Below are 57,671 nucleotides of genomic sequence, written 5' to 3' on the forward strand. Positions count from 1 at the left end.
CCGTGACCCCGGTCGACCCGGCCCCCGTCCCGTCGTCCGGCGGCGGGTCGGACCGGCTCGTCGCGGCCGCGGTGTCCGCGCCGACGCGCCCGCAGACCGCGCCCGAGCCGGCCCGTGCGGAGCCCGCCCGTCCGGAGCCGGCCCCGGTGGAGCCGACGGAGGAGGCCCGGCCGCGCCGTCGTCGTGGGTTGGTGGCGGTGGGTCTCGCGCTGGTGCTGGTCGGGGCGGCCGTCGCCGTGGCGCTGGTGCTCGGGACCGGTGGAGACGGGGGGACGGCCGCGGTCGGGCCGCCGTCGGGGTCGTCGGATTCGTCGGGCACGTCCGGCTCCGCCGGCGGCGGTTCGACGTCGGACGCGCCCGTGGCTCCCGCGCAGGGCACGTCGGACCAGGTCGCCCAGCAGCAGGCGGTCATCGACTACTACGGCCTGATCCCGACGGACCTCCCGGAGGGCTGGCAGCGCCTGACGCCGTCCTACCAGCGCACCACCGCGGGCGGGTTCGACGGGTACGCGCGGTTCTGGGGCGACATCAGCCGGGTCGACGTGCGCGGCGTGTCTCCGGGGCCGGGCGACTCCGTCGACGCCACGGTCACCTACGTCCGCCGCGGCGGGGGCACCAGCGAGGAGCGCACGCTGTTCCGGATGGTGGCGCAGGACGGCGGCTGGAAGATCGACGGGAGCCAGGTGGTCTCCAGCCGTTAGGACCCGTCGTCAGGAACGGCGGTAGCGGGCGGCATACCGGGCCGCGGCGGCCTCGTCGGACTCGCGGTCGCGTTCGGCGCGGGTCGCGACGCCCGTGCCCACGGGGTAGCCGGCCTTGAGCAGCCGGTGCTCGGCCGTCTCGTGCACGTAGGCGACCGCGAAGATCATCCCCATGATGCCGCCACCCAGCGCGCACATCGTCCGCAGCCACAGCGGGCCGGGGACGAAGATGATGATCGCCGCCGCGAACGGGGCGATCTGCACGAGGATGCGGGCGATGTGGCGCAGCCACCAGGTGCGGCAGGTCGTGTCGTGCAGGACCCAGGCCGAGAACCGCCGGGGCAGCCCGCCGCCGTAGGCGTACCAGAGCCACCACAGGGGACCGGGCCGCTTGACGCTTTGCACCCCAACAGTATGCACACCAAGTGTATGGTCCGGGGTGTGACGGCCGCCCCCGACGAGATCGACCCCCTCGCGCTGGAGAACCAGGTGTGCTTCGCGCTGGCGGTCGCGGCGCGGTCGGTGATCGCGCTCTACCGCCCGTTGCTCGAGCCGATGGGGCTCACGCACCCGCAGTACCTGGTGATGCTGGCGCTGTGGGGCGACGAGCCGCTCTCGGTCACCGCGCTCTCGGAGAAGCTCGCCCTCGACCCGGGCACGCTCTCGCCGCTGCTCAAGCGGCTGGAGGCCCAGGGCCACCTCGAACGACGGCGGGTCCCGGGTGACGAGCGCACGCTCGCCGTCACGCTGACCGGGTCCGGCCGGGCGCTGCGGGCGCAGGCCGAGCGCATCCCGCCGGCGATCGTCGAACGGCTCGGGATGCCGGTCGAGGAGCTGCTCCGGCTGCACGGCGACCTCAGCGCGGTGATCCGGGCGGCAGGTGGCTGACGCCTCGTGTGCACTGATCCGTGCCTGGACACGGATTAGTGCTCACGGGTGCGGAGCACACCTCCACCATGAGTTGGTTCGTCCGCCCCGCCGGAGCCGGTGACACCTACGACTTCGACGGCGCCGCATTCACGGTGAAGGCCTCGGCCGACGACACCGAGGGGCGGGTGTCGGTGATGGAGCAGGCCGCGCCGGTCGGGCTCGTCGTCGCCCCGCACACCCACGAGGGCGAGGACGAGATGTTCCACGTCCTGGCCGGGCGGGTCGGCGGTCGGTGCGGCGACGACGAGTTCACCGCCGAGGAGGGCGGCTTCATCTTCCTGCCACGCGACGTCGAGCACTCGCTGTGGGTCCTGGGCGACGAGCCGGTGCGGATGCTGACGATCTGCGGGCCGGCCGAGTTCGACCGACTCGTGCGCGAGCAGGGACGCCTCCGCGGGTAGCCGTCCGGATGGCCAAGGGCGCGCAGGACTACGAGAAGGACTACACCGACCCCGAGCTGCGGGAGCGCCTCAAGGAGGAGATCAAGCAGTCGGACAAGGGCGGGGCGCCCGGGAAGTGGTCCGCCCGCAAGAGCCAGCTGCTCACCCAGGAGTACGAGCGCCACGGCGGCGACTACGAGCACAAGGACCGGCCGACCGAGCAGCAGCAGAGCCTCAAGCAGTGGACCGACGAGGAGTGGCAGACCGCCGACGGCTCCGCGCAGGCCCGCGGCGACGACGGCACCGACCGCTACCTCCCGAAGAAGGCCTGGGAGGAGCTGTCGTCAAGTGAGCAGGAGAAGACCCGGGCGAAGAAGAAGGACGCGTCGAGGAAGGGCCAGGGCGACGTCGCGAACACCGACGAGGCCAAGCAGGCCCGCACGGACGCGAAGCTCGAGGAGATGAACGCCGACGACGCCGTGAAGCGGGCGACGTCCATGGAGCCCGGCGAGGCGAAGAAGGCCCTCGAGCACGAGAAGGACACCAAGGACCGCAAGACGGTGAAGCAGAAGCTGGAGAAGGTGGCGTCTCAGGACTGATGCTGCGGGTCCTCCGGCCACGCGTGCTTCGGGTAGCGGCCCCGCAGGTCGGCGCGCACCTGGCGGTAGCCGTCGCCCCAGAACGACGCCAGGTCGGCGGTCACGGCGGCGGGCCGCCCGGCGGGCGAGAGCAGGTGCACGACGACGGGGACGCCGGCCAGCACCGGCGCGCGCTCCCAGCCGAACGCGTGCTGGAGCTTCAGCGCGACGGTGGGCCGGCCGGGTGCGGTGTAGTCGACCCGGACCCGTCGTCCGTCCGGGGTGGTGACGTGGGTCGGGGCCAGCTCGTCGAGCCGGCCCGCCTCCGGCCAGGGGAGCAGGGCCGTGAGGTGCGGCGTCGTCCGGCCGAGGTCCGCGCGGCGGCGGACGCGGGCGAGGTCGAGCCACTCGTCGGTCCGCGCGAGCAGGGACGCATCGTCGACGGCGGGCCACGGCTCGCCGCGCGCGGCGTGGAGGAAGGCGAGACGCCGACGCAGTGACGTGGCCTCGTCGGTCCACCGGAGGAGGTCGATGCCTTCCTCCTGCAGACCCTTCCGGACGGCGGCCGCGACGGCCTCCCTGCTCGGGCTCTTCAGGGGCCGCCGGGCGAGGACGATCGCGCCCAGCCGCTCGCGGCGCTCGGCGACGACGTCGCCGTCCTCCCAGGCGACCACCTCGTCGTCGGCGTGGAGGTGGGCGGCGGCCCAGCGAGCGAGGTCCTCGTCGACGGGCACCGCGAGACGCACCTTCGCGACCCGGTCGCCCGGCCCGCGCACCGCGTCCGCGACGACGACCCACTCCTGGCCACGCAGCCGCGAGCCGGCGGCGAGCTCGACACCGGTGCCACCCGTCGTCAGGAACTCGCGGGCGTCCTGGCCGCGGGCGCGGGCGATGCGGTCGGGGTAGGCGAGGGCGACGACGGCGGCGGGCGCCTCGGTCTCGCCGAGAGCTCCATCAGGCAGGTTCCGGCTGCCGGTGGCATGCCTGGTGTGCTTCTCGCGGGCGGGTCGGTCGCGCCCGGGCCGGTCGGTCTCGCCGAGAGATGCCTGGGGCATCTTCCCGGCGCGCTCGGCCTGCGTGGTGTCACGTTCGCCGGAGGTCTGGCGGAGCCGGCGGACCTCCGTGCGCCAGCGGGGGTCGTTCGTCGCGCGCACCGTGCGCAGTCGCTCGGCGAGGTCGTCCGAGTCGCCGGGGACCTCCGCGGCCAGCAACGCCACGACCTCGACCGCCGTCTTCTCGCCGACCGCCGCCGCGCCGTCGAGCAGGGCCCGCCCGAGGCGCGGGTGGACACCGGCCGTGGCGACGGCGCGCCCGCGGTCGGTGATCCCGTCGTCGGCGACCAGCCCCAACCCGCGCAGCAGCTCCCGGGCCGTGCCGAACGCCGTCGCGGGCGGCGGGTCCGGCAGGGCGAGCCCGCTCCCGTCCGGGGTGCCCCAGCGGGCGAGCTGGAGCGCGAAGCCGGCGAGGTCGGCCTGGGCGAGCTCGGGGGCGTCGTCGCGGTCGCGGTGGGCGTGCTCGGCCTCCGACCAGCATCGATACACCACGCCGGGTGCCTCACGACCCGCGCGACCGGCGCGCTGGGTCGCCGAGGACTGCGACGCCAGCACCGTCACGAGGGCGTCCAGACCGCGGGCGTGGTCGGTCCACGGGCGGCGGGAGAGCCCGGCGTCGACGACCACGCGCACGCCGGGCACCGTCAGGCTCGTCTCGGCGATCGCGGTGGCGAGCACGATCCGGCGGTGCGACGACCCGGCCAGCACCGCGTCCTGCTGCGCGGCGTCCAGCCCGCCGTGGAGGGTCAGCACCTCGGCGTCGACGCCGCCGATCCGCCGCGCCACCTCGTCGATCTCGCGGCGCCCGGGCAGGAACACGAGGACGTCGCCGTCGGCCTCGGTCAGCGCCCGCCTCGTCGTCGCGCCGACGTGGTCGAGCAGCGCCGGCTCGACCCGCATCCCGCGCGGCGGCGGCACGGGCTTCGCGGGCGGGCTCCACACGACGTCCACGGGGTGCAGCGGGTCCGGCGCGGTGACGACGGGGCCCTCGAGCAGGGTGGCGAGGCGGTCCGCGGCCGCGGTGGCGGAGGTCGCGAGCAGCTGGAGGTCCGGCCGGAGGACGCGGGCGTCGACGGCGAAGGCGAGCGCCAGGTCGGTGTCGAGGTGGCGCTCGTGGCACTCGTCGAGGATCACCGCGCCGACCCCGGCGAGCTCCGGGTCGCGCTGCAGCCGGGCGACGAGCAGACCCGTCGTCACGACCTCGACGCGGGACCCGGGCTTCCGTTCCCCGCGGATCGCGTAGCCGACCCGGTCGCCGACGCGTTCGCCCAGCAAGGACGCCATCCGCGCCGCGGCAGCCCGCACCGCGACCCGCCGGGGCTCGGCGACGAGGACCCTGCCGGCGACGCTGCCCGCCAGCGCCAGCGGGACGAGCGTCGTCTTGCCGGTGCCCGGCGGCGCCACGAGGACGGCCGTGCCGTGCTCGTCCAGCGCGGCCCCGAGTGACGGCAGCGCCGCCCGCACCGGCAGGTCGAGCCGGACCTCGTCGATCACGCCCGCCGGTCTACCAGTCGACAGCACGGCTCGCGTCAGCGTGGCGAGCTGCTGACACCGGACGTCAGCAGTGGGCCACGGCTGACAGCCGCTGCGTCAGGCCCGTGCCGGCGGCCGCGCGCATCGTTACGAACAGCCGGATCGTCACCGCGTCATGGTGCCTGCGCGCCGGTGGCCCGACCCGCCGTCCGGAACCGAGCGAAGGGCCCCCTCCGTCGGTCTATCCGACCGAAGGTGCCCTTCGCTCATCGCGGGGTCTGCAGTCGTCTCATGGCGAAGGGCGCCCTTCGGCGGTCTATTCGAGCGAAGGTGCCCTTCGCTCGGAACGAGACCGACCCGCCGTCAGGACCCCAGCGCCAGCACGTTGCACACGTCGCCGCGCCCGCCCGACGACGTCAGGCCACGCTGCGACCGGATGCGCTCGGCGAGGTACCGGGCGTCGTCGCCGACCCCGGAGAAGCGGCCCGAGCCCCAGGTCCACTGCCAGGGCAGGCCCAGGAAGTACAGGCCGGGCGCGGAGGTGACGCCGCGGCTGTGGCCGGGGGCGCCGCGGCCGGAGAACACCGGCACGTCGACCCAGGAGAAGTCCTGCCGGAACCCGATGCACCAGACCACGCTTGTGATGCCGGAGGACGCGAGCTCCAACGACGTCGGGTCCTCCGGCGGCGCCCACACCGGGGTGTAGCGGTCCTCGACCGGGGCGTCGATCTGCTTCGCCGCGATGTGCTTGTCGATCGTGTCCTTGATCGACTCCGAGACCTCGTCGGCGTGGTCGAGGCTCGCGGTGAGGTCGGGGGCGAAGTGCAGGACGCCGTCGCGGTGGTCGGTCATCAGGCCGTAGAGCTTCATCCCGTCGCGGGCGTGGGCGCGCAGGTCGATGTCGCGCCCGCCGTCACGGCCGGTGACGTAGTGGTTGGCCTGCGCGCGCACCGCCTCGCGACGCGGGTGCTCGGTGACCGGCATGCGGTAGTAGCCGAGGTCGTCGAGCCAGTCGGTGACGTCCCGCCCGCGGTAGAACCGGGCGACGCGCGGCGCGTTCCCGACGACGAGGTGCACCTGCCGGCCCTCGAGGTGCAGGTCCTCCGCGATCTGGGCGCCGGACTGCCCGGACCCGACCACGAGCACCTCGCCCGGCGGGAGCTGCGAGCCGTTCCTGTAGTGCTCCGACTGCACCTGCGTGATCCCGGCGGGCAGCGGCGAGGACAGCGGCGGGGTGATCGGGGTGTGGTAGCCGCCGGTCGCGATGACGACCTGGTCGGCGGTCAGCCGGCCCGCCGTCGTCTCCAGGACGTAGGTGCCGTGGTCGTCGCGGGAGACCCGGGTGACCCCGACGCCCTCGACCAGCGGCGGGTCGATGAAGTCCCGGTACGCCTCCAGGTAGTCGACGATCTCGGTGCGCACCATGAACCCGTGCGGGTCGGTGCCGCCGTAGCCGCCCTCGCCGTAGGGGAAGTCGGGCAGCCGGCACTGCCAGTTCGGCGTGACCAGGCAGAACGTGTCCCAGCGGTAGGTCTTCCAGGAGTGCCCGACCTCGTCGCGCTCGAGCACGAGGTGCTCCACGCCCGCGCGGGCCAGGCAGCGGCTCATCGACAGGCCCGCCTGCCCGCCGCCCACGACGACGACGGGTCGATGGGCCCCGTCCAGGCTGGACGGAATGCCGTTCCGGGGACCACGCAGGGGCGTGACGGTCATGGCCGGTCGTTCCTCTCCACGAATACGCGTTCTCGGGGAAGCGTCGGGAGGATTCGTTTCCGGGTGGTTGCCGGCGGACTGCCGCGATATTGCCCATTGTTTCGAAACACCGTGGTCACCGGCGTCGAATCCGGTCACCGGCCCGTAGTCACGTGGAAACACTTCTGTCACGGGTCGTTGTTTGGCTCTGTCACCACGAGGCCGGGTCCGCATCGACCCGCCCGGCAGGAGCATCCTCCACCGCCCCCACCAAGGAGTGCCATGACCACGGCCGAACTGTCCGACGTCGAGCAGAAGAGCCTCGAGGAGATCCCGCACCCCTCCCTGCCCGAGGGCTCCAGCATCTACGGCGGCACCAAGGTCTTCCCCGACCTGCAGGCGGAGAACGGCGAGACCTACTTCACCCTCGTGCACGGCATCGCGCACGAGTCCTCGGTCAGCTTCGTCGCGGTCCTGCAGGCCACGCGCGCCTTGCGCAAGGGCTTCGAGACCGCGATCTACTTCTACGGCCCCGGCTCGCTGAACTGCCTGGCCACCCGCGGCTTCCCCACGACGGGCAGCTCGGCCTTCCCCGGCGAGCACAACATCAACGACCAGCTCAAGACCTTCATGGCCGAGGGCGGCAAGGCCTACTGCTGCCGCTTCGGGCTGTCGCTGCACGGGGCCCGCGAGGAGGACCTGATCGAGGGCGTCATCCCGACGCACCCGCTCGACGTCCAGGACGCGCTCATCTACTACGCGCGCAAGGGCGCGATCATCAACTCGACCTACCAGTTGTGAGCACAGGTGAGCACTAATCCGTGTCTGGACACGGATTAGTGCTCACCTGCGCCCCGCGCACATCATCGAGGAGGTCCCGCGTTGTCCGCCCCCGCCGAATCCCGTTCCGGTCTCGACGTCCGTTCCGAAGTGGCCGTCCGCGGTGTCGCGGTCGATCTCGGCGCCACCATCCCGCTGCGCCGTCCGGGCGGCGCGGGGCCCTCCGACGACGGGCACCTGCTCGTCGACGGTCTCAGGACGACCCTCCCGATCAACCCCGCGAGCCCGTTCCGCCTGCGCGACGGCCGGCTCGTCCGGACCGGTCCCGACGGCGGCGTCACCGACCTCGGCGTGGAGGTCGACACCGTCGCCCGCCCCGCCTTCTACGACCTCGTGACCCCCGACGGCGTCCGCTACGAGCAGATCGCCCGCCTGCACGGCAACGACGTGCTCGCGACGACCGTCGTGCAGACCTGCGTGCGCTACGGGGAGACCGACCGCTGCCGCTTCTGCGCCATCGAGCAGTCGCTGCGCAGCGGGGCCACCACCGCGGTCAAGACGCCGGCGCAGCTCGCCGAGGTCGCCGAGGCCGCGGTCCGGCTCGACGGCGTCCGGCAGATGGTCATGACGACGGGTACGTCCAACGGGCGTGACCGCGGCGCGCGCCACCTGGCCCGCTGCACCGCGGCCGTCCGCGCGGCCGTGCCCGACCTGCCGGTGCAGGTGCAGTGCGAGCCGCCCGCGCCGGACGACCTCGCCGCCCTGCGGGCGCTGAAGGACGCCGGCGCGGACGCGATCGGCATCCACGTCGAGTCCCTCGACGACGCCGTCCGCCGTCGGTGGATGCCGGGCAAGGCCACGGTGCCCCTCGAGCAGTACTGGACCGCCTGGCGGGAGAGCGTGCGCCTCTTCGGCCGGAACGCGGTCTCGACCTATCTGATCATCGGGCTCGGCGAGGACCCCGACGAGCTGGTCGCCGGGGCGGCCGAGCTGATCGACGCCGGGGTGTACCCGTTCGTCGTCCCCTACCGCCCGATCCCGGGGACGTTGGCCTTCGCCGACGGCGACCCCGCGCCCGACCCCACCGTCCTCGCCGACGTCACGGCCCGCGTCGCCGCGCACCTGCGCGCCGCCGGGATGCGCGGCGCGGACCAGGCCGCCGGGTGCGCCGCCTGCGGCGCGTGCTCGGCCCTCTCCGCGGCCGGAGGCTGACCCGTGACCGTCCTCGACGGGCCGTTCCCCGTCCACTCGGCCCTCGACCTCGCCACCGCCGAGGAGATCCTCGGCGGCCTCGTCCGCCGGCCCGCGGGCCGCGACGTCACGATCACCGAGGCCCCGGCGGCCGACGCGACCCACCCCGACGTCGTGGCGCACCGCGCCCTGCGCCGCGCCGTGTTCGTCGACGAGCAGCGGGTGTTCGACCGCGACGACCTCGACGACGTCGACACCGACCCCCGAGCGGTCGTGCTCGTCGCCCGCGACCCCGACGGCACCGCCCTCGGCGGCGTGCGGCTCGGCCCCGCCCGGCCGGGCGAGCCCGACCTCGGCTGGTGGACCGGCAGCCGGCTCGCGGTCGCCGTCGACGGCCGCCGTCGGGCCGGGGTCCGGGTCGGCGCCACCCTCGTGCGCGCCGCGGTGGCCCGGGCCGAGGCCGCCGGGGTGCTGCGGTTCGAGGCGGACGTCCAGGCCCCCAACGCCCGGCTGTTCACGCGGCTGGGCTGGGAGACGGTCGCGCCGTCCCGCACCGTCGGCGGGGTCGACCACGTGCGCATGCGCCGCCCGATGGACCGCATCCAGCGCCTCGTCGACGCGACGAAGGCCCCGCTCGGCGACCTGGTCGCGGGGATGGCCCCGGCCGGTTTCGTCGGGGACGACGGGGCACCGGTGCCCGGTAGCGACGTCGTCGCCGCCTGCGACGCGATCCTGCCCGCGATGGTCGAGCGCGACCCGGAGTGGGCCGGCTGGTGCGGCGTCCTCGTCAACGTCAACGACCTCGCGGCCATGGGTGCGCGGCCCGTCGGGCTCCTGGACGCGGTCGGGGGCCGGGACGCCGCGGCCGTCGGACGCGTGCTGCACGGACTCCGTGCGGCTGCTGCGGCCTACGGCGTCCCGGTGCTCGGTGGGCACACCACGGTCGACGTCCCCGCCTCGCTGGCCGTCACCGCGCTCGGCAGCACGCCGACACCGGTCCCCGCCGGTGGCGGCCGGGCCGGGCACCGCGTGCGGCTCACCGCCGACCTCGACGGAGCCTGGCGCCCCGGCTACACCGGCCGCCAGTTCGACACCACGTCACGGCGCCGCCCGGAGGACCTCCGCGCGATGGTCGGCGCGATCGGCCCCGACGCCGCGTACCGCCCGGCCGCCGCGAAGGACGTCAGCATGGCCGGCCTCGTCGGGACCCTCGGGATGCTCGCCGAGGCGAGCGGCACCGGCGCCGTCCTCGACGTCGCCGCCGTGCCCCGTCCCGCCGGGGTGGGCGTGGCCGACTGGTTCACCTGCTTCCCGGGCTTCGCCCTGCTCACGACCGACGAGCCGGGAGCACCGCTCCCGGCCGCCGGACCCGCCGTCGGGAAGGGCTGCGGGGAGTTGACCGACTCCGCCGGGGTGGCCCTGCGCTGGCCCGACGGGGAGACCACGACCGCCGTCGCCGGACCCGTCACCGGACTGGGGACGGCCACTGAGAGGACCGACCGATGACCACCACCTTCGCCGCCGCCGCCGAGGGCTTCGTGCGCGACCTCGACGAGGACTTCCGGCGCGTCGAGAAGCTGGTCGCCCGCGCCCGGGAGGCGGGCGCGCAGCTGCTCGCGCTGCCCGAGGCCGCCCTCGGGGGCTACCTGTCCTCCCTGCACGGCGACCACGACGACGAGCCCCCGCGGCTCGACGGCGACGGCCCGGAGATCGCGCGGCTGATCGACCTGGCCGGGGACATGGTCATCACGGCCGGCTACTGCGAGCGCGGGGACGCGGCATCCGGTGGGCGGCCCTACAACAGCTGCGTCGCGGTGACCGGCGACGGCGTCCTCGGGCGGCACCGCAAGGTGCACCAGCCGCTCAACGAGAACAACTCCTACGCCGCGGGGGACCGGTTCGCCGCGTTCGACTCCCCGGTCGGGCGGATGGGCATGATGATCTGTTACGACAAGGCGTTCCCGGAGGCCGCGCGGGCGCTGGCGGACGACGGGGCCCGGGTCGTGGTGTGCATGTCGGCGTGGCCCGCCTCGCGGACCAACCAGGCGCCCGTGCTCGCCGACGACCGCTGGACCCGCCGCTTCGACCTGTTCGACCGCGCCCGCGCGCTGGAGAACCAGATCGTCTGGGTCTCGGCCAACCAGGCCGGGGAGTACGGCAGCATGCGGCTGGTCGCCAGCGCGAAGATCGTGGACCCGGGCGGCGAGGTCCTCGCGACGACCGGGACCGAGGCCGGCCTCGCGGTCGCCTCCATCGACGTCGACGAGGCGGTGGACTCCGCTCGCCGCTTCATGGGCCACCTGCGCGACCGGCGCCAGGCGAGCTACGCCGCCGTCCCGGCCTAGAGCCGTCGCCGTGACCCCGCCGACCCGCCCGCCCTTCCGGATCGCCGCCGCAGCGGCGCACTTCACCCGCGACCTGGACTTCGACCTGGAGCGGATCGGCGTCGTCGTCTCCCACGCGCGCGACGCCGGGGTGAAGCTGCTGGCCCTTCCCGACGGTGCCCTGGGCGGGTACCTGACGGACCTGCGGCCCGACGACCCCGCCGCCGTCGACCTCCCGCCCGCGCTGGAGCCCAACGGCGACGCGGTCCGGTCGGTGATCGCGCTGGCCGAGGAGATGGTGGTCTGCCTCGGGTACTGCGAGAGGGGTCCGGGCGGCGAGCTCTACAACGCCGCGGTGGCGCTGTGCGGGGACGGGATCCTCGGGCGTCACCGGAAGGTCCACCACCCGGCGGGGGTCGCGAAGCTCTTCACGCCGGGGTGCGGGTTCACCGCGTTCGACACCCCGGTCGGGCGGCTCGGGATGCTGATCGACCACGACAAGACCTTCCCGGAGTCGGCCCGGGCGCTGGCGCTCGACGGGGCCACGACGATCGCCTGCCTGTCGGCCTGGCCGACCTCGCTGACCAACCGGGCCCCGCGGATGGCCCAGGACCGGCAGGCCCGGCTGTTCGACCTCTACGACCAGTCGCGCGCCGCCGAGAACCAGGTGCTGTGGCTCTCGGCGAACCAGAGCGGCCGGTCGGGGGCGCTGCACTTCCTCGGGCGGGCGAAGGTCGTGGGCCCGGGCGGGGAGATCCTGGCGCGCACCTGGTCCAAGGGCGGTCTCGCGGTCGCCGAGGTCGACCCGTGCGCGATGGTCGACGCCGCCCGCGCGGTGCTGCACCACCTCGAGGAGCGCCGGCCCGGGGCCTACTCGTGAGGATCCGGCTCTCCACCTACTCGACCAGGCCGAGGGGCGGGGTCGTGCACACGCTGGCGCTGGCCGAGGCGCTCGCGCGGGCCGGGCACGACGTCGAGGTGTGGGCGCTGGCCCGCGGTGGCGACACGGCGTTCTTCCGCGACGTGACCGTGCCGATCCGGTTGGTCGAGGTGCCCGAGCTCGACGGCGAGTCCGTCGGCGACCGCATCCTGCGCTCGATCGCCCTCCTCGCCGAGGCCCTGCGGGATGCAGGCCCCGCCGACGTGCGGCACGCGCAGGACTGTCTCACCGCGAACGCCGAGGGCGCGGCGCACGGCTACGACACGCTGCACCGCACCGTCCACCACCTCGACACGTTCACGACGCCGTCGCTGGCGGCCTGCCACGAGCGCGCCCTCGTCGAGCCGGCCCGGCTGCTGTGCGTGTCGTCCGCGGTCGCCGCGGAGGTGGCCGCGGGCTGGGACCGGACCGCACCCGTCGTCGGGAACGGGGTGGACGCCGCGCGCTTCGCGGCGGCCGACCCGACGCCGTGGCGGGAGCGGTTCGGGCGGTACGTGCTGGCGGTCGGCGGGATCGAGCCGCGCAAGGGCACGCTCGACCTGGTGCGGGCGATGGCCTCGGTGGACGCGCCGCTGATGGTCGCCGGGGGCGACACCCTCTTCGACTACCGCCCCTACCGGGACGAGGTGTTCGCGCTCGCGGACTCGCTGGGCGTGGAGCCGGTCGTCCTCGGACCCGTTCCCGACGACGAGCTCCCCGGGCTCGTGGCCGGCGCGTCCGTCTTCGCGTTCCCCTCGACGAAGGAGGGGTTCGGGCTCGCCGCGATGGAGGCACTCGCCGCGGGCGTGCCGCTGGTGACCCGGGACCTGCCGGTGCTCCGCGAGGTCTTCGCCGGGGCGGCGCGCTTCGCGGGCGACGCCGACGGGATCGCCGCGGAGCTGACCGCGGCCCTCGCCGGCGACGACCCGGCCGACCCGGCCCGCGCCGCCGTGGGTCGGGCGCTGGCCGCGACGCACTCGTGGGACGAGGTCGCGCAGCGGCACCTGGGGGTGTACGGGTCGCGCTGAGTGTCAGCAGTGCGGCCATGCTGACACTGGACGTCACAATCGCCGCACCGTCGGGCGCCCGGGGTACACCCCTGACATGAGCACCCCCGACGTCCGGTACTGGTTCGACCCCGTCTGCCCCTACTGCTGGCTGACCAGCGGCTGGGTCCGCACCGTGGCCCGTCGTCGGGACCTGGCGGTGCAGTGGCAGTTCATCTCGCTGCGGCTGCTCAACGCCCACGTCGACTACGACGCGCAGTTCCCCCCAGAGTACGAGGCCGGGCACACCGCGGGTCTCCAGCTGCTGCGGGTGTGCGCCGCCGTGCGCGAGGGCCACGGTGACGAGGCGGTCGGCCGGTTCTACGAGGTGCTCGGGGAGGCCGTGTTCGAGCAGGGCGAGGTGCCGGAGCACTCGAGCGAGCGGGAACACCGCGGAACGCGCGACTTCGTGACGCCGGTGCTCGAGCGGGCGGGGCTGCCGACGGACCTGGCTGGCGCCCTCGAGGACACCCGGCACGACGCGACGATCCAGGCCGAGACCGACGAGGCGCTCGAGCTGGTCGGGAAGGACGTCGGCACGCCCCTGATGCAGATCGCGCCCCCCGACGGGCTCGCCTTCTTCGGGCCGGTGATCAGCCGTAGGCCGGCCGAGGAGCAGGCCGAAGAGCTGTGGGACCACGTGGTGGGCCTCGCGAGCTTCCCCGGGTTCACCGAGCTCAAGCGCAGCCTGCGGGAACGCCCGCAGCTCCCCGCGTTCGGGGTGGCGCCGGGGGAGGTCGGGCTCGTCGAGGACTGGCACGGGGGAAGCCGCCGCCAGCACCGGTGACGTGTCACGCGATCGCGCGCGACCCGTCGTCGCCGGTGCTTAGGGTGGCTCACGATGAGCGCCCAGGCGGAGGCCCCGCCCACCCACCTCGGCCGCCCGACGGTCCTGCTGCTCGCCGTGGTGTGCGGCGCGGCGGTGGCGAACATCTACTACGCCCAGCCGCTGCTGCCCGTCGTCGCGCAGGCCTTCGGCGTCGGTGAGGGCACCGCGGGCTACCTGGTCACCGCCTCGCAGATCGGCTACGCGCTGGCGTTGGCGCTGCTCGTGCCGGCGGGGGACATCCTGGAGCGGCGCGGGCTGGTGAGCGGGCTGCTCGCCGTCACCGGGGTCCTGCTGGTGGGTGCGGCGGCGGCGCCGTCGTTCGGGGTGCTGCTGGCGGCCGTGGCGGTCGTCGCGGTCACCTCCGCGGTGGCGCAGATCGTGGTGCCGATGGCGGCCTCGCTGGCCTCGGACGAGAAACGCGGCTCGGTGGTCGGCACCGTGATGAGCGGGCTGCTCGTCGGCATCCTGCTCGCGCGCACCGTCGCGGGGCTGGTGGCCGAGATCGGTGGCTGGCGGCTGGTGTTCGTGCTGGCCGCCGTCGTGATGGTGGTGCTGGCCGGGCTGGTCCGGCTCGCGCTGCCGAGGGTGCCGGTGGCGGCGTCGGCGCCGTACCCCTCGCTGCTGGCGTCGGTCGGGTCGATCGTGCGCCACGACGCCCTGGTGCGACGGCGGATGCTGCTCGGCGGGGTCGGCTTCGGGTGCTTCACGATCCTGTGGACCTCGCTGTCGTTCCTGCTGGCGGGCCCGCCGTACTCCTACGGGTCGGGGGTGATCGGCCTGTTCGGGCTCGCGGGCCTGGCCGGTGCGCTCGCGGCGATCTGGGCGGGGCGCTTCGCGGACCGCGGGCACGGCCGGCGGACGGTCACCGTCGGGCTCGGCCTGCTCCTCGCGAGCTGGGGGCTGCTGGCGCTCGGCGGCGGGTCGCTGGTCGCGCTGCTCGCCGGGATCGTCGTGCTCGACCTCGCCCAGCAGCTCCTCCAGATCAGCCACCAGCACGCGATCTACCACCGCCACCCCCGGGCCCGCAGTCGCGTGACCAGCGCGTTCCTGGTCTCGGCGTTCATCGGCGGCGGGATCGCCTCGGCGCTGACCTCCGGGCTCTACGCGACGGTGGGATGGGCGGGCGTGTGCGCGCTGGGCGCGGTCGTCGCCCTGATCGGTGTGGCCACGTGGACGCTGGAACTGGTCCGTCCGGCGCCGTCGGAGCCGGTGGACTGAGCCTCACCCGAACACGTGCCGCTGCCCCTTCGCCGCCTTCGCGTCGACCACCAGCACGCCCTCGGCGGTGAGCCGGCGGATCTGCTCGACCGCGATGTGCGGGGCCGGGGTCCCGGAGGTGCGCAGCACGCGGTGCCAGGGCAGGTCGGCGCCGTCGGTGGACAGCACCGTCCCGACCACGCGGGCGGAGCGTTCACCGGCCGCCGCCGCGACGTCGCCGTAGCTGCACCAGGTGCCCTCCGGGATCGACGCGACGATCTCCCGGATGCGTTCGTGACGAGCCTCGTCCACGGACCGGAGTGTGCGCCGCGGTCGGTCCGGGGCACTCGGCGGCCATGACCTCGCCGGCCTCGTCCACCACGCCCCTGCAGGACCTCGCCCGCGTCGGGCTCGGCACCTTCCTCGTCGGTGCCGGGCTCTCCCACCTCACGGTGGCCCGCGAGGGGTTCCGCGCGCAGGTGCCGCCCTGGGTGCCGATCGACGTGGACGACACGGTCGTCATCTCGGGGTGCACCGAGGTGGCGCTGGGGACCGCGCTGGCCGCCCTCCCGGGGGAGAAGGTGCGCATCGGCCGGCTCGCCGCGCTGTTCTTCGCCGCCGTCTTCCCCGGCAACATCGCCCAGTGGCGCCACCACCGCGACGGGCTGGGCCTGAACTCCGACCGGGCGCGGTTCCTGCGGCTGTTCGCGCAGCCGGTGCCGATCGCGGTGGCGCTCTGGTCGACGGGGGCCCTCCCGCGCCGGTGACTGTCGGGGGGCCGTGGTTCCCTCGGGGGCATGACGGTCGAGTCGGCTCCGAGGCTGCTGCGGGCAGCCACGCGGCTGCCCGCGGATCTGCTGCTCGACGACGGGTCGCGGCGGGTCCTCGAGCACCGCTCCGGCTTCCTGCGCGTGCTCGGCGGTCCGGGCACGGGGAAGACCACGCTGCTCGCGGAGCGCGTGGCGCGCCTGCTCCATGCCGATCCCGACGCGGCGTCGCTCGTCCTGGTGGGCGACCGGCGGTCGGCGGCCGCGCTCCGCGAGCGCATCTCGGCCCGACGGCGGGTGCTGGCGGGCGAGGCCGGAGCGGGGCTGACGGCCGCGCGCGAACCGCTGGTCCGCAGCGTGCACTCCTACGCGTTCGCGGTGCTGCGCCGGCACGCGGCCCGGCAGGACCAGGCGCCCCCGCGGCTGCTGCCGGGCGCGCAGCAGGACGCGATGGTGCGTGACCTGCTGGCCGGGGAGGCCGAGGGAGCCGGGCGCGGCTCCGGGTGGCCCGCCCGGTTGGCACCCGCCCTGGAGGCGCCCGCCTTCGCCGCGGAGGTGCGCGACCTGCTGCTGCGGGCCGCCGAACGCGGTCTCGGCCCGCGGGAGCTGCGGGCGCTGGGCAAGGAGCACGACGTCGCGGTCTGGGTCGCCGCGGCGCGGTTCTACCAGACCTACGAGGAGGTCACGCTGCTGCGCGCCGCGGCCGGCTCGGCGAACCCGCTGGCCTCCGCCCCGCCGCTGGACGCCGCCGAGCTCGTCGCGGCGGTGCTCGACGCCTTCGCGAACGATCCCGGGCTCCTCGAGGCCGAGCGGGCCGCGGTCCGGCACCTCGTGGTCGACGACGCGCACGACATGGACCCCCAGCAGCTCGAGCTCGCCCGCGTCCTGGGCGCGACCGCCGACGGGTACGTGCTGGCCGGCGACCCGGACTCCTCGGTCCTGGGCTTCCGCGGCGCCGACCCGACGCTGCTGCGCGACGCCGACCCGGGCGGGCGGTCCACCGCGGTGCTGCACGTCGACCACCGGGGCACGCCGGCCGTGCGCGACGCGGTCGCCCGGGTCGTCGAGCCGCTGCGCGGCACCGGACCGGCCCGCACGCGGACCGGCCCGCCGGGGGAGGACCCGGACTCCGGCGCGGCCACCGTCTCGGTCTTCGCGACGGCGGGCCACCAGGCCGCCTGGGTGGCCGACACGCTGCGGCGGGCGCACCTGGTCGACGGGGTCCCGTGGTCGCGGCTGGCGGTGGTCGTGCGCTCGGTGCCGTTGTCCCTGCCGCCGCTGCGCCGGGCCCTGCTCGCCGCGGGCGTACCCCTCGCGGTGCCGGCCGACGACACCCCGCTCGCGGCGCTGCCCGCGGTCGCGCCGCTGCTCACGCTGCTGCGCGCGGCCGCGGCGGCCGCGGTCGCCCCACCGGCGGACGCCCTCGACGCGGACACCGCCCTGGCCCTGCTGGTGTCCCCGCTGGGCGGTGCCGAGCCGCTCGGGCTGCGCCGGCTGCGGCGCGGGCTGTTGCGGCTGCACGAGGGGGCGGGAGACGCAGCGGAGCGGAGCTCGACCCGGGCGAGGGGCGGCGACCGGGGCCGGTCGAGCGACGAGCTGATCGTCGACGTCCTGGTGGACCACCTCGCCGGCCGGCCCGACCGGCTCGCCCTGCTGCCCGACACCGACGTCGCCCCGCTGCGGCGGATCGTGCGCCTGCTCAGCACGGCGGTCGACGCCATCCGCGCGGGACAGAGCGTGCCCGACGCGGTGTGGGCGGTGTGGTCGGCGAGCGGGCTGCAGCGGCGCTGGGCCGCGGTCAGCGAGCGCGGCGGGGTGGTGGGCGCCCAGGCCGACCGCGACCTCGACGCCGTCGTGGCCCTCGTCGAGCGCGCCGGGCGCTACACCGAGGAGCTCCCGGGCGGCACCGTGGCCGGGTTCGTCGCCCAGGTCGACGAGCAGCGGATCCGCAGCGACTCGCTCGCGCCGCGGGCCCCCGACGGCGAGGCGGTCGCCCTCCTCACGGCGCACGCGGCCCGCGGGCGGGAGTGGGACGTCGTCGTGGTCCCGGACGTCCAGGAGGGGGTGTGGCCGGACCTGCGGCGGCGCGGGACCCTGCTCGGCGTCGAGCGGATGATCGACGTCCTGTCCGGGGTGCCGGACGACCCGACGCTGTCCACCCGGGTGCCCCTGCTCGACGAGGAGCGGCGGCTGTTCGCGGTCGCCCTCTCCCGGGCCCGGCGCTCGGTGCACGTCGGGGCGGTGGAGGCCGAGGACGTGACGCCGTCCCGCTTCCTCGACGACGTCGCACCCACCGCCGCGACCGACGACACCCCGCGGCCGCGCTCCCGGCCCCGCCGGTCGCTGGTGCTCGCCGAGCTGGTGGGCGACCTGCGCCGCGCGGTGACCGACGCCGACACCGATCCCGCCCGCCGGGCCCGCGCGGCCGCGCACCTGGCCCGCCTGGCCGAGGCCGGCGTCCCGGGCGCCGATCCCGAGGAGTGGTACGGCCTGCTCGACGTGTCCACCACGGATCCACTGCGGGAGGCCGGGGCGCCGATCGCGGTCAGCCCGAGCGCCGTCGAGACCATCCTCACCTGCCCGCTGCGCTGGGCCCTGCAGGCGCACGGCGGCGACGACTCGGACTCCCTGGCGTCGGTGACCGGCTCGCTGGTGCACGCCCTCGTGCAGCGCGCCGCCGAGGGAGCCGGCGAGCGGGAGCTGGACGAGGCGCTCGACGTCGCGTGGGCCTCGGTCGACGCGGGGGCGCCGTGGTTCTCGCGGCGGGAGCTCGCGAACTGCCGCTCGATGCTGCGCTCGTTCCTGTCCTGGCGGGACGCGTCGCGCCGGGAGCTCACGGAGGTGGCGGTCGAGGAGTCGGTCTCGGCGCGCCTGTCCGACGGCGTCGGCATCCGCGGCCGGGTCGACCGGCTCGAGGTGGACGACCACGGCCGTCCCGTGATCGTCGACGTCAAGACGGGCAAGACACCGGTCAGCGCGCCGGCGGCCCTGGAGCACCCGCAGCTCGCGGTCTACCAGCTGGCGGTGGCGCTCGGAGCGTTCACCGAACGGCTGGGCGGCCCGGCGGACTCGCCCGCCCGGTCGGTCCCCGGCGGCGCCCGGCTGATCTACCTGCAGCGCGACGGCGGGGAGGCGAAGTCCCGCGCGCAACCGCCGCTCGACGACGAGGGCGTCGAGCACTGGCGCGAGCAGGTCGCGACCGCGGCCCGCCTCACGGCCGGCCCGCGGTTCGTCGGGCAGGAGAACGACGCCTGCCCGCGTTGCCCGGTGCGTACCGCGTGCCCGGTGCACTCGTCGGGGAGGCAGGTCCCGTGACCGGACTGATGACCGGGCTCATCGACCCGGTCGAGCTCTCCGAGCGGCTCGGCCTGCGGCGCCCCACCGACGAGCAGGCCGAGGTCATCGCGGCGCCGTTCGCGTCGGCGCTGGTGACCGCGGGCGCGGGGTCGGGCAAGACCGAGACGATGGCCGCCCGGGTGGTGTGGCTGGTCGCGAACGGGATCGTCACGCCCGACCAGGTGCTGGGCCTGACCTTCACCCGCAAGGCGGCCGGGCAGCTCGCCGACCGGATCCGCAAGCGGCTCCGACGCCTCGCGTCCGACGACCTGCTGGACGAGATCGACCCCAGCGGCGAGCGGCGGGTGCTGGTCCGCACGCTCGAGCCGACGGTGTCGACCTACCACGCCTACGCGGGGCGCCTGCTCGCCGAGCACGGGCTGCGGCTGCCCACCGATCCGGGCGCGCGGCTGCTCTCGCCGACCGCGTCCTGGCAGCTCGCCCACCGGGTGGTGTCGTCCTGGGCGCGCGACCTGGACACCCCGCTCATCCCGACGACGGTGACCCAGTACGTGCTCGCGCTCGCCGGGGAGCTGGGCGAGCACCTGGCCGACCCGGCGGCGCTGCGGGAGCACACCGAGCTCCTGTGCCGGGTCATCGAGTCGACCCCGCCGGCGAAGGGGCAGCGCGCCGCGATGCCGCAGAAGCTGGCGAAGTACGTGGAGCGGCAGCGGTTCCGGGTGGCCCTGCTGCCCCTGGTGGCCGAGCTCGCCGCGCGCAAGCAGGCCGAGCGGTGCCTGGACTTCGCCGACCAGATGGCGGCGGCCGCCCGGCTCGCCGACGGGCACCCCGAGGTCGGGCAGGCGGAGCGGTCCATGTTCCGGGCGGTGCTGCTCGACGAGTACCAGGACACCGGGCACGCCCAGCGGATCATGCTGCGGGCGCTGTTCGCCGGGGACGAGGCGACGGCCGTGACCGCGGTCGGCGACCCGTTCCAGTCGATCTACGGCTGGCGCGGCGCGAGTGCGGCGAACCTGCCGCGGTTCGTCACCGACTTCCCGCGGCCCGACCCCGACGGCGCCTGGGTGGCGGCCCGGCGCTTCGGCCTGCTCACGAGCTTCCGCAACCCGCCCGAGGTGCTCGACCTCGCCAACGGCGTCGTCGGGCCGCTGCGTGAGCCGCAGGCCCTCGACGGCGTGGGGGAGCTGCGGGCGTTCACCGGCGCCGCCCCCGGTGACCTGCGGGTCGCGCTGCACCCCGACGTGCTCGCCGAGCGCGACTGGCTCGCCGACGGGATCGCCGACCGTTGGCGGGCCGCGCTGGACGCCGGAGAGCCGGCCCCGACCAGTGCGGTGCTCGTCCGGCGGCGCGCCGACATGACCGAGATCGCGGGGGCGCTGCGGGCCCGGGGGCTGCCGGTCGAGGTGGTCGGGCTCGGCGGGCTGCTCGACGAGCCCGAGGTGCGCGACCTGGTCTCCGCCCTGCGGCTCGTGGTCGACCCGCTCGCCGGGGGAGCGGCCGTCCGGCTGCTCACCGGCGCGCGGTGGCGCATCGGCGGGGCCGACCTGGCCGCGCTCTGGCGTCGGGCGCGGGAGCTGGCCGCGCCGCCCACCCCGCCCGACCTGCCCACCGCCGCCGCCCCCGACCCGATCGCCGACGCCCTGCCCGGGGAGCACGCCGAGCGCGCCGGCCTGGTCGACGCCCTCGACGACCCCGGTCCGTCCGCCCGGTACTCGCCCGCCGGTCTCGAGCGGATCACCCGCCTGGCCCGGGAGCTGGCCGGCCTCCGGCGCCGCGTCACGGCGCCGTTGGTCGACCTGGTGGCCGACGTCGAGCGGACCCTGCTGCTCGACGTCGAGGCGGTCTCCCGGCCGGGGGCCACCGGCCGGGCGCACCTGGACGCGTTCGCCGACGTCGTCGCCGACTTCTCGGGCGGCGCCGCGGCCTCCGGCGGGACGGCCACCCCGACCGCCCTGCTCGCCTACCTGGACGCCGCGGAGGAGGCCGAGGACGGGCTGACCCCGGGCGAGGTCGACGTCGCGGCCGGCGCCGACCCCGCGCTCGGCGGGACGCGCGTCCAGGTGCTCACCGTGCACGCCGCGAAGGGGCTGGAGTGGGAGGTCGTGGCCGTGCCGCACGTGTGCGCCAAGGTCTTCCCGGGGCCGAAGCTCAGCGGGTCCTGGCTGACCACGATCCCCTCGCTGCCGGTCGACCTGCGCGGCGACCGTCCCGACCTGCCATCCCTCGACGTGGCCGGCGTGGCCGACCGCAAGGACCTCACCGAGCGCCTCGACCGGCACGAGCGGGAGTTCGACGAGCGGCGCCTGGTCGAGGAACGGCGGCTGTTCTACGTCGCGCTCACGCGGGCCGAGCGGACGCTGCTGGTGTCCGGGCACTGGTGGCCGGAGTCGGGGTCCACGCCGCGCGGGCCGTCGGAGTTCCTGCAGGAGGTGGGGGACCTGGCGGGCGCGGGGCGGGCGGTCGTCGACACCTGGGCCGACCCGCCCGAGGAGGGCGCCGACAACCCGCTCGCGGAGACCGTGCGCGCCGAGGCCTGGCCGATCGACCCGCTCGCGGAGCGCCGGGCGGCCGTCGAGGAGGGCGCGGCCCTGGTCCGCGCGGCCATGGAGCAGCCGGCGGCTCCGCCCGCGGACGAGGCCGACCCGGACGGCTGGGCCTCCGACGTCGACGTCCTGCTCGCCGAGCGGGCGGCCGCCCGCGAGCGGCACGCCCGGGTGCTGCTGCCCCCGCAGCTCTCGGTCAGCCAGCTCGTCGACCTCGCCGCCGACCCGGAGGCGCTCGCCCGACGCCTGCGCCGTCCGGTCCCGCGTCCGCCCGACCCGCGGGCGCGGCGCGGCACCGAGTTCCACGCGTGGGTCGAGCGGTGGTTCGCCCGGACCGAGCTGCTCGAGTTCGACGAGCTGCCGGGCGCGGCCGACGACGCCGCGGACGCCGACGCCGAGGCGGCCGCCGACCTCGCGGTGCTGCAGGACCGCTTCACGGCCAGCCGCTGGGCGACCCGCACGCCGGTGGCGGTGGAGGTGCCGTTCGAGACCGAGGTCGAGGGCACGCTGGTGCGGGGGCGCATCGACGCGGTGTTCGCCGACCCGGACGGCGGCGCCACCGTCGTCGACTGGAAGACCGGCGCGCCGCCGGGGCCCGAGGCGATGCCGGCGCTGTCGGTGCAGCTCGCGGCGTACCGGCTGGCGTGGGCGGGGCTCACCGACACCCCGGTCGAGCGGGTCCGGGCCGCGCTGCACTACGTCCGCGACGACCGCACCGTCACCCCGGCCGACCTCCTCGACGCCGCCGGGCTGCGGGCCCTCGTCGCGAGCGTGCCGGTCGAGGTCCGAGAACCGGTCGGCGACGACGCCGTCTCCTCCGCGAGCTGGACCGACGACGAGGCCGACCCGGACGGGACGGGCTTCGACGAGGGCGACCCCGAGGACCGCTGAGCGGCCGGCCACCGGGGGCCGAGTGCGACGGCGGGCAGGTTCGACGCCCGCGGGTCCGGCGCCGTGTCGCACTCGGCGCGCGCGGAGGATGATCGGGGCCGTGAGCAACGTGGAGACCGCCCCCGACGAGGTCCTCTGCGACGGCCGCGAGCACCCGGACGCGGTCGTCGAGATCCTCACCCCCCGCGAGGTACCGCTCGGCGGGCCGCGTGCGATGGCGGTGCGGCGCACGCTCCCGCAGCGGCGGCGCTCGCTGATCGGGGCCTGGTGCTTCGTGGACCACTACGGCCCGGACGACGTGTCCGCGACCGGCGGCATGGACGTCCCGCCGCACCCGCACACCGGCCTGGCCACCGTGAGCTGGCTGTTCACCGGCGAGGTGGAGCACCGCGACTCGCACGGCGTGCACGCGATCGTCCGCCCCGGGGAGCTGAACCTGATGACGGGCGGGCACGGCGTGTGCCACTCCGAGGTCTCCACCCCCGGCACCACGGTCCTGCACGGCGCGCAGCTCTGGCTCGCCCTGCCCGACGCCCACCGCGACACCCCGCGCGCCTTCGCCCACCACGCCCCGGATGCGGTCGACCTGGTCGGGGCCACCCTGCGGGTGTTCCTCGGGGAGCTCGCCGGCATCACCAGCCCGATCGAGACGTTCACCCCGCTGCTCGGTGCGGAACTCCTGCTCGACCCCGGGGCGACGGTCACGCTGGACGTCGACCGGGCCTTCGAGCACGGCGTCCTGCTGGACACCGGGTCCGTGACGGTGGGCGGGCAGCCGGTGGCCGCCGCCGAAGTGGCCTACCTGGCCCCCGGCCGGGAGCGGCTGGAGCTGGCGAACACCGGGGACGGCCCGGCCCGGCTGCTCCTGCTCGGCGGGACCCCGTTCGGCGAGCAGATCGTCATGTGGTGGAACTTCATCGGACGCACCCACGACGAGATCGTGGCGTTCCGGACGGCGTGGGAGGACGCCCCGGAGGAGCGCTACGGCCACGTCTCCGGCTACGTCGGGCCGGACGGCCGGACCGCCCGCCTGCACGCCCCCGCGCTGCCGAACGCGACGCTCCGCCCGCGCGAGTAGTCCGATCACGGATGGTGAGAGGCCCGCGCCACCCTCGGTAACGGATCCTGGACTCAAGTGCGGCTTGTGTCACACAGAGTGGTAACTCTACGGTCAGTGACAACGATGCTCACCCGAGCAGCGCAGTCACGATCACGGAGAGTCCGCCATGACCCAGCTCGTCACGCGTCCCGTCGCCGCCGCCGACCTCACCGACCTGCGCCATGCCGTGTCCGGACCCGTGTGGGATCCCGGGGACGTCGGGATGGTCGCCGAGATCGCCGGCTTCAACCTGGCCCCGGTGCACGAGCCGGTGGGGGTCGTGGGGGCGACCGACGCGGCCGACGTCGCGGCCGCGGTCCGGTGGGCGCGGGCCCGGGGCGTCGGGGTCGCCGTCGTCGCGACCGGGCACGCCGACTTCTCCCACCGCGGCACGCTGATCGTCTCCACGAAGCGCCTGGACCGCTGCGACGTCGACCCGGCCGCCCGGACCGTCACCGTCGGCGCCGGCGTGAAGTGGGCGCGGGTCGTCGAGGCGGCCGCGCCGTACGGCCTCACGGGGGTCACCGGGTCGTCGACCGACGTCGGGGTCGTCGGGTTCTGCTCCGGCGGCGGCGTCGGTCCGATGATCCGCCGCTTCGGGCTCGGGTCGGACCGCGTGCGCGCGATGCAGGTCGTCACCGGCGAGGGCGAGGTCCGCGAGGTCGGACCCGGCGACGAGCTGTTCGACGCCCTGCTGGGCGGCAAGGACGCCGCGGGCCTCGTCGTCGAGATGACCCTGGAGCTGGTCGAGCTCACCCGGTTCTACGGCGGCGCGATCTTCTTCGACGCCGCGGACGCCCCCGCCGTCCTGCACGCGTGGCGGGACTGGCAGGCCGGGCTGACCGAGAACACCACCACCTCCGTCGCGATCCTGCGCATGCCGGACGTGGAGGGTGCACCCCCGCCGCTGCGCGGCCGGACGGTCGTGCACCTGCGCGTGGCGCACCTCGGCCCGGAGATCGAGGGGCTCGAGGTCCTCGCACCGATGCGCCGGGTGGCCACCCCGGTCCTGGACATGGTCGACGTCCTCCCGGCCGCGGCGGTCGACGCGGTGCACTGCGACCCCACCGACCCGATGCCGTCGTGGATCACCGGCGGGTTCCTCACGGAGATCACCCACGACACGATCGACACCCTGCTCGAGGTCGCCGGGCCGGCGCACGAGCTGCCGGCCGTCGTCGTCGAGCTGCGCCAGACCGGCGGGGCGGCACTGCGCGGGACGCAGGGCGTGGCGGCGCGGGCGCCCTACTGCGTCGGCGTCGTGGCCCCGATGGTCCCCGAGCTCGCCGGGATCGTGCCCGCCGTCGGGCACGGGATCGTCGACGCGCTCGGCCCGTGGTCGGCCGGGACCGTGCCCGCGAACTACGCCTCGCCCCAGACGCTCGCCGTCCGGCCGGGGGCCTGCTGGACCGACGACGACCGCGCGCGGCTCACCGCCGTCGTCACCCGCACCGACCCCGACGCCGTCCTCGGCGGCCGGCGGCTCGGGCTGCGGTCGCGCTGACGCACGGGATCGAGGGGGACGTCATGACGATCGGACCGCAGGAGCTGCCCCGCCGCTCCGTGCGCGGGGGACGGGCCGGGACGGCGGCGGAGCTGGAGCCGCTCGTCGACGGACCGGTGCACCCGCCCCACGGCGCGGACGCCGCCGTGGAGCTCGCCGCCGACCCCACCGCGGGGTCGCTGCGACGCGTGCTCGCGGTCGTCGGCGCGACCGGCACGGACGACGTCGCCGCCACGATGCGCTGGGCGGCCGCGCACGACGTCGGCGTCGTCCTCCTCGACCCGCGCCCCCGCCCGTCGTCGCGCCCGACCCCGCCCGGCCGGCCGGTCCTCGCGATCTCGCTCGCGCGTGCGGACCGCGTGTCGGTGGACCTCCGCGCGCACACCGTGCGCGCGGGGGCGGGTGCGGCCTGGGCGGCGGTGCACGACGCGGCGGCGGGCGCGGAGCGGGAGACCTGCGGGACCGCCCGCCCCCGCGCGCCGCGGGCGCTCCTGCGCCGGGCGGGCACGGTGGCGCACGGCGTCGGGGCGCTGACCAAGCGCGGGGTCACGCTCGTCACCGGGGACGGGACGGTCCACCGGCTCGGCGGGCGCGGCGGCGACGAGGAGCTCTGGTGGGCCTACCGGGTCCGCCCCGAGCTGGTCGGCGTGGTCACCGAGGTCGAGATCGACCCCTGGGACGTCACGGTGCTGGCGCGGCGGCCCGCCCTCGACGACGCCGAGCGGGAGCGGGTCGACGCCGTCGTCCGCCGGCACGACCCGTTCGGGGTGCTCCCCCGATCGGTGGAGGAATCCGGATAACCCTTCCGGGGTCGCGAGCGATGCATCGGGCGTGACGATCAGTCCGCGCCCGCAGCACGGCGGCGCATCCGGCCGGGTGGCCCGCGCCGCCCTCGAGCTCGGTGACCTCGTGGACGGGCCGGTCACCCCGCCCTACACCGCCGACGCCGCGGTCGACCTCCTGCGCGCCACCTCCCTCGGCCGCCCCCCGTCCCACCTCGTCGCGGTGGTCGGCGCGACCGGGACCCGGGACGTCGTCGCCACGCTGCGGTGGGCGAACGCGCACGACGTCGAGGTGGTCGTGCTCGATCCGCACACCGCGCAGCCGCCGAGCCGGACCGGCCGTCCCGCGGTCGCGCTGTCCCTCTCCCGGGCCGACCGCGTCGTGCTGCACGACGGGCTCCTGCATGCCGGGGTCGGTGCGTCCTGGGCGCAGGTCCGCGGGGTCGTGGCCGCGAGCGGCGGCACGGTGCGGGTGCCGCGGCGCCGCGACACCGTCGCCGACGCCCCGGGCGCCGGCGGCCTGCGCGGCGTCACCGTGGTCACCGGCGACGGCGCCGTGCACCACCTCGCGGGCCGCCACCCCGATCCCGAGCTCTGGTGGGCGTTCCGCTGCCGCCCGGAGGCGGTCGGCGTCGTCACCGAGATCGTCCTGGACGCCGACGGGGCCGGACCGGCCCTGCTGCCCGCCGAGCCGGCCGACGGCGACGAGGCGCGCTTCGCGGCGCTCGCCCGCCGTCACGACCCCGCGGGAGTCCTCGGCCTGCCCGGTTAGCCCCGGTCAGTCCGAGTCCGCCCGCACCCGCAGCGCGTGGGCGACCATGGGGACCTGCAGCGGCAGCCGGCCCAGCGCCACCGCGAGCCACGGCCAGGAGCGGCGCCGCCAGTCCCAGGCCATCTGCACGTTCGCGGGGAACACCGCGAGGAAAAGGCCCACGGCCGCCGTCGCGCCCAGCCGACGGGTGCGCGGCACGGCCACCGCGGTCCCGACGGCGAGCTCGGCCACTCCGCTGGCGTAGGTCCAGAACCGGGCCTCGCCCGGGATCCACGGCGGCACGATCGAGTCGAAGGGCGCCGGCACCGCGAAGTGCAGCGCGCCCATCCCGAGCAGCGGGTAGGCGAGCAGGGCCGCGGAGGTCCCGGGCGACGGACGGCGACGGCGGCGCAGCAGGGAGGCCATGTCGATCACCTTCCCACCGCGTAGCCCTGCATGCCCCGCGGGTTCGCCGCGCCCCACAGGACGCCCCGGTCCCGGTCGATCCCCACGGCCGAGAGCCGGCCCAGGGCCCAGTCGCCCGCGCGGGTCACCCGGTGGCCCCGCCGCGCCAGCCCGGCGATGACGTGCTCGCCGAGCCGGTCCTCGACGACGGCGCCGGCCGGCTCGCGGTCGCGGGGCCAGAACGAGCCGGGCGACGAGGTCGTGTGCAGGGCCGGGGCGTCGATGGCCGCCTGCGGTGACCACCCGCCGGCGAGGGTGCGCAGCAGGTAGAGCAGCTGCCACTGGTCCTGCTGGTCGCCGCCGGGCGACCCGAGGGCGAAGGCCGGCCCGCGGTCGTCGAGCACCAGCGTCGGGGTCAACGTGGTCCGCGGCCGCCGCCCGGGCCGCAGGGTTGAGGGCAGGCCCTCCTCGAGCCAGGTCATCTGCAGCCGCGTGCCGAGCGCGAAGCCGAGCTCGGGGATCGTCGGGGACGACTGCAGCCAGCCGCCCGAGGGGGTGGCCGAGACGAGGTTGCCCCACCGGTCGACGACGTCGACGTGGCAGGTGTCGCCCCACGTCTCGCCCTCCAGCGTCACCGTCGGCTCGCCGACCGCGGAGCCGCCCGACACCCCCGGCGCCAGCCCGGTCGTCGCGAGTTCCGCCATCCGCGGCTCGCGGCCGCCGACGCGTCCCGGCCGCACGTCGGGGGACGCCTCGTCGGTGATCAGGGCGCGTCGGCCGGTGAGGTAGGCCGGGTCGAGCAGCTCGTCGAGCGTGGTCGCGGTGTCGTCGCCGAACCATGCCTCCCGGTCGGCCTGCGCCAGCTTGATCGCCTCCAGCACCCGGTGCGCACCGTCCGCGGTGGACGGGTCGGGCGGGTCCGGCTCGAGCAGCGCGAGCATCTGCAGCAGCGCCGGGCCCTGACCCCACAGCGGGGTCTTGGCGACGCGGTACCCGAGGAAGCTCCCGACGGCGGCGTCGGTGCTCGAGGCGCGCCAGCCGGCGGAGTCGGCCACGGTGAGCACCCCCGCGTGGTCGCCGCCGGTCGCGTGCCGGTGCGGGACACGGCAGAACGCCTCGACCGCCTCCGCGACGAAGCCCTCCGCCCAGACCGTGCGCACCGCGTCCACGCGGGCCTCGCGGGTCGGGCCCTGCGCCGCGTCCGCCAGCCGGCCCAGGGTCGACGCCCACGCCGGGTTCCGCACCACCTGCCCGGGCGCGGGCGGGCGACCGTCGGGCAGCCACAGCGCCGCGCTCGAGGGCCAGTGCCCGGCGAACAGATCCGCCACCGCGGCGATCGTGGACCCGATCCGCGCGACCGCCGGGAACCCGTCGCGGGCGTAGCCGATCGCCGGGGCGACGACGTCGGCGACCTCCCACGTCCCGTGGTCGCGTAGCAGGAGCAGCCACGCGTCGGTGGCGCCCGGGACCGCGGCCGCGAGGGCCCCCGCGCCGGGCACCCGGTCGAGGCCCTCGTCGCGGTAGCGCGCGGCGGACGCGCCCGCCGGGGCCGGGCCCTGGCCGTCGAGCACCCGCGGGACGGGGTCACCCGCCGTCGTGAAGATCGCCGTCAGGTCCCCGCCCGGCCCGTTGAGGTGCGGCTCGACGACCTGCAGGACGAAGGCCGCCGCCACCGCCGCGTCGAAGGCGTTGCCGCCGCGCTCGAGCACCCCCATCGCGGTCGCGGACGCGGCCCAGTGCGTGGACGCCGCCATCCCGACGGTGCCCTCCAGGGTCGGGCGCGTGGTGAAGGCCGGCGGGCGGGAGAAGCTCACCCGGCGATGGTCGCGCACCGACCCGCCCGCCGCCGGAGTACGAAAAGACAATCACGCGATACGATATTGACACCACACGCGGCTGAGCAGGAGGATCGTCGCCATGAGCGCCCTCACCGCCGCCCCCGCCGCCTCCCGCTCGCGCGCCGTCACGATCGGCCTGTGGGTCCTGTCGATCCTGCTGGGCCTGATGTTCGTCGTCGGCTCCGGCCTGCCGAAGCTGTGGGGCGACGCCTACGCGATCCAGCTCTTCGCCGAGCTCCCGGGCGGCCAGCCGCTGCGCCACGTCGTCGGGATCCTCGAGATCGCCGGCGGGATCGGGCTGCTCGTCCCGCGGGTCGCGGGGCTCGCGGCGGCCTGCCTGGCGGCGCTGATGGTCGGCGCCACGGCCGCGCAGGTGTTCTTCCTCTCCGAGGGCTTCTGGTACACGCCGGTGATCCTGGGGGTGCTCCTGCTCGTCGTGGCGGTGGTCCGGCGGCACGAGATCCGGGGCCTGCTGCGGGGCTAGCGTGGGGCCGTGACCAGCACCGCCGAACCGCTGTCGGGCACCGTCGAGCAGACCGAGGTGGCGGCGCGGGCCGACGCCTTCGTCGCCGAGCTGTCCGAGTGGCTGCGCATCCCCTCGATCAGTGCCGACCCCGGCCACCGGGGCGACGTGGCCCGCTCGGCCGAGTGGCTCGTCGCGACCCTGCGCCGCGACGGGTGGCCGGTCACCGAGGTCTGGGACGACACCGCGGCTCTGCCCGCCGTGTACGCGCACTGGCCGGCGGCCGACCCGGACGCCCCGACGGTGCTGGTCTACGGCCACCACGACGTGCAGCCCGCGGACCTCGAGGACGGCTGGTCCTTCGCCCCCTTCGAGCCGCAGGTGGTGGGGGAGGAGCTGCGGGGCCGGGGCGCCTCGGACGACAAGGGCCACATCGCGATGGTGCTGCTCGGGGTGCGGGCGCACCTCGCGGCGACGGGGGCGACGTCCCCGGCGGTGTCGCTGAAGCTCCTGGTGGAGGGTGAGGAGGAGTCCGGCTCCGCGCACCTGGCCGAGCTGCTCGACGCGCACGCCGACGCGCTGACTTGCGACGAGATCGTCGTGACCGACACCGGCATGGTCGGCCGCGACACCCCGACGGTGTGCTGCGGCATGCGCGGGATGGTCGACCTCGAGGTGGTCTACCGCGGTGCCTCGGTCGACCTGCACTCCGGCCAGTTCGGCGGGGCGGTGCCCAACCCGGTGACCGAGCTGGCGCGGCTCGTCGCGGCGTTCCACGACGACGACGGGCACATCGCCGTCCCCGGGTTCTACGACGACGTCCGGGAGCCCACCGCCGAGGAGCGTGCCGCGTGGGCCGCGCTCCCCTTCGACGAGCCGGCGTGGCTCGCCGGCTCGGCCGCCGGGGCGACGGCGACGTCCGGCGAGGCGGGCTGGTCGACCTACGAGCGGCTGTGGGCCCGCCCGACCGCCGAGGTGAACGGCCTGCACGGTGGCTACGCCGGCCCGGGCCACAAGACGATCGTGCCGCACACCGCGACCCTGAAGATGACGTTCCGGCTGGTCGACGCGCAGGACCCGGCGCGGATCAAGCCCCTGCTGGAGCGGTTCGTGGCGGAGCGCGTCCCGGCCGGGATCGACGCGGAGGTGTCGACCGGCGGGCCCGGCGTCCCGCCGCTGATCTGCGACCTCGACTCCGACCTCGTCGCGTCGATCCGCGAGGCGATGGGGATCGCGCTCGGCGCCGAGGTGCTGCCGGCCCGCGAGGGCGGCAGCGGGCCGGAGGCGTTGCTGACCGACGCCCTCGGCGCCCCGCTGGCCTTCCTCGGCGTGATGCTCCCCGGCGACCGCATCCACGCCCCGGACGAGCGGGCGGTCCTGCCCCTGCTGCTGCGCGGCGCCGAGTCCGTCGCCCACCTCGTGCGCCTGCTGGGAGCGCGCTGCTGACTTGCGTTCGAGCGCACTCGAGGACCTAGCGTCGAGGCCATGATCACGACGCACCAGGCCCCGATCGACTCCGGGTTCGGGGCGACCAGCACCGCCGCCGAGGTCGTCGCGGGCCTCGACCTGTCCGGCCGGGTCGCCCTCGTCACCGGCGGCTACTCCGGCCTCGGCCTCGAGGCCGTCCGCGCCCTCACCGGGGCGGGCGCGCGGGTGGTCGTCCCGGCCCGCCGTCGGGAGGTGGCGCAGGAGGCCCTGGCCGGGATCGACGGCGTCACCACCGACGAGCTCGACCTCGCCGACCTCGACTCCGTCGCCGCCTTCGCGGCCCGCCGCCTCGACGACGGCACCGGGCTCGACATGGTGATCGACAACGCCGGGATCATGGCCTGCCCGTTCGAGCGGGTCGGCCCCGGCTGGGAACGGCAGTTCGCGACGAACCACCTGGGCCACTTCGCGCTGGTCAACCGGCTCGCGCCGCGGCTGACCGACGACGCCCGGGTCGTGTCGGTGTCGTCCCGCGGGCACCACTTCTCCGACGTCGTGTTCGACGACCTGCACTACGAGCACCGCGAGTACGACAAGTGGCAGGCCTACGGCCAGGCCAAGACCGCCAACGTGCTGTTCGCCGTCGGCCTCGCCGCCCGCGGCGTCCGGGCGTTCGCGCTGCACCCCGGCGGCATCATGACGCCGCTGCAGCGGCACCTGCCGCGCGAGGAGATGATCGCGCTCGGCTGGCTGACCGAGTCCGGGGAGCCGGGGCCGGCGGCGTCGGGCTTCAAGACGCCGGAGCAGGGCGCGGCCACCGAGACCTGGGCGGCGACCAGCCCGCAGCTCGCCGGCCTGTCCGGGGTGTACCTCGAGGACTGCGACGTCGCCGTGCCGGTGGACACCGCCGCGGCGCCGGACTCGCGCGGCGGCTACGGCGGCGGCGTCATGCCGTACGCGATCGACCCGGACGCCGCCGAGCGGCTGTGGGCGTACTCGGCCGGTGCGACCGGGGTCGACGGCTTCCCGCGCTGACGTCAGCGGTGGCCCACGGCTGACACCGAGCGTCAGCAGCGGGCCACCGCTGTCCCGGTGGTGCGTGCGCCGGACGGGAGGGATCCGCGAGGGGGAGGTGTACCAGCCGGTCGCGGTGGGTAGAGCCCGGGATCCCTCCATCGGGTCCGGCGTGCCGTGGGCAGAATGCCATCCGTGTCACTCTCGGTGGACGGTCTCCCGTCACGCGCTCTCGGCCTCGCGCGCCCCCGGGTCGCCGAGAGTGATCAGCGGTCGACCCGCACCCTGGTCCTGCTGGTGGCCCTGGCGCTCGGCGCGATGGCGGTCGTCGCGCTGGTGCCCCGGGTCCCCGCCCTGGCCCAGGCGATCGGGATCGCGCCCGTCCCCGTCACCGCCCCGGTCGCGCCGCCGGTGACCGCGACGGCCGTCGTCACCGCCACCGCATCGTGCCTGTCGCCCGTTCCGCACGACCGGGTCCTCGTCGACGTCGGCGGGACCCGACGGGAGGCGGTCCTGGACGGGTGCGGCCGCAACCCCGGCTTTCCGGTGGCCGTCGAGGTCCCCGCGGACGGCGTGATCACGGCGCCGCTCGCCGTGGCCGGGACCGGCGGTGGCGGCGCCCGCACGGCCACCGACGTCGGCGGGGACACGGTCTCCCCGCTGGTCGCCCGCCTGGAGCTCGCGCTCGCGGTGGCGGCGGCCCTCGGGGCCGGGTCCCTGGCGGTGGCGCTCGCCCGCCGGCCGGCCCCGGCCCGGCGGGCGGCCCCCCGTCGCGCCCGTCGACCCGCCCGGACAGCCGTCCCCGCCCAGCGCACCCGCCGTCGCCGTTAGGGTCGGGGGGTGAGTACGGCCCCCACCTCGACCGCCCCGGCCGCGGAGTCCTCCGCCTCCGCGGACCGACAGCGACTGACGCTCGGCAACGGGCTGCGTGTGCTCCTCGCGCCCGACCGGACCAACCCCGTCGTCGGGGTCGCCGTCCACGTCGACGTGGGGTTCCGCAGCGAGCCGCAGGGCCGCACCGGCTTCGCCCACCTCTTCGAGCACCTGATGTTCCAGGGCTCGGAGAGCCTGGAGAAGCTCGCCCACTTCCGGCACGTCCAGGGGTCGGGCGGGGTGTTCAACGGCTCCACCCACCAGGACTACACCGACTACTTCGAGATCCTCCCGGCCGGCGCCCTCGAGCGGGGCCTGTTCCTGGAGGCCGACCGGTTGCGCGCGCCGAAGCTGACCGCGGAGAACCTCGCCAACCAGATCGACGTGGTGAAGGAGGAGATCCGCCTCAACGTGCTCAACCGGCCCTACGGCGGGTTCCCCTGGATCCTGCTGCCGCCGGTGCTGTACTCGACCTTCGCGAACGCCCACAACGGCTACGGCGACTTCACCGACCTCGAGACCTCCACCCTCGACGACGCCGCGGCGTTCTTCGACGCCTACTACGCGCCGGGCAACGCCGTCCTCACCGTCGTCGGCGACTTCGATCCCGACGACGCCGCGGCGCTGGTCGAGCGGCACTTCGGCGACATCCCGGCCCGTCCGGTCCCACCGCGACCGACCTTCGGCGAACCCGCTCCCGACGGCGAACGGGTCGAGTCCGTCGTCGACGCGCACGCCCCGCTGCCGGCGCTCGCCCTCGGCTACCGCCTGCCCGACCCGGCGACCGACCTGCGCGGCTACCTCGCCCACGCCGTCCTCGGCAGCCTGCTGACCGACGGCGAGGCGGCCCGCCTGACCCAGCGCCTCGTCTACGGCGACGGCCTGGTCACCGACGTCTCCGCATCCGCGGGGCTGATGGGGGCGCCGCTGGACGCCCGCGACCCCGACACCTTCACGGTCACCGCGGTGCACCCGGACTCCGTCGACCCGCGGCAGGTCGTCGACATCGTCGACGCCGAGCTCGCCACCCTCGCGGAGAAGGGGCCCGAGCCCGAGGAGCTGCGCCGGGTGACCGCGCGCTGGGCGGGCGCCCTGTACCGCGAGCACGACCGGCTGATGAACCGGATGCTCGCCCTCGGTTCGGCCGAGCTCGTCCATGGCCGCGCGGAGCTCTCCGACGAGCTGCCCGCGGAGATCGCCGCCGTCACCCCGGAGGCCGTCGCCGCCGCCGCGGCGTCCCTGCGCCCGGATGCCCGCGCCCTGCTCGTCCTCACCCCCGGAGCCGACGTATGAGCGCCGCCACCTCCGCCCCCAGCCCCGCCGACCGTCGTTCGGCGGACGAGATCGGCCGCACCCCGGCCGGTCCCCGTGAGCTGCCCCCGCTGCGGGCGCAGCCGCAGGTCCCCGCGCCCGAGGAGGTCGACACCGTCCTGCCGACGGGCCTGCGGGTGATCGCGGTCCGCCGGCCCGGGGTGCCGATGGTCGAGGCGCGCCTGCGCATCCCGTTCTCGGGGGAGGACGCCACCGACCCCCGCTACGCCGCGGTGGCCGAGGTGCTCGCCTCCACGCTGCTCTCCGGGACCGACCGGCGCAGCCGGGTCTCCCTCGACGACGACCTCGCGGGCGTCGGCGGCGAGATCGGCTTCTCGGTGGACCCCGAGCGCCTCGCGGCCGCCGGGCACGCCCTGGCCGACGGGCTGCCGACCCTGCTGGACGTCATTGCGGACGTCCTCACCGGGGCGACCTACCCCGACGACGAGGTGACCCGCGAGCGGGAGCGGCTGGCCGAGCGCATCCAGGTGGCGTCCGCGCAGCCCTCGGTGATCGCCCGCCGCGCGCTGCAGCGCCACCGCTACGGCGACCACCCGGCGACCCGGGAGATGCCCGAGGTCGCCGACGTCGCCGCCGTCACGCGCGAGGACCTGCTCGAGGCCCACCGCCGCCACGTCGTGCCGCGCGGCTCGGCGCTGGTGCTGGTCGGCGACCTCGACCCGACGTCGGCCGTGGCCGCCGCCGAGGCGGCCCTGGCGCCCTGGGACGCCTCGCAGGAGGCGGGCCTGCTGCCGCCGCTGCCGGCCCTGCAGGGCTCGGAGCTGCTGCTGATCGACCGGCCCGGGGCGGTGCAGTCCCAGCTGCGGCTCTCCGCGGCGGCGATCCCGCGGACCGACCCGCGCTATCCCGCCCTGCAGCTCGCCAACCTGGCGTTCGGCGGCTACTTCTCCTCGCGCCTGGTGGAGAACCTCCGCGAGGACAAGGGCTACACCTACCACGCGTCGTCGTCGCTGGAGTTCGACCCGTACGGCGCCGCGCTGCTGGTGGAGACCGACTGCGCCTCCGAGGTGACCGCGCCCGCGCTGCTGGAGATGCGCTACGAGCTGGGCCGCGCCGCGGTGGTGCCGCCGAGCGCGGGTGAGCTCGAGTCGGCGCGGCGCTACGCGGTCGGGTCGCTGCTGATCTCGCTGAACACCCAGGCCGGCCTGGCGTCCACGCTCGCCGGCCTCGCCGGGGTGGGGCTGGACTCCACGTGGATGCGCGAGCACCCGCAGCGCCTGGAGGCGGTCACGCACGAGGAGGTCGCCGCCGCGGCGGCGGAGTTCCTCGCGCCGTCCCGGTTCACCGGGGTGGTCGTGGCGGACGCCGCCACGTCGGCGGAGTCGTTGCGTGCCCTCGGTGGTATCAGGATCCCGTGACGATCCCGTCGACCTCCACCGCCGGCCCGGACATGCGGGCGGCGTTCCACCTCGACTCCCTGCCCCGGCTCTCCCGCTCGACGGTCGACCGGCGCGAGCAGGTCCGCGGCGACCCCGACCACGTCGCCGCGACCTGGCCGCTCGCCCGCGTCGTCCGGGTGGACCCGCAGGGCCGGACCCCGGTGAGCGAGCAGCCGGACGGCTCGCTGCGGCTGGTCGACTCGCCCGCGCGGGACTTCGGGGACGGCATCCCCGACGGCGCGGTGCTGCTCGGAGAGGAGGAGGGGACGGCCTACTGGGGCGTGCGGGTGCCGGACGCCGACTCGGCGAACGACGCCGGGTCGGGCTTCTCGTCCACCGAGCTGTGGCGCGACCTGCGCATCTCGGGCGGGGAGCTGGACGCGCGGTCGGCCGGGCTGCTGACGACGGCGGTCGCGCTGCTCTCCTGGCACGAGCGCGCCCGGTTCTGCGCCCGCGACGGCTCCCCGATGCGCGCGATCAAGGCCGGGTGGGCCCAGCTGTGCGAGGCGAACGACCACGAGGAGTACCCCCGCACCGACCCGTCGATGATCTGCCTGGTCCACGACGGCGCCGACCGCGTGCTGCTGGCCCGCCAGCCGATCTGGCCCGCGGGCCGCTACTCGGTGCTGGCCGGGTTCGTCGAGGCCGGCGAGTCGCTCGAGGCGTGCGTGGCCCGCGAGTGCGCGGAGGAGGTGGGCGTGTCCGTCTCGACGATCACCTACCTCGGCTCGCAGCCCTGGCCGTTCCCGCGCTCGCTGATGATCGGGTTCTCCGCGGTCGCCGACCCGGACGAGTCGCTGCGCCTGCAGGAGGGCGAGATCGAGAACGCCCGCTGGGTGACCCGGCAGGAGCTGCGGGAGGCGCTCGAGGCGGGCGACTGGATGACCCGCGAGGGCGAGGGGTCGGGTGCACGGGGCGTCGGGGGGACGGCGTTCGAGGCCGGGGAGGACCGCGACCTCATCCTGCCCGGCGGCGTGTCGATCGCCCGCGCGATGCTGGAGGCGTGGGCGGCGGCGGGCTGAGCACCCTCCGGCCCGGTGTCAGCATTGCGGCCATGCTGACACTGAACGTCACAATCGGACCCGGTATCAGCGCGCCGAATCCACCGTGTCCGCCGCCTCGACACGGCGAGAGCGACGCTAGACAGGTCCCGAGGCGCGCAAACCTGCGCGCTGTCGCACTCGGCGACGCGCGGCATGACCGGAACGAGCGAAGGGCCCCTCCGGTCGATCTACTCGACCGAAGGGGCCCTTCGCTCACCACGGCTCACGCGCCCGACGCGGCCTCCGCCTTCGCGAGGGCGGTCTTCACCTCGGCGAAGCTCGGGTTGGTCGCGGCGGAGCCGTCCGGGTAGACGACCGTCGGGACCGTGCGGTTGCCGCCGTTGATCCGGGTCACGACCTCCGCGGCGTCCGGCGTCCGCTCGATGTCGATCTCCGAGTAGCCGATGCCCTCCCGGTCGAGCTGGCTCTTGAGCCGCCGGCAGAAGCCACACCAGCTGGTCGTGTACATCGTCATCTGCGCCATGTCCGGCACAACGCCCGGACCGGGCCATGCCTTCCCGGCGGGTCTCACGCCTCGAGATGACCGAACCGGTGCCGGGTGATGCTGACCGCCTGCTCGCGCAGCACCGAGAGCATCTCCCGGCGGCCGTCGGCGAGCACCGGGCCCTCCACCAGCGAGGCCCCGACCTGCGCGGCCTCCCGCCGCAGCCCCTCCGGCGGCTCGCCCACGACCCGGATCCGTTCACCCGGCCCGCAGGGCCGCCGCGGGGCGATCCCGGGCCGGATGCACCCCCCGCCGTGGGCGGGGTCGGCGGCCAGGAAGGTCGTCACCGGGACCCCGGCGCACGCCCCGGCCAGCCGCAGGCGGAGCAGGTCGCGCGGCGTCGACCCCTCCCCGAGCACCACGCGCAGCTCCGGCAGCGGGCGGTACCGGAACACGTTGGCCTCGGCCGCGATGCCGGTCGGGTCGTGCTCCACGCCGAACTCCTCGCGCCACCAGAAGGCGTCCGAGCCGGCGGCCCCGCGCAGCCACGCGAGGTCGTCGGGACCGAGCGCCGGGGCCTCGGAGGCGAGCAGGTCCGCGGCCGCCTGCCCCAGCGGCGCCGTCTCGAGCCGGGCCGGGTCGGTCCACGTCCCGAACTGCGCGACGTAGTTCGGCCCCCCGGGCTTCGCACCCGGCCCGACGACGGAGCCCTTCCAGCCCCCGAACGACTGCCGCTGCACGATCGCCCCGGTGATGTGCCGGTTGACGTAGGCGTTGCCGACCTCGACCCGCTCCATCCAGTATGCGATCTCGTCCTCGTCGAGTGAATGCAGCCCGCCGGTGAGTCCGAAGCCGGTCGCGTCCTGCTGCTCGATCGCCTCGTCCAGCGACCCCGCCCGCATCAGGCCCAGCACCGGCCCGAAGCACTCCGTGACGTGGAACCACGACCCCGGGGCGACTCCCTCGCGGACGCCCGGCGTCCACGTGGCGTCGGCGACCCGGCGGGGCTCCACCAGCCACGACTCGCCGGGCTCGAGCGTCGTGAGCGCCCGCTCCAGCTTCGGCGACAGCGCGTCCACCAGCGGCCCCATGGTCGACGACAGGTCGGTGCCCGGCCCCACCCGCAGCGTGCGCACCGCGTCGGCGAGCTGGCGGCGGAAGCGGCGCCCGACCTTCGAGCGCGGGTCGCCCACCGGTCCGACGAGGATCGCCAGGGACGCCGCGGAGCACTTCTGGCCCGCGTGCCCGAACGCGGAGCGCACGAGATCGGCCACGGCCAGGTCCGGGTCGGCCGCCGGGGTGATCACCAGCGCGTTCTTGCCGCTGGTCTCGGCGATCACGCCCAGGTCGGGGCGCCACGACCGGAACAGCGCCGCGGTCTCGCTCGCCCCGGTCAGCACCACGCGCTCGACCGCGGGGTGGGTCACGAGGCGTCGGCCCGCGTCGCCCTCGTCGGTGTGCACGAGCTGCAGCGCGTCCGCCGGGATCCCGGCCGCGTGCAGCGCGGCGACCCCGACCTCGGCGCAGGCCCGCACCTGCGGCGCCGGCTTGATGACGACGGCTGCGCCCGCCGCGAGCGCCGCCAGGCAGCCGCCGAGCGGGATGGCCACCGGGAAGTTCCACGGCGGCGTCACCACCACGACCCGGGCCGGGGTGAACCGCTGCGGGTCGAGCTCGGCCGCCCGGTCGGCGTAGTAGGCCGCGAAGTCGACCGCCTCGGAGATCTCCGGGTCGGCCTCGGCCACGGTCTTCCCCGCCTCGTGGACCATCGTCGTGAGCAGCTCGGTCCGGGCCGCCGCCAGCGCCCGCGCCGCCTCGCGCAGCAGCCGGGCCCGCTCGCCGGGCTCCACCGCGCGCCAGGACGACCCCGCGGCCCGCTCGACGACGGCGTCGACGGCCGCCGGGTCGGTCAGCTCCGGGCCCGTCACGTCAGCGGGGGTCGCCGCGACCGCGCGGCGGGCCCAGTCGCGGTTCGCGGCCAGCGACGGGTCGGTGTCGGGCTCGTTGCGGAACCGCTCCGGGAACGCCCCGAGCACCTCGGCCGCCCGGTCCTGGGTGCGGCGCGGCGTGTCGGCGACCCGGTCGTGCTCGGCGACCGAGGCCCGGAACCGGTCGAGGTAGGAGGCCGGGCCGTCGTCGGAGAACATCGCGTACAGGTAGTTCTCGTGCCCGGCGTTCTCCTCCAGCCGACGGACGAGGTAGCTGACCGCCGCGTCGAAGTCCTCGGCGTGCACCACCGGGGTGTAGAGGACCAGGCCCGACTCCGGGAGGTCCGCCGCGACCGCCCGGGCCTGCGCGGGCGCCATGCCCTGCAGCATCTCGACGTCCATCTGCGCGGACACGCCGCGTGCGGCGGCGAGCTCCACGGCCAGCGCGACGTGGTGCAGGTGGTGGCTCGCCACCCCGATCCGCAGCGCGTCCGCGAGGCCGGGCCGCAGCGCCCGCTCGAGCAGGCGCACGTAGTTCGCGTCGACCTCGGCCTTGGTCGCGTACGGGGCCTGTGGCCAGTCGTGCAACGCCGCGTCCACCCGCTCCATCGCCAGGTTGGCGCCCTTGACCAGCCGGACCTTGACGGGGGCACCGCCCGCGTCGACCCGCCGTCGGGCGAAGGCCGCCAGCTCGTCCAGCGCGGCCACCGAGTCGGGCAGGTAGGCCTGCAGCACGATGCCCGCGGAGTACCCCCGCAGGGAGGGCTGGTCGAGCAGCGCGGTGAACAGCGCGACCGTGAGGTCGAGGTCCTTGTACTCCTCCATGTCGAGGTTGACGAACACGCCGTGGTCGCGGGCCGCCTCGAACAACGGCGTGAGCCGCCGCACCAACCGGTCGCGGCTGCCCTCGTGGTCCCACGGCACGAGCTGGCTCGCCACCGACGAGGCCTTGACCGACACGTAGTCGACGTCGTCGCGCCGGATCAGCTCGTGGGTGCGGGCCAGGCGCCGGTCGGCCTCGTCCTCGCCCAGGACCGCCTCGCCGAGCAGGTTCAGGTTGAGCCGGAAGCCGTCCGCCCGTGCCGCGGCGAGCCGCCGGCGCAGGACGCGCCCGGACGCGTCGACGACCAGGTGCCCGACCAGCTGCTGGAGCCGGCGCCGCGCGAGCGGGACGACCAGCCGCGGCGCGCGCGGGGCCAGCACCGCCCCGGTCCGCAGCATCAGCCGGTCGAGCGTGGAGGCGAACCCGGGCAGCCGGGCACCGCGACCCGCGAGCCGGGCCAGCTCGCGGGCGGCCACCGCGTCGTCCTCGGGGCGGGCGACCCGGTCGACGAAGCGCAGCGCGAAGTCGACGCCGTCGGGGTCGTGGACGAGCGAGGCGAGGCGGCGGGTCGCGGCGTCGTGCCCGGCCTCGTCGCTCGCCGAGCTCCAGCGCGCGGCCCGCTCGACGGCACGCCCGATGAGCGCGTCGTCGATCGAAGGGGCACCCAGGACCACCTGCTCGCTCATGGCGTCCAGAGTGCACCCGGGGTCCGACATCCTTCTTGTCCGATCCCGGCGCACCGGGCGACGGCCGCCGCCAACGGCGCCGGGACGATGGGCCGGTGGACCTGCCCGCCGCCGCGCTCGTGGCGCTGTTCGCCGAGCTCACCGGCGTGATGTTCTGCGCCAAGGACGCCGACGGGCGCTACACCGAGGTCAACGACGCCTTCGTCCGGCGCGCCGACCGGCGGGACCGCTCCGCCGTCATCGGCCACCGCGCGGGGGAGCTGTTCGTCCCGGCCCTGGCCGAGCGCTACGAGGAGCAGGACCAGCGGGTCCTGGCCGAGGGTCGCCCGCTGCGCCACGAGCTGGAGCTGATCCGCCGGGTCGGCGGCGTCCCGGGCTGGTTCCTGACGACGAAGGTGCCGGTCCTGGCCGGCGACGTCCCCGTCGGCGTCGTCAGCGTGTCCGAGGACCTCCGTTCGGCCGACGAGACCGACCCCGCGATGCCCGCGCTGTCGCGGGTCGTCGAGCTCGTCGGACGCCGCCTCGACGACCCGCCGCGGGTGGAGGAGATGGCGACGACGGCGGGGATGTCCACGTCCGCCCTCGAGCGGCGGATGCGCGCGGTCTTCGGCCTCGCCCCGACCCAGTTCGTGCTGCGCGCCCGGATCGACCGGGCCCGCTCCCTGCTGACCACCTCCGACCTCCCGCTCGCCGAGGTCGCGGTGGCCTGCGGCTTCTACGACCAACCGGCCCTCACCCGGCAGTTCGCCCGCCTCGCCGGGGAGACCCCGGGCCAGTTCCGACGGCGGGCCCGCTGACGATGCCGGATTTCCTGGCGCTGGGTGCAGGAAGGGGAGCACGCCGATAGGGCGATGCTGGCACCGGAGGTGCCCGTCCTCCCCACGATGTCGGGGACGGTTGAGACGATGGGGACGTGGCGGCGGACCGGAGTGCGACGGACGGACTGGACCCCGAGCAGAAGGCGGCCGTCGTCGCCCCGCGCGGGCCGGTCTGCGTGCTCGCCGGCGCCGGCACGGGCAAGACCCGCACGATCACCCGGCGGATCGCGCACCTGGTCCGCACCGAGCAGGTCCGCGGCGGCCAGGTCCTCGCGGTCACCTTCACCGCCCGCGCCGCGGGGGAGATGCGCACCCGGCTGCGCGACCTCGGCGTCGGCGGGGTGCAGGCCCGCACCTTCCACGCCGCGGCGCTGCGCCAGTTGCGCTACTTCTGGCCCCGGGCGGTCGGCGGCGAGGCGTGGCCGCTGATCGAGAACAAGGTCCGGTTCGTCGGACAGGCCGCGCAGCGGGCGGGAGCGGCCACGAACCGCGAGTCGCTGCGGGACCTCGCGAGCGAGATCGAGTGGTCCAAGGCCTGCCTGATCGCGCCGGACCGCTACGCCGAGGCCGCCGCGAAGGCCCAGCGCGACTCCCCGGCCCCCGTCGAGCAGGTCGCGCAGGTCTACGCGACCTACGAGGAGCTCAAGAACCGCGCCGAGCAGCTCGACTTCGAGGACCTGCTGATCCACACCGCCGGGGCCCTGGAGGAGACCGCGGAGGTCGCCGACGAGTTCCGCGAGCGCTACCGCTGCTTCGTGGTCGACGAGTTCCAGGACGTGACACCGTTGCAGCACCGGCTGCTCGACGCGTGGCTCGGCGGGCGGGACGACCTCACGGTGGTCGGCGACGCGAACCAGACGATCTACTCCTTCGCCGGGGCGAGCCCGACCTACCTGCTCGACTTCCCCCGCCGCCACCCCGAGGCCGAGATCGTCCGGTTGGTGCGCGACTACCGGTCGACCCCGCAGGTGGTCGCCGCCGCCAACACCGTCATCGGCGCCGCCCGCGGCCGGGCCGCCGGGACCCGGCTGCGCCTCGAGGGCCAGCGCCCGCCGGGCCCGACGCCGGACTTCGCCGAGCACGACGACGAGCCGGCCGAGGCCACGGCCACCGCGGCGCAGATCCGCGAGCTCCTCGACGACGGCGTGCCCGCCGCCGAGATCGCGGTGCTGTTCCGCATCAACGCCCAGTCCGAGGTCTACGAGCAGGCCCTCGCCGACCTGGGGATCCCGTACCAGGTGCGCGGCGGCGAGCGGTTCTTCCAGCGCACCGAGGTGAAGAACGCGATCGCGGCGCTGCGCACGCTCGGCGGCCGGCTCGACGGCGGACCGGAGGCGGTCGTCGGGGCGGACGTCGTCACGACGGTGCGCGCCGCGCTCGGGGAGCAGGGCCTGACCGACGTCCCGCCCGCGGGCAGCGCGTCCGACGGGGCGCAGCGGCAGCGGTGGGAGTCCCTGCGGGCCCTCGCCGAGCTGGCGACCGACCTGGTCGAGGCCCTCCCGGAGGCGACCTACGGCGCCTTCCTGACGGAGCTCTCGACCCGCATGCAGGCCCAGCACCCGCCGACGGTGCAGGGGGTCACGCTGGCGTCGCTGCACGCGGCGAAGGGCCTGGAGTGGGACGCGGTGTTCCTCGTCGGGCTGGTCGACGGGACGCTGCCGATCCAGCACGCCGACGGGGACGACGAGGCGGTGGAGGAGGAGCGGCGCCTGCTCTACGTCGGGGTGACGCGGGCGCGGGTGCACCTGCGGCTGTCGTGGGCGCTGTCGCGGCAGTCCGGCGGGCGCCGCTCGCGCCGGCGCAGCCGGTTCCTCTACGGCCTCGTCCCCGAGGACCACCCGGCCGCCCGGAAGCCGGGGTCGGGGGTCGACGGCGGGCCGCGCGCGAAGGTGGCGAAGGCGGGATGCCGCGTCTGCGGGAAGGTCCTCGCCGACGCCGCCGCGCAGAAGATCGGCCGCTGCACCGAGCATCCCTCCGACGTCGACGTCGAGCTGCTCGACGCCCTGCGCAGCTGGCGCTCGAACGAGGCGAAGCAGCGCTCGGTGCCGGCCTACGTCGTGTTCACCGACGCCACGCTCGTCGCGCTCGCGGAGCAGCGCCCGGTCGACGCGAAGGGCCTGGTGACCATCCCCGGGATCGGCGCGTCCAAGCTCGAGCGCTACGGCGAGGACGTCCTGACGATGGTCCGCGAGCACGCGAGCTGAAAATTCTCCGGCGAACCTCCGGTTAATTCCGTTGCGGGCCCCCGACGAGGGGCCCTAGGTTCGTCAGCACTCCGGCGCGCACGTGTCCGGGGTCGAGACGAGGGGGTGTGCACCGATGAAGAACTCGTTCACGGGCATGCCCGTCCCCAGCGCCGTCAATGGCTTCGCCGTGACGGCGGACGTCTGCAGCTGGTACCGCACCGCGCCCGATGCGCTGATCCGCACCCGCGCGTTCGCGGCCGTGCCGAACGGTCCGGTCACCGGGGGAGAGGTGTCCCCGGCGACGGGTCTCTCCGGCTCCCCCGCCCCGCAGCGTCACGTCGATCTCGACCCCTTGAGTCCGCGCCCCACCGGTCGCCAGCCCCGAGGCTGACCACCGAGCACCACCAGGCCGCGGACCCACTCCGGTTCGCGGCCTTCGTCGTCTCACTCCGACGACGACTCCGCGGTCCGGGTGACCACCGATCACCACCCGCCGTTGGAGGTCCGAACCGTGTTCCCCGTCCCCACCGCCCCCGACATATCCCGGTCGGTCTCCCTGCCCTGCCGCACGGAGCCCGACGACCTGTGGTTCTCCGACAGCCCGGCCGAGCTCGAGCAGGCCAAGGTGCTCTGCGGGGCCTGCCCGATCCGGCGCGCCTGCCTGAGCGGGGCACTGGAGCGCCGCGAGTTCACCGGGGTGTGGGGCGGCGAGATCCTCGACCGCGGCGCCGTGATCGCGCGCAAGCGTCCCCGCGGTCGGCCCTCCAAGGCCGACCTGGCGCGGGACGCGGAGATCGCGGCCGCCCGGGCGGCGGCCGGCGTGGCGTGACGCCCCGGCCCCGCCCCGGGCGAGGGGCCCTGTGATCGCACAGGGCCCCTCGCCCCCTCACACGTCGAAGCCGGGCTGCCAGTCCCGGAAGATCGAGCGCAGCCCGATCTCGGCGTCCAGCTGGCACAGCACCGCCACCGAGGCCAGCGTCACCCGGTGGATGAGCAGGTACTGCGGGGGGAGGTTCAACCCGCGGCCGGTCTCGAACTCCGGGCGGCGCAGGTCGCCGAGCCGCTCGGCCTGCCCGCGGATCCACTCGCGGGTGAAGTGGAACTTCTCGGTGCGCAGCGGGTCGACCAGCGGGCCGAGGTAGGCCATCGCCCGCTCCGGCGACATGTCGGTGTCCGGCAGCACGAACCCCAGGCTGCGCAGCAGCTCGAGCAGCTCGTCGGAGCGGTCCTCGACGGCGAGTGCGAGCATGTGGCCCAGCTCGTAGGGCAGCCCCTCGGGCAACCGCGCGACCGCCCCGAAGTCGATGACGCACAGCCGGCCGTCGGGCAGCACCTGGAAGTTGCCGGGGTGCGGGTCGGCGTGCAGCAGCCCGACGCGGGCCGGCGCCGAGAAGTGGAAGGTGGACAGCAGCGCACCGACGCGGTCGCGCTCGTCCGGCTCGCCGACGCGGATGACCTGCGAGAGCGGCGTCCCGGAGATCCACTCGGACACCATCGCCTTCGGCGCCGAGGCGACCACGCGCGGCACCACCACGTGCTCGTCGCCCTCGAACGCGGCCGCGAAGGCGCGCTGGGCGTCCGCCTCGTCGCGGTAGTCGAGCTCCTCGGCCATGCGGTCGCGCAGCTCCTGCAGCAGCGGCTTGATCTCCATGCCGGGCACCATCGGCTGGATCACGCGGGCGAAGCGCTGCAGCTGGCGCAGGTCGGCCATCACGGCCTCCTCCGCGCCCGGGTACTGCACCTTCACCGCGACCTCGCGCCCGTCGCCCCACACCGCGCGGTGCACCTGCCCGATGCTCGCGGACGCCGCCGGGGTGTCGTCGAACTCGCGGAACCGCTCGCGCCAGCCCCGGCCGAACTGCTCGGCGAGGACCCGGTGGGTGCGCGCGGTGGGCATCGGCGGAGCGGCGGTCTGCAGCCGGGTCAGCGCCTCCCGGTAGGGCTCCGCCAGCTCGTCGGGCACGGCGGCCTCGAAGACCGACAGCGCCTGCCCGAACTTCATGGCCCCGCCCTTGAGCTCGCCGAGCACCGCGAAGAGCTGCTCGGCGCCCTTGCGGGCGACGTCGGCGGAGATCTCCCCGGCGTCCCCGCCGGCGAGCCGGCGACCCCAGCCGGCCGCCGTGCGCGAGGCGAACCCCAGCGGCAGGGACGCCAGGCGCGCGGAGCGTTGGACCGTGCGGCGCGGGATCTCATCGGACACGCCCCCGATTCTCCCCCGCGCGCACGGTGGGGGCGCGCGGAGGTGTGCCGACGCACGGGCACGCAGGGTGCGGCGGACGCGGCCGGCGGGTCAGCGATCCGCGCGTCGGGTCGATCTCGTCGGCGGCCCCGAGCAGCGCCGCCCGGCCCTCGAGGAACGCCAGCACCTGCCCGACGACGAGGCCGGCCACGACGGCCGCGAGCGCCACCCCGACGGCAGCCGGTGCACCCTCCCGCTGCGCGTCGAGCCCGGCGCGCACCGGGTCCGCGTCCGCCCGGTGCCGGTCCGCGCAGCGCAGGCAGGACGTGCGGCCCGGGACGACGAGCGGCCCGACCACGCCGGCCGGATCGGCCGCCGTCGCCGCCAGGTGCGGCTGGTGACGGGCGTGCAGTGGCGCGGTGACCGCCGGATCGGCCGCCGCGGGCCCGGTGAGCACGACCAGGTCCGGACGACGACGGGTCGGCTCGGCCACGGCGACCCCGGGCGCGGACCGGGCCACGGCGGACGCGGCGGCGAGGACCGCCGGGTGACCGACGTCTCCGTGATCGAGGCCCGTGCCGACGTCGTCCGGGCGCACTCGGCCCCCGGCGCGCACCGCGACGCGTCCCAACCCCGCCCCCGCCAGGACCGTCGCCACCGCGACCCCGAGCCGGTCCGCCCCGTGGACGCGGACGTAGGCGTGCTGGTGCCCCGGGCCGCCCGGGGCGCGCAGCAGGTCGGCCCCGGCCAGCTGGACCAGGAGCGCCGTCACGTCCTCGGGGCGGGCACCGGTCGCGACGGCGGTCGCGACCGCCCCGGGACCGTCGAGGGCGCGCAGCAGGGACCGCATCGGCGGGTCGAGACCCTCGAGCACGGGGGCGTCGGCGTGGTCGCCGAACTGGGCGGTGCCCGGGTCCCGCCACCGGGGGACGACGGCGAGGCGGGGCGGGGGCGGGGAGGTGGTCACACCCTCCCTGACGCACGGCGGCGGTCCCCGGATCCATCGGGAGCCCCGCGCCTACGGTGGAGCACCGTGGACGCTCCGCGGGTGGTGGTGAGGCGCAGTGCGCGGCGTACGCGCACGATCAACGCGCGCCGCGAGGGCGACACCGTGATCGTCTCGATCCCGGCCTCGGCGACGCGCGCCCAGGAGGAGACGTGGGTGCGCGAGATGCTCGCGAAGATCGAGCGCTCGGAGGCCCGCCGCCGGCCGGGACGGCGTGCCGGGGACGGCGACCTCGCGGCCCGTGCCGACCGGCTGGCCCGGGAACACCTCGACGAGGTCGGTCCGGACGGCCGCTGGCCGCGACCGGCCTCGGTGCGCTGGGTGGCGCCGATGCGCACGCGGTGGGCGTCGTGCACCCCGGCCGACGGCACGGTCCGGGTCAGCGAGCGGCTCCGGGAGGTCCCGGGCTGGGTGCTCGACCACGTCCTCGTGCACGAGCTGGCGCACCTGCGCGAGCCCGGGCACGGGCCGGCCTTCCGCGCCCTCGAGGCGCGCTACCCGCGCAGCGAGCGGGCGATCGGCTACCTCGAGGGTCTGTCCGCCGGGGCCGGCCTGGAGATCGGGCCGGACCCCGACGAGGGGGACTGAGGGGTCAGCCCTTCGACCCGTCAGGCCCCTCGGAACCGGTCCCCTCGGAGCCGGACCCGTCGTCGGGGCCCGCGTCCTTCTCCCGCTCCGCCTTCATCTCGGCCTCGAGGCGCGCGATCGGGTCGTCCAGGTCGGCGAAGCCCTCGGCGGCGTCCCCGGAGAGCTCCGAGCGCCCGCGGACGAACGCGGACGGGTCGTCGAGGTCCTCGGCGGTGGGCAGCAGGTCGGGGTGCGCCCAGACCGCGTCGCGCCCGGCGACGTCGCGCTCCTCGCCGAGGCGGCGCCACAGCTCCGCGGCGTCGCGCAGCCGGCGGGGCCGCAGCTCCAGGCCGACCAGCGTGGCGAAGGTCTGCTCGGCCGGCCCGCCGGACGCGCGCCGCCGGCGCATGCTCTCCCGCAGCGCGTTCGCGCCGGGCAGCCGGTCGCCGATCGCCTGGGCGACGACGTGGTCGACCCAGCCCTCGACGAGGGCCAGCAGCGTCTCGAGGCGCGCGAGCGCGGCCTTCTGGGCCTCGGTGGTCTGCGGCTCGAACAGCCCGGACGACATCGCCTGCTCGATGGCGGCGGGGTTCGACGGGTCGAGGTCGCGGGCGAGCTCCTCGATCCGCGAGGTGTCGATCGAGATGCCGTGCGCGAACTCCTCGACGGTCGCGAGCAGGCGCTGACGCAGCCACGGGACGTGGCCGAAGAGCCGGTGGTGGGCGGCCTCGCGGGCGGCGAGGAAGACGAGGACCTCACCGGCGGGCCGGTCGAGCCCCTCGGTGAAGCGGGCGACCGAGTCGGGCAGCAGCGCCGCGGTGCCGGACGGCCCCAGCGGGAGCCCGACGTCGGAGGAGGTGAGCACCTCGCCGGCCAGCTGGCCGAGCGCCGAGCCCAGCTGCGACCCGAACGCCATGCCGCCGACCTGCGAGATCATCCCGAGCATCGGCCCGGCCATCTCCCGCGCCTCGGCGGGCAGGCCCTCCACCCACGCCCCGGCGACGCGCTGGGCGACCGGGTCGCACAGCCGCTGCCAGGTGGGGATGGTGGCGTCCACCCAGTCGTCCGGCGACCAGGCGACGATCGAGGAGACGCCCGAGGGCAGCGTGGTGGCGTCGTCGAGCCACAGCTCCGCGAGCCGCACGGACTCGTCGACCGCCTTCTTCTGCTCGGCGGTGGGTGCACCCTTGGTGGTGATCTGCTGGTGCGCCATCTGGGCGGCGAGCTTGTAGTTGACGGGACCGTTCCCGCCGCCCGCCCCGCCCGAGGCGGAGAGCATCTGGCCGAGCTGGCTGAGCATCTGGCCGAGCTGGCCGATGTCGAAGCCACCGGATCCGCCCGGTCCGCCGAGCGCGCCGAACGGGTTGTTCCCGGGGCCGAAGCCGAAGCCCTGCGGGCCCTGCCCGGACCCGCCGTCGCCGGACCCGGAGGACCCCTTGCGGCGCTCGTCGTCGGGGTCGGACGGGCCGAATCCGAAGGGCAGGTCACTCATGGCGCCCACGGTACGCGCGCCGCCGGTCCCGGCGGTCCGCTCGCGCGGTCGGCACAGCACGCCCACAGCGAACAGCCCTCATCCCCGGCCCACAGGGACGATCACTACCCTCGCCGCCCGTGACCCGATTGCGCGCGACCCTGGCCCTCGGGCTCGTGCTCGCCGCCGTGCTCGGGCTCACCGGCGCGACCGTGCGCGTGCCCTTCGTGGCCCTCGGCGACGGCCCCACCTTCGACGTCCTCGGCGCCCAGGACGGCCGCACCATCATCGACGTCGGCAGCGGGCTCCCCACCTTCCCGACGACGGGTCGGCTGCGGATGACCACGGTCGCGGTCACCAGCCAGGTCACGTTGTTCGGCGCCGTCGCGATGTGGCTCTCCGGCTCCCACGAGGTGGTGCCGCGCGAGCAGGTCTACCCCACCGGGCAGTCCAGCCAGCAGGTCGACGCCGAGAACACCCGGCAGTTCACGCAGTCCGAGGACGACGCCCAGGACGCCGCCCTGCGCTACCTCGGGTACCCGAGCTCGGTGGAGGTCGGCGACGTCACCACGCCCGGCCCGTCCGCCGGGGTGCTCGCGCGCGGCGACCGGATCGTCGCGATCGGGGGCCGGCCGGTCGCCACCCCGCAGGACGTCGTCGACACCGTCGGCGCGGCCCGGCCCGGGACGCCGCTCGCGGTGGAGGTGCGGCGCGGGGACGCCACGTCGACCGTCACGGTCCCCGTCGCGCCGCGACCCGGGGACGCCGCCCGGGGCTACCTCGGCATCACCGCGGCCTCGGTGGTCGACGCACCGGCGACGATCCGCATCGGGCTCGCGGACGTCGGCGGCCCGTCGGCCGGCCTGATCTTCGCCACCGCCATCGTCGACAAGCTGACCCCGGGCGACCTCACGGGCGGCCGGGACATCGCGGGCACCGGCACCATCGACGCCTCCGGCCGGGTCGGCCCGATCGGCGGCATCCGCTTCAAGATGGACGCCGCGCAGGCCGACGGGGCGACCACCTTCCTGGTGCCCGCGGGCAACTGTTCCGAGGCCGTGCGGACCGCGCCCGGGGGACTGACCCTGGCGCGCGTGTCCGACCTGCGCGAGGGTGTGGCCGCCGTCGAGGCCGTCGCAGCCGGCCGGACCCCGCCGACCTGCTGAGAGTCCGAGATGTCCGACCACAGGGAACCCACACCGGGTCACTAGAGTTCTCTCACGAGAACCCCTCGAATTCTGGAGCGTGACCGCCCGTGGCCAACCGGCCGGCGACCGGGAACCCGCAGCTGTCCCGGCGCACGAAATCGCTGCTCGTCCTGGGCGCGGTCGTGCTCGTGGCCCTCGTCGTGCTGTTCCGGCTGGTCGACATCTACGTCGACTTCGCCTGGTTCGGCGAGGTCGGGTTCCGCAACGTCTTCACCACGGTGCTCGCGACCCGCGTCGTGCAGAGCGTCGTCGCCGCGGTGTTCATGGGCGGGCTGCTCGCCCTGAACCTCTACATCGCCTACCGCACCCGGCCGGTGTTCGTCCCGGTCGCGGGGCCGGAGGACCCGGTCGCGCGCTACCGCACCGTCGTCCTGTCGCACCTGCGGCTGTTCGCGATCGGGATCCCGCTGATCGTCGCGGTCATCGCCGCGCTCTCCGCGCAGAGCGACTGGCAGACCACGCAGCTGTTCCTGCACCAGACGCCGTTCGGCACGGTGGACCCCGTCTTCGGGCACGACATCGGCTTCTACGTGTTCGCCCTGCCGTTCTGGCGCGCGGTGCTCTCGTGGCTGTTCGTCGGGATCGGGGTCAGCTTCGTCGCCGCGCTGGTGGCGCACTACGTCTTCGGCGGCATCCGGCTGGCCGGCCGCAACGGCTCCCTGGCCGGCGCCGCCCGCGCCCACCTAGCCGTCCTCGCCGGGACGTTCGTCCTGCTCAAGGCGGTCGCCTACTTCCTGGACCGCTACGAGCTGCTGTTCTCCGACCGCAAGGCCTCGATCGGCGGCGCGAACTTCTTCGGCGCGAGCTACACCGACCTGAACGCCGCCATGCCGGCCAAGCTGATCCTGCTGCTCATCGCGGTGATCTGCGCGGCCGCGTTCTTCGCCGCGGTGTTCCTGCGCAACCTGCAGATCCCGGCGATCGCGCTCGCCCTGCTCGTGCTCTCCAGCGTGCTGGTCGGCGCCGCGTGGCCGGCCGTGCTGGAGCAGTTCTCGGTGCGCCCGAACGCCAACCAGCGCGAGGCGGTCTCGATCGACCGCAACATCCAGGCCACCAGACAGGCGTTCGGGCTGACGAACGTCAACATCGAGCCGTACGCGGGCGTCACCGACCAGAACGCCGCCGGGGTGCAGCAGACGGTGGCCACCGACCAGGCGACCGTGCCGAACATCCGCCTGCTCGACCCGAACCGGCTCTCGCGCACGTTCACCCAGCTCGAGCAGCGCCGGAACTTCTACGGCTTCCCGGCCACCCTGGACGTCGACCGCTACGCGGTGAACAACCAGCTGCAGGACTACGTCGTGGCGGCGCGGGAGATCGACCCGGACAACCTGGTCGGCAACCAGCAGGACTGGATCAACCGGCACCTCGTCTACACCCACGGCAACGGGTTCGTGGCCGCGCCGGCGAACACCGTCAACGCGCCGCTGGACTCCAACGGCGGCCAGGGCGGCTACCCGCAGTTCCAGGTCTCCGACGTCGACACCCCCGGCCCGTTCGGCCTGCAGCAGCCGCGCATCTACTACGGCGAGCTGGTCAACGGCCCGGACGACTACGCGATCGTCGGCGCCGACCCGGGCACCCCGCCGCGGGAGTACGACACCGACTCGCGGCAGTACACCTACACCGGGACGGGCGGCGTCCCGCTGTCCAACCCGCTGAGCCGGCTCGCGTTCTTCGCCTACTACGGGTTCGAGCGGAACATCCTGTTCAACTCCTCGATCGGCGACAGCTCGCGGATCATGTACAACCGCGACCCGATCACGCGCGTGCAGAAGGTCGCGCCCTGGCTCGAGCTGGACAGCGACGTCTACCCCGCCGTCGTGAACGGGCAGATCAAGTACATCGTCGACGGCTACACGACGCTGCCGCGCTACCCGTACGCGCAGCAGGTGCCGCTCTCCGACGCCACGCGCGACTCGGCGGGGACGGCGCAGCTGGCCCCGCAGACGGCGGGCTACATGCGGAACTCGGTCAAGGCGACCGTGGACGCCTACACCGGCCGGGTCGACCTGTACGAGAACGACCCGACCGACCCGGTGCTGCAGACCTGGGAGAAGGTGTTCCCGGGCGTCGTGCAGCCGGCCTCGGCGGTGCCGCCGGAGCTGCGCGAGCACTACCGCTACCCGGAGGGCATCTTCAAGGTCCAGCGCGACCTGCTGACCCGCTACCACGTCTCGGACCCGAACGAGTTCTACTCGACGGTCTCCTTCTGGGACGTGCCGTCCGACCCGACGTCGGACGCCGCGGCCGCCGCGGGTGACCCGCAGCCGCCGTACTACCTGCTCGCGGACGACCCGCGCCGCGGCGTCGTCAACAGCCCGCAGTTCCAGCTGACGACGGCGCTGGTCAGCCTGCGCCGGGAGTTCCTGTCGGCCTACCTGTCGGTGAGCTCGGACCCGGGCAGCTACGGGCAGATGACCCTGCTCCAGCTCCCCACCGACACGCAGACCCAGGGCCCGCAGCAGGTGCAGACGCAGTTCCTGTCCTCGCCGCAGGTGTCCACGGAGCTGAACCTGCTGCGCCAGCAGGGCACCCAGGTGCTCTACGGGAACCTGCTGACGCTGCCGATCGCGGGCGGGCTGCTCTACGTCGAGCCGGTCTACATCGAGCGCTCGAACCAGGAGTCCTCGTTCCCGCAGCTCTCCCGCGTGCTGGTGAGCTTCGGCGGCCGGATCGGTTACGCCCCGACCCTCGCGGAGGCGCTGACGCAGGTCTTCGGGTCGGCGGGCACGGCCACCGCGACGCCGGGGGCGGCCGGGCAGCCGCAGCAGCCCGCGACCGGCCAGGCCCAGACCCCGCCGGCCGGTCAGGCCCCTGCCACGGCGGGAGTGCCCGCCGCGGGCAACTCGGCGGCGGTCAGTTCCGCGGTGACGTCGATGAACTCGGCGCTCGACCGGCTGCGCACCGCGCAGCAGCAGGGTGACTTCGCCGGGATCGGCCAGGCCCAGCAGGACCTGGCGACCGCGATCAACCAATACCGGTCCGCCCTCGGACAGGCCCCCGGGTGATCGCCCGCTCCACCCCGTCGCGTATCGTTGCCGGTGCGACGCGGGGTGGAGCAGCTCGGTAGCTCGCTGGGCTCATAACCCAGAGGTCACAGGTTCGAATCCTGTCCCCGCTACCACCTCGAAGGGCCCCGCACTCAGGAGTGCGGGGCCCTTCGTCGTTCCGGACGGCGGGCGCGGACTCGCTGCCGCGACCCACCCCCCCTGCGCGCCGCCGGTTCACCGACCGGTAGTGTTCCTGTCATCGCCGGAACGTACGGCGACGGCGCGGGGTGGAGCAGCTCGGTAGCTCGCTGGGCTCATAACCCAGAGGTCACAGGTTCGAATCCTGTCCCCGCTACCACCTAGAAGGGCCCCGCACTCAGGAGTGCGGGGCCCTTCGTGCGTTCAGCGCTCGGCCAGCGAGGCCGGCAGGCGGAACGAGCCGTCGGGGTCCGGGGGGAACCCGTGCACGGCGACGACGGCCGCCACCGGGAGCGGGCCGTAGACGTGCGGGAACCAGGGCCCCGAGGTCTCGACGACGCCGTCGCGCACGCCCGGCTCCCAGCGCACCGGGACCCCCACGAGCCCCGGGTCGACCTCGAGCAGCACGAGGTCCTCGCGGCCGGCGTACAACCGCGTGGCGGGCAGGGCCACCGTGCCCGGGTCCGAGCAGTGCACGAACCCCTCGTCGGCCAACGACGGCGGCGTGAGGACCCCGTCCGCGGCGTCCCAGTCGGCGCGGGCACAGATGTGGAGGATCATGACCCGGGATCCTCGTCCTCACACGTCGCAGGCCATAGTGGGGGCATGCAGGGGAGTGCGTCCGAGATCGTCATGCTCTTCGTCTACTACGTGCTCTTCGTGTTCTACCTGTTCCTCATCGGACGCCTGGTGGTCGAGGTCGTGCGCGGGTTCGCGCGCGACTGGCGGCCCGCCGGCGGCACCGCGGTGAGCCTGGAGATGATGTACCGGGTCACCGACCCGCCCGTGAACCTGCTCAAGCGCCTCATCCCCGCGGTGCGGATCGGGAACATCAGCCTCGACCTGTCGATGCTGATCCTGCTGCTCGTCGTCTTCATCCTGCAGCGGGTCGCGCTGGCCTACTCGATCCGCGGCTGAGCGGCCCGCCACCTCCGGTGGTCGGTCGGCGGCCGACCTGACACGCTGCCTCGGTGACCGCTGCCCGTGACCTGCTGACGTTCGTCTCCTCCGCCGTCCGGAGCCCGGGAGTGATCGGAGCGGTCGCACCGAGCGGACGCGCCCTGTGCGACCTGCTGGCCTCGGTGGCGCCGGCGGACGTGCCCTCGACGGTGGTCGAGCTGGGGCCGGGGACGGGCGTGGTCTCGCAGGCGCTGCGGCGCCGCCTGCCCCCCGGCTCGCGGCACGTCGCGGTCGAGCTCGACCGCAGCATGGTCGGGCTGCTGCGGCGGAACCTGCCGTGGCTCGAGGTGCTGCCCGGCGACGCGAAGGACCTGCAGGAGCTGCTGGCGGACGTCGGGATCGACCACGTCGACGCGGTCGTCAGCGGCCTGCCCTGGACCCTGTTCAGCCGGGACGCCCAGCGCGCGATCATGGACCAGGTGAACCGGGTGCTCGTGCCCGGCGGCGTGTTCACCACGTTCGCCTACGCGCACGTGATGAACCTGCCCACGCAGCGCCGCTTCCGGGAGCTGCTGCAGGAGAGCTTCGACGAGGTCTCGGTCACCCCGATCGTCTGGCGCAACGTGCCGCCGGCGCTGGCCTACCAGTGCCGGAACCGCTGAGCGGGCTCAGACGACCAGCTTCGCCCCGATCACCGCGGCCGACATCTCGCCCGGGGCGGTCGCGTCGCAGAACCCGGTCAGCGCCTCGACGAAGCGCACCGGCTCGTCGCAGTGCGGGAAGTGGCCGGAGGAGTCGAAGATCTCGAGCCGGGACCCCGGCATGAGCGCGGCCGCCCGGTAGGCGTGACCGACCGGGATGATCGGGTCGCGGCGGCCCCAGAGGACCATGGTCGGCAGCCCCTCGGTGAGGTAGAGCCGATCGGTGCCCGACACGCGCTGGCCGGACGGCCCGATGACCCCGCGGATGGTGTCGACGAAGGCGTCCGCGTGGGCCCGCTCGGTCAGCGAGCCGGCGTGGCGCGCGTACTCCACCAGCGACACCTTCTCCGCGGGCGGCAGCGGCAGGGCGGCCGCGGCCCGCAGGGCGCTGACGCCCAGGCCGAGCAGGCCGGACCGGGCGAGCAGGGGCAGCACGACGCCCGCGCCGGGCAGCGACGCCAGACGCAGCGTCGGGCTCACGCCCCGGCCGAGCCCGCCCGAGGAGACCAGCACGAGCCGGGCGCACATCTCCGGGAACTGGTAGGCGAACTGCATCGCCACCCCGCCGCCCAGGGAGTGCCCGACGACCGTGACCCGACGGTGCCCCAGCGCGGCGAGCAGGTCGCGCAGGCCGTTCGCGTACGCGCCCATCGAGAAGTCGCCGCTCGGCCCGGCGGACTCGCCGTGGCCCAGCAGGTCCGGCGCGATCACCCGGTGCCGGCAGCCGTCCTGCTCCAGCCGCCCGAGCACCGGCTCCCAGGTCGACGAGCTGCCCGCGACGCCGTGGAGGAGCACCAGCACCTCGGGGTCCTCACGGTTCCCGGGAGCCACCTCCGGGCAGGCCTCGAGGTAGGCCATGCGGTGGCCGTGCAGGGTGATCGCCCGCCGCGTGGTGCTCATGGCCCGATGGTGTCGCATCCGGCACGTCGACGCCCACCCCGACCCGATCCGGACACCCCGACTCCCTAGCCTGGGCGTCGATGTCACGCTCCCGCGCCGGTGCCGCCGCCCTGCTCACCGCCCTGGGCCTGTTCGCCGCCTGCGGCGGGCAGTCCGCGGGTGCGCCCGCCGCGCCCGCCGCGCCCCCGTCCGGCACGGGCAGCGCCGCGCCCGCCCCGACGACGACCGCCGCTCCGGCCTCGTGCGCGACCCGGACCTACGACCGGCTGACCGAGCCGCAGCGCTTCGCGCAGCTCGTCGTCGTCGGGGTCCCGGCCGGCGGGGTCAGCCAGGCCGCGCGTACGGCGCTCGCCCGGGAGCCGGGCGGGATCATCCTGACCGACGGCGAGTCCGCGTCGAAGGATGCCGTGACGAAGGTCGTGACGAGCGCGCAGGCCACCGGCGGCGCGGAGGTCCCGCTCCTGGTCGCCGCCGACCAGGAGGGCGGCCAGGTGCAGGAGCTGGAGGGCCCGGGCTTCCCGACGATGCCCTCGGCGCTGGCGCAGGGCCGGGACGCGGACGGCCTTCGCGCGGCGGCCAAGGGCTGGGGCGACGCCCTGCGCGACGTCGGGGTGACGGTGAACCTCGCGCCGGTCGCGGACGTCGTCAACCCGGCGCTGGGCGAGGCCAACGCACCCGTCGGGAAGTTCGACCGCCAGTACGGCGACGACGTGGCGACCGCCTCGGCGGGGGTGCAGGCCTTCGTCGCGGGGATGCGTGACGCGGACGTCGCCCCGACCCTGAAGCACTTCCCCGGGCTCGGCGAGGTCCGGCAGAACACCGACTTCGCGGGCGGTGTCGAGGACACGGTGACCGGTCCGGACTCGCCGTCGCTGCAGTCCTTCGCGGCCGGGATGAAGGCCGGGGCCCCGCTGGTGATGATGTCGTCGGCGCGGTACTCGGAGATCGACCCGGACGAGCAGGCACTGTTCTCCTCACGGGTGATGCAGGACCTGCTGCGCGAGCGGCTGGGATTCGACGGCGTGATCATGACCGACGACGTGGGGGCCGCCGCGGCCCTGGAGGACACCCCGGTCGGTGCGCGGGCCACGAAGTTCCTCGCCGCGGGCGGCGACCTGGTCCTCACCATCCGACCCGGCGACCTCGCCCCGATGCTCGATGCGATCACGACGGCGGCCCGCGAGCCCGCCTTCGCGCAGCGGGCGCAGGACGCGGTGCGCCGGGTGCTCACCCTGAAGGAGCAGCAGGGGATCCTCCGCTGTTGATCTTCCTACCCGCCGGTAGTGCGTCCTCGTCGCCGACCTGCGAGAGTGCGGGGTCGTGGACCTGACCTACACGGCGGAGGAGGAGCAGTTCCGGCAGGAGCTGCGCACCTGGCTCGCCGAGAACATCCCCACCGAGTGGACGCGACCGGGCTACTGGGCGACGTTGTCCGACGAGGAGTCCTTCGAGAAGCGCCGGGAGTGGGAGGCGCGCAAGACCGCGGCGGGCTTCTCGGGCATCCAATGGCCCGTCGAGTACGGCGGCCGCGGCGGCACCCCGGGCATGAAGGCCATCTACGACGAGGAGACGGTGCGCGCGCACGCGCCGCAGACGGTCAACGTGCTGGGCCTGACCTTCCTGGCCCCGACGATCATGGCGATCGGCACCGAGGAGCAGAAGGCCGAGATCATCGGGCCGATGCTGCGCAACGAGGTCATCTGGTGCCAGGGCTTCTCCGAGCCCGGCGCGGGATCGGACCTCGCCGCCGTGGCGACGCGCGGCGTGCTCGACGGCGACGAGTACGTCGTCAACGGGCAGAAGATCTGGACGACGAACGCGATGCACGGCGACAAGATCTTCACCATCGTGCGGACCGAGCAGGGCTCGGAACGCCACAAGGGCCTGTCGATGCTGCTGATCGACATGGACCAGCCCGGCGTGGAGGCCCGCCCGCTCAAGCAGATGAGCGGCGCGAGCGAGTTCGGCGAGGTCTTCTTCACCGACGCGCGGGTGAAGGCCACCGACTGCCTCGGCGAGATCGGCCAGGGCTGGCGCACCGCGATGCTGCTGCTCTCCTTCGAGCGTGGCGCCTCGGGCGTCGGGCAGTACACCGAGTTCCGCCGCCAGTACGACGACATCGTCGCCGAGGCGAAGCGCTTCGGCCGGGCGGACGACCCGG

50 protein-coding genes and 2 tRNA genes (2 of these 52 running past the window's edge) are annotated in these 57,671 nt (G+C 75.4%); 38 read left to right on the forward strand and 14 right to left on the reverse strand.

The annotated features are described in order from the left end of the window. Positions 1-701, forward strand: the 3' end of a protein-coding gene (locus WCD74_RS07330; RefSeq protein WP_337694167.1) for a serine/threonine-protein kinase. Its footprint begins 874 nt before the window's first position; only the last 701 of its 1,575 coding nucleotides appear in the window; the start codon falls outside the window, past its left edge; the stop codon is at positions 699-701. Between the two features lie 9 nt (positions 702-710). Here WCD74_RS07330 and WCD74_RS07335 read toward each other — a convergent pair whose 3' ends face one another. Beyond that, positions 711-1,106 (reverse strand): DUF5313 family protein, encoded by a 396-nt coding sequence (locus WCD74_RS07335; RefSeq protein ID WP_337694168.1) that lies wholly within the window; start codon positions 1,104-1,106, stop codon positions 711-713. 36 nt (positions 1,107-1,142) lie between these two features. On the opposite strand from WCD74_RS07335, the gene WCD74_RS07340 reads away from it, so the two are divergent. From WCD74_RS07340 to WCD74_RS07350, 3 genes are all read left to right on the forward strand, one after another. Beyond that, on the forward strand, positions 1,143-1,589 hold the full coding sequence (locus WCD74_RS07340; RefSeq protein ID WP_337694169.1) for a MarR family winged helix-turn-helix transcriptional regulator: 447 nt from the start codon (positions 1,143-1,145) through the stop codon (positions 1,587-1,589). Positions 1,590-1,657: 68 nt separating this feature from the next. After that, a complete protein-coding gene (locus tag WCD74_RS07345; protein ID WP_337694170.1) occupies positions 1,658-2,032 on the forward strand; it encodes a cupin domain-containing protein in 375 nt (124 codons plus the stop codon). Positions 2,033-2,040: 8 nt separating this feature from the next. Further along, positions 2,041-2,610: a hypothetical protein gene (locus tag WCD74_RS07350; RefSeq protein WP_337694171.1), complete on the forward strand. Its 570-nt coding sequence runs from the start codon at positions 2,041-2,043 to the stop codon at positions 2,608-2,610. On the opposite strand, the gene hrpB is transcribed toward WCD74_RS07350, so the two are convergent. Beyond that, positions 2,601-5,135 (reverse strand): ATP-dependent helicase HrpB, encoded by a 2,535-nt coding sequence (gene hrpB / locus WCD74_RS07355; protein ID WP_337694172.1) that lies wholly within the window; start codon positions 5,133-5,135, stop codon positions 2,601-2,603. The genes WCD74_RS07350 and hrpB overlap by 10 nt on opposite strands. Positions 5,136-5,477: 342 nt before the next feature. After that, positions 5,478-6,827: an MSMEG_0569 family flavin-dependent oxidoreductase gene (locus WCD74_RS07360; protein ID WP_337694173.1), complete on the reverse strand. Its 1,350-nt coding sequence runs from the start codon at positions 6,825-6,827 to the stop codon at positions 5,478-5,480. Positions 6,828-7,088: 261 nt separating this feature from the next. Here WCD74_RS07360 and WCD74_RS07365 point away from each other — a divergent pair, with 261 nt between their 5' ends. The 8 genes from WCD74_RS07365 to WCD74_RS07400 all read left to right on the forward strand — a co-directional run bounded on the left by WCD74_RS07365 (position 7,089) and on the right by WCD74_RS07400 (position 15,113). Continuing rightward, positions 7,089-7,607, forward strand: coding sequence for an MSMEG_0572/Sll0783 family nitrogen starvation response protein (locus WCD74_RS07365; RefSeq protein WP_169182070.1), 519 nt, complete (start codon positions 7,089-7,091; stop codon positions 7,605-7,607). A 129-nt stretch (positions 7,608-7,736) separates the two neighbouring features. Further along, positions 7,737-8,798 carry an MSMEG_0568 family radical SAM protein gene (locus WCD74_RS07370; protein ID WP_337694174.1) on the forward strand — a complete coding sequence of 354 codons (1,062 nt, stop codon included), beginning with the start codon at positions 7,737-7,739 and terminating at the stop codon, positions 8,796-8,798. Positions 8,799-8,801: 3 nt separating this feature from the next. Continuing rightward, positions 8,802-10,283 (forward strand): MSMEG_0567/sll0787 family protein, encoded by a 1,482-nt coding sequence (locus WCD74_RS07375; protein WP_337694175.1) that lies wholly within the window; start codon positions 8,802-8,804, stop codon positions 10,281-10,283. Further along, positions 10,280-11,122, forward strand: a complete 843-nt coding sequence (locus WCD74_RS07380; protein ID WP_337694176.1) for a carbon-nitrogen hydrolase family protein — start codon at positions 10,280-10,282, stop codon at positions 11,120-11,122. Before WCD74_RS07375 ends, WCD74_RS07380 begins: the two co-directional genes overlap by 4 nt. Positions 11,123-11,132: 10 nt before the next feature. Further along, positions 11,133-11,981: a carbon-nitrogen hydrolase family protein gene (locus tag WCD74_RS07385; RefSeq protein WP_337694177.1), complete on the forward strand. Its 849-nt coding sequence runs from the start codon at positions 11,133-11,135 to the stop codon at positions 11,979-11,981. Continuing rightward, the gene (locus WCD74_RS07390; RefSeq protein ID WP_337694178.1) at positions 11,978-13,048 is read left to right on the forward strand and encodes an MSMEG_0565 family glycosyltransferase; all 1,071 of its coding nucleotides are present in this window, start codon (positions 11,978-11,980) and stop codon (positions 13,046-13,048) included. Before WCD74_RS07385 ends, WCD74_RS07390 begins: the two co-directional genes overlap by 4 nt. A 76-nt stretch (positions 13,049-13,124) precedes the next feature. Beyond that, on the forward strand, positions 13,125-13,853 hold the full coding sequence (locus WCD74_RS07395) for a mycothiol-dependent nitroreductase Rv2466c family protein (protein WP_337694179.1): 729 nt from the start codon (positions 13,125-13,127) through the stop codon (positions 13,851-13,853). 54 nt (positions 13,854-13,907) lie between these two features. Further along, complete coding sequence (locus WCD74_RS07400) at positions 13,908-15,113, forward strand: MFS transporter (protein WP_337694180.1); 1,206 nt, start codon at positions 13,908-13,910, stop codon at positions 15,111-15,113. A gap of 3 nt (positions 15,114-15,116) precedes the next feature. Here the strand turns inward: WCD74_RS07400 and WCD74_RS07405 are convergent, their stop codons facing one another. Continuing rightward, the gene (locus WCD74_RS07405; RefSeq protein ID WP_337694181.1) at positions 15,117-15,404 is read right to left on the reverse strand and encodes an MGMT family protein; all 288 of its coding nucleotides are present in this window, start codon (positions 15,402-15,404) and stop codon (positions 15,117-15,119) included. Positions 15,405-15,448: 44 nt separating this feature from the next. Here WCD74_RS07405 and WCD74_RS07410 point away from each other — a divergent pair, with 44 nt between their 5' ends. The 7 genes from WCD74_RS07410 to WCD74_RS07440 all read left to right on the forward strand — a co-directional run bounded on the left by WCD74_RS07410 (position 15,449) and on the right by WCD74_RS07440 (position 26,747). Further along, complete coding sequence (locus tag WCD74_RS07410) at positions 15,449-15,859, forward strand: DoxX family protein (protein WP_337694182.1); 411 nt, start codon at positions 15,449-15,451, stop codon at positions 15,857-15,859. A gap of 30 nt (positions 15,860-15,889) precedes the next feature. Further along, positions 15,890-19,174 (forward strand): ATP-dependent helicase, encoded by a 3,285-nt coding sequence (locus WCD74_RS07415; RefSeq protein ID WP_337694183.1) that lies wholly within the window; start codon positions 15,890-15,892, stop codon positions 19,172-19,174. Between the two features lie 8 nt (positions 19,175-19,182). Continuing rightward, the gene (locus tag WCD74_RS07420; protein ID WP_337694273.1) at positions 19,183-22,590 is read left to right on the forward strand and encodes an ATP-dependent helicase; all 3,408 of its coding nucleotides are present in this window, start codon (positions 19,183-19,185) and stop codon (positions 22,588-22,590) included. 100 nt (positions 22,591-22,690) lie between these two features. Further along, positions 22,691-23,668, forward strand: coding sequence for a pirin family protein (locus WCD74_RS07425; RefSeq protein WP_337694184.1), 978 nt, complete (start codon positions 22,691-22,693; stop codon positions 23,666-23,668). 148 nt (positions 23,669-23,816) lie between these two features. Next, positions 23,817-25,193 carry an FAD-binding oxidoreductase gene (locus tag WCD74_RS07430; RefSeq protein WP_337694185.1) on the forward strand — a complete coding sequence of 459 codons (1,377 nt, stop codon included), beginning with the start codon at positions 23,817-23,819 and terminating at the stop codon, positions 25,191-25,193. A gap of 23 nt (positions 25,194-25,216) precedes the next feature. After that, a complete protein-coding gene (locus WCD74_RS07435) occupies positions 25,217-25,993 on the forward strand; it encodes an FAD-binding protein (RefSeq protein ID WP_337694186.1) in 777 nt (258 codons plus the stop codon). A gap of 31 nt (positions 25,994-26,024) precedes the next feature. Then, complete coding sequence (locus tag WCD74_RS07440) at positions 26,025-26,747, forward strand: hypothetical protein (protein ID WP_337694187.1); 723 nt, start codon at positions 26,025-26,027, stop codon at positions 26,745-26,747. Between the two features lie 6 nt (positions 26,748-26,753). On the opposite strand, the gene WCD74_RS07445 is transcribed toward WCD74_RS07440, so the two are convergent. Together WCD74_RS07445 and WCD74_RS07450 are read right to left on the reverse strand one after the other, a co-directional pair. Next, complete coding sequence (locus WCD74_RS07445; RefSeq protein ID WP_337694188.1) at positions 26,754-27,152, reverse strand: DoxX family protein; 399 nt, start codon at positions 27,150-27,152, stop codon at positions 26,754-26,756. Between the two features lie 5 nt (positions 27,153-27,157). Next, positions 27,158-28,885 carry a gamma-glutamyltransferase family protein gene (locus tag WCD74_RS07450; RefSeq protein WP_337694274.1) on the reverse strand — a complete coding sequence of 576 codons (1,728 nt, stop codon included), beginning with the start codon at positions 28,883-28,885 and terminating at the stop codon, positions 27,158-27,160. 163 nt (positions 28,886-29,048) lie between these two features. Here WCD74_RS07450 and WCD74_RS07455 point away from each other — a divergent pair, with 163 nt between their 5' ends. The 7 genes from WCD74_RS07455 (at position 29,049) to nudC (ending at position 36,480) form a co-directional block, all read left to right on the forward strand. Beyond that, on the forward strand, positions 29,049-29,453 hold the full coding sequence (locus tag WCD74_RS07455; RefSeq protein ID WP_337694189.1) for a DoxX family protein: 405 nt from the start codon (positions 29,049-29,051) through the stop codon (positions 29,451-29,453). A 9-nt stretch (positions 29,454-29,462) separates the two neighbouring features. Next, on the forward strand, positions 29,463-30,878 hold the full coding sequence (locus WCD74_RS07460) for a M20/M25/M40 family metallo-hydrolase (protein WP_337694190.1): 1,416 nt from the start codon (positions 29,463-29,465) through the stop codon (positions 30,876-30,878). Positions 30,879-30,920: 42 nt separating this feature from the next. Further along, positions 30,921-31,895: an SDR family NAD(P)-dependent oxidoreductase gene (locus WCD74_RS07465; RefSeq protein WP_337694275.1), complete on the forward strand. Its 975-nt coding sequence runs from the start codon at positions 30,921-30,923 to the stop codon at positions 31,893-31,895. Between the two features lie 174 nt (positions 31,896-32,069). Beyond that, positions 32,070-32,705 carry a hypothetical protein gene (locus WCD74_RS07470; RefSeq protein WP_337694191.1) on the forward strand — a complete coding sequence of 212 codons (636 nt, stop codon included), beginning with the start codon at positions 32,070-32,072 and terminating at the stop codon, positions 32,703-32,705. A gap of 75 nt (positions 32,706-32,780) precedes the next feature. Next, positions 32,781-34,040: a M16 family metallopeptidase gene (locus WCD74_RS07475; protein WP_337694276.1), complete on the forward strand. Its 1,260-nt coding sequence runs from the start codon at positions 32,781-32,783 to the stop codon at positions 34,038-34,040. Continuing rightward, a complete protein-coding gene (locus WCD74_RS07480; protein ID WP_337694192.1) occupies positions 34,037-35,437 on the forward strand; it encodes a M16 family metallopeptidase in 1,401 nt (466 codons plus the stop codon). The genes WCD74_RS07475 and WCD74_RS07480 overlap by 4 nt, the downstream gene beginning before the upstream one ends. A 32-nt stretch (positions 35,438-35,469) precedes the next feature. Continuing rightward, positions 35,470-36,480 (forward strand): NAD(+) diphosphatase, encoded by a 1,011-nt coding sequence (gene nudC, locus WCD74_RS07485; RefSeq protein WP_337694277.1) that lies wholly within the window; start codon positions 35,470-35,472, stop codon positions 36,478-36,480. A gap of 244 nt (positions 36,481-36,724) precedes the next feature. On the opposite strand, the gene WCD74_RS07490 is transcribed toward nudC, so the two are convergent. Then, on the reverse strand, positions 36,725-36,985 hold the full coding sequence (locus WCD74_RS07490) for a mycoredoxin (protein WP_337694193.1): 261 nt from the start codon (positions 36,983-36,985) through the stop codon (positions 36,725-36,727). Positions 36,986-37,029: 44 nt separating this feature from the next. Beyond that, positions 37,030-40,383: a proline dehydrogenase family protein gene (locus WCD74_RS07495; RefSeq protein WP_337694194.1), complete on the reverse strand. Its 3,354-nt coding sequence runs from the start codon at positions 40,381-40,383 to the stop codon at positions 37,030-37,032. 95 nt (positions 40,384-40,478) lie between these two features. Between WCD74_RS07495 and WCD74_RS07500 the strand changes: the two genes are divergently transcribed. Continuing rightward, the gene (locus WCD74_RS07500; RefSeq protein WP_337694195.1) at positions 40,479-41,180 is read left to right on the forward strand and encodes a helix-turn-helix domain-containing protein; all 702 of its coding nucleotides are present in this window, start codon (positions 40,479-40,481) and stop codon (positions 41,178-41,180) included. Between the two features lie 116 nt (positions 41,181-41,296). Beyond that, positions 41,297-43,405, forward strand: coding sequence for an ATP-dependent DNA helicase UvrD2 (locus WCD74_RS07505; protein ID WP_337694196.1), 2,109 nt, complete (start codon positions 41,297-41,299; stop codon positions 43,403-43,405). 63 nt (positions 43,406-43,468) lie between these two features. On the opposite strand, the gene WCD74_RS07510 is transcribed toward WCD74_RS07505, so the two are convergent. Then, positions 43,469-43,666, reverse strand: a complete 198-nt coding sequence (locus tag WCD74_RS07510; RefSeq protein WP_337694197.1) for a hypothetical protein — start codon at positions 43,664-43,666, stop codon at positions 43,469-43,471. A gap of 232 nt (positions 43,667-43,898) precedes the next feature. Here WCD74_RS07510 and WCD74_RS07515 point away from each other — a divergent pair, with 232 nt between their 5' ends. Then, positions 43,899-44,216 (forward strand): WhiB family transcriptional regulator, encoded by a 318-nt coding sequence (locus WCD74_RS07515; RefSeq protein ID WP_337694198.1) that lies wholly within the window; start codon positions 43,899-43,901, stop codon positions 44,214-44,216. Between the two features lie 57 nt (positions 44,217-44,273). On the opposite strand, the gene WCD74_RS07520 is transcribed toward WCD74_RS07515, so the two are convergent. After that, positions 44,274-45,587: an ABC1 kinase family protein gene (locus tag WCD74_RS07520; protein ID WP_337694199.1), complete on the reverse strand. Its 1,314-nt coding sequence runs from the start codon at positions 45,585-45,587 to the stop codon at positions 44,274-44,276. Next, positions 45,577-46,533, reverse strand: a complete 957-nt coding sequence (locus WCD74_RS07525; protein ID WP_337694200.1) for a TOMM precursor leader peptide-binding protein — start codon at positions 46,531-46,533, stop codon at positions 45,577-45,579. Before WCD74_RS07525 ends, WCD74_RS07520 begins: the two co-directional genes overlap by 11 nt. 66 nt (positions 46,534-46,599) lie before the next feature. Here WCD74_RS07525 and WCD74_RS07530 point away from each other — a divergent pair, with 66 nt between their 5' ends. Further along, complete coding sequence (locus WCD74_RS07530) at positions 46,600-47,160, forward strand: M48 metallopeptidase family protein (protein WP_337694201.1); 561 nt, start codon at positions 46,600-46,602, stop codon at positions 47,158-47,160. Between the two features lie 4 nt (positions 47,161-47,164). On the opposite strand, the gene WCD74_RS07535 is transcribed toward WCD74_RS07530, so the two are convergent. Then, positions 47,165-48,631 carry a zinc-dependent metalloprotease gene (locus WCD74_RS07535; RefSeq protein WP_337694202.1) on the reverse strand — a complete coding sequence of 489 codons (1,467 nt, stop codon included), beginning with the start codon at positions 48,629-48,631 and terminating at the stop codon, positions 47,165-47,167. A 119-nt stretch (positions 48,632-48,750) separates the two neighbouring features. Between WCD74_RS07535 and WCD74_RS07540 the strand changes: the two genes are divergently transcribed. From WCD74_RS07540 to WCD74_RS07555, 4 genes are all read left to right on the forward strand, one after another. Continuing rightward, positions 48,751-49,776 carry a YlbL family protein gene (locus WCD74_RS07540; RefSeq protein ID WP_337694203.1) on the forward strand — a complete coding sequence of 342 codons (1,026 nt, stop codon included), beginning with the start codon at positions 48,751-48,753 and terminating at the stop codon, positions 49,774-49,776. A gap of 89 nt (positions 49,777-49,865) precedes the next feature. After that, complete coding sequence (locus WCD74_RS07545) at positions 49,866-52,829, forward strand: UPF0182 family protein (RefSeq protein ID WP_337694204.1); 2,964 nt, start codon at positions 49,866-49,868, stop codon at positions 52,827-52,829. Positions 52,830-52,868: 39 nt separating this feature from the next. Continuing rightward, positions 52,869-52,945 (forward strand) — tRNA-Met (locus WCD74_RS07550). 147 nt (positions 52,946-53,092) lie between these two features. Next, positions 53,093-53,169 (forward strand) — tRNA-Met (locus tag WCD74_RS07555). Positions 53,170-53,213: 44 nt separating this feature from the next. On the opposite strand, the gene WCD74_RS07560 is transcribed toward WCD74_RS07555, so the two are convergent. Next, positions 53,214-53,570 carry a DUF952 domain-containing protein gene (locus WCD74_RS07560; RefSeq protein ID WP_337694205.1) on the reverse strand — a complete coding sequence of 119 codons (357 nt, stop codon included), beginning with the start codon at positions 53,568-53,570 and terminating at the stop codon, positions 53,214-53,216. A gap of 45 nt (positions 53,571-53,615) precedes the next feature. Here WCD74_RS07560 and WCD74_RS07565 point away from each other — a divergent pair, with 45 nt between their 5' ends. Continuing rightward, positions 53,616-53,927: a YggT family protein gene (locus WCD74_RS07565; protein ID WP_337694206.1), complete on the forward strand. Its 312-nt coding sequence runs from the start codon at positions 53,616-53,618 to the stop codon at positions 53,925-53,927. Positions 53,928-53,980: 53 nt separating this feature from the next. Then, entirely contained in the window at positions 53,981-54,571 is a 591-nt protein-coding gene (locus WCD74_RS07570) for a class I SAM-dependent methyltransferase (protein ID WP_337694207.1), read from the forward strand. A gap of 6 nt (positions 54,572-54,577) precedes the next feature. Here WCD74_RS07570 and WCD74_RS07575 read toward each other — a convergent pair whose 3' ends face one another. Further along, the gene (locus WCD74_RS07575; RefSeq protein WP_337694208.1) at positions 54,578-55,510 is read right to left on the reverse strand and encodes an alpha/beta fold hydrolase; all 933 of its coding nucleotides are present in this window, start codon (positions 55,508-55,510) and stop codon (positions 54,578-54,580) included. Between the two features lie 80 nt (positions 55,511-55,590). On the opposite strand from WCD74_RS07575, the gene WCD74_RS07580 reads away from it, so the two are divergent. Next, positions 55,591-56,775, forward strand: coding sequence for a glycoside hydrolase family 3 N-terminal domain-containing protein (locus WCD74_RS07580; protein WP_337694209.1), 1,185 nt, complete (start codon positions 55,591-55,593; stop codon positions 56,773-56,775). A 55-nt stretch (positions 56,776-56,830) separates the two neighbouring features. Beyond that, positions 56,831-57,671 carry the 5' portion of an acyl-CoA dehydrogenase family protein gene (locus WCD74_RS07585; protein WP_337694210.1) on the forward strand. Its footprint extends 332 nt past the window's final position, so 841 of the gene's 1,173 nt are visible here — the first part of the coding sequence; the start codon lies at positions 56,831-56,833; its stop codon lies off the right edge, out of view.

Source organism: Actinomycetospora aurantiaca (genome assembly GCF_037401875.1).
GTDB lineage: Bacteria > Actinomycetota > Actinomycetes > Mycobacteriales > Pseudonocardiaceae > Actinomycetospora > Actinomycetospora aurantiaca.

Coding starts and splice junctions, on each gene's coding strand:
- WCD74_RS07420 (WP_337694273.1), top strand. CDS start 19,183: ATGACCGGGCTCATCGACCCGGTCGAGCTCTCCGAGCGGCTCGGCCTG.
- WCD74_RS07575 (WP_337694208.1), bottom strand. CDS start 55,510: ATGAGCACCACGCGGCGGGCGATCACCCTGCACGGCCACCGCATGGCC.
- WCD74_RS07535 (WP_337694202.1), bottom strand. CDS start 48,631: ATGAGTGACCTGCCCTTCGGATTCGGCCCGTCCGACCCCGACGACGAG.
- WCD74_RS07350 (WP_337694171.1), top strand. CDS start 2,041: ATGGCCAAGGGCGCGCAGGACTACGAGAAGGACTACACCGACCCCGAG.
- WCD74_RS07410 (WP_337694182.1), top strand. CDS start 15,449: ATGACCTCGCCGGCCTCGTCCACCACGCCCCTGCAGGACCTCGCCCGC.
- WCD74_RS07365 (WP_169182070.1), top strand. CDS start 7,089: ATGACCACGGCCGAACTGTCCGACGTCGAGCAGAAGAGCCTCGAGGAG.
- WCD74_RS07450 (WP_337694274.1), bottom strand. CDS start 28,885: ATGGCGGCGTCCACGCACTGGGCCGCGTCCGCGACCGCGATGGGGGTG.
- WCD74_RS07560 (WP_337694205.1), bottom strand. CDS start 53,570: ATGATCCTCCACATCTGTGCCCGCGCCGACTGGGACGCCGCGGACGGG.
- WCD74_RS07490 (WP_337694193.1), bottom strand. CDS start 36,985: ATGGCGCAGATGACGATGTACACGACCAGCTGGTGTGGCTTCTGCCGG.
- WCD74_RS07395 (WP_337694179.1), top strand. CDS start 13,125: ATGAGCACCCCCGACGTCCGGTACTGGTTCGACCCCGTCTGCCCCTAC.
- WCD74_RS07430 (WP_337694185.1), top strand. CDS start 23,817: ATGACCCAGCTCGTCACGCGTCCCGTCGCCGCCGCCGACCTCACCGAC.
- WCD74_RS07565 (WP_337694206.1), top strand. CDS start 53,616: ATGCAGGGGAGTGCGTCCGAGATCGTCATGCTCTTCGTCTACTACGTG.
- WCD74_RS07415 (WP_337694183.1), top strand. CDS start 15,890: ATGACGGTCGAGTCGGCTCCGAGGCTGCTGCGGGCAGCCACGCGGCTG.
- WCD74_RS07345 (WP_337694170.1), top strand. CDS start 1,658: ATGAGTTGGTTCGTCCGCCCCGCCGGAGCCGGTGACACCTACGACTTC.
- WCD74_RS07480 (WP_337694192.1), top strand. CDS start 34,037: ATGAGCGCCGCCACCTCCGCCCCCAGCCCCGCCGACCGTCGTTCGGCG.
- nudC (WP_337694277.1), top strand. CDS start 35,470: ATGCGGGCGGCGTTCCACCTCGACTCCCTGCCCCGGCTCTCCCGCTCG.
- WCD74_RS07495 (WP_337694194.1), bottom strand. CDS start 40,383: ATGAGCGAGCAGGTGGTCCTGGGTGCCCCTTCGATCGACGACGCGCTC.
- WCD74_RS07360 (WP_337694173.1), bottom strand. CDS start 6,827: ATGACCGTCACGCCCCTGCGTGGTCCCCGGAACGGCATTCCGTCCAGC.
- WCD74_RS07580 (WP_337694209.1), top strand. CDS start 55,591: ATGTCACGCTCCCGCGCCGGTGCCGCCGCCCTGCTCACCGCCCTGGGC.
- WCD74_RS07435 (WP_337694186.1), top strand. CDS start 25,217: ATGACGATCGGACCGCAGGAGCTGCCCCGCCGCTCCGTGCGCGGGGGA.
- WCD74_RS07400 (WP_337694180.1), top strand. CDS start 13,908: ATGAGCGCCCAGGCGGAGGCCCCGCCCACCCACCTCGGCCGCCCGACG.
- WCD74_RS07445 (WP_337694188.1), bottom strand. CDS start 27,152: ATGGCCTCCCTGCTGCGCCGCCGTCGCCGTCCGTCGCCCGGGACCTCC.
- WCD74_RS07380 (WP_337694176.1), top strand. CDS start 10,280: ATGACCACCACCTTCGCCGCCGCCGCCGAGGGCTTCGTGCGCGACCTC.
- WCD74_RS07455 (WP_337694189.1), top strand. CDS start 29,049: ATGAGCGCCCTCACCGCCGCCCCCGCCGCCTCCCGCTCGCGCGCCGTC.